This is a genomic window from Nocardioides sp. QY071, from assembly GCF_029961765.1.
In the GTDB taxonomy this organism is placed as follows: domain Bacteria; phylum Actinomycetota; class Actinomycetes; order Propionibacteriales; family Nocardioidaceae; genus Nocardioides.
Map to the genome: position 1 here is coordinate 2,266,052 of NZ_CP124681.1, position 57,671 is coordinate 2,323,722.

Here is a 57,671-nt window from a genome sequence, read left to right on the forward strand (position 1 = left end):
GTGGGTCGGGGCGGGGGCCTGGGCCGGGGCAGCAGGGGCGGCCGGGGCGGGAGCCGCCGGGGCCTCGGCAGCCGGAGCGGGAGCGGCGGGCGCCGGGGCGGCCGCGGCCTGCGCAGGCGGGGCCGGGGCCTCGGCAGCCGGAGCAGGCTCGGCGGGAGCAGCAGCCTCGGCGGGAGCAGCAGCCTCGGCGGGAGCGGCGGGAGCGGCGGGGGCGGCCGGAGCAGCAGCAGGCGCACCCGATCCGATGATCGCGAGCTCGGCGCCGACCTCGACGGTCTCGTCCTCGGCGGCCTTGATCTCGAGCAGCGTGCCGGCGACGGGCGAGGGGATCTCGGTGTCGACCTTGTCGGTGGAGACCTCGAGCAGCGGCTCGTCGACGGCGACGGCGTCGCCGACCTGCTTGAGCCAGCGGGTGACGGTGCCCTCGGTGACCGACTCGCCCAGGGCGGGAAGGGTGACCGCGGTGCCCTCGGCGGAACCCGACGCGGCGGGCTCGGGAGCGGCGGGTGCCGATGGCGTCTCCGGGGCGGCGGGGGTCGCGGGAGCCTCGGCGGCCGGAGCCGGCTCGGGCTCGGCCGGAGCAGCCGGAGCGGCAGGCGCCTCAGCGGCCGGAGCCTCGGCAGCGGCGGCGGCCGGAGCAGCCTCGCCCGCCTCGCCGACGACGGCCAGGACGGCGCCGACCTCGACCGTGTCGTCCTCGTTCGCGCGGATCTCGACCAGTGTGCCGGCAACGGGAGACGGGATCTCCGTGTCCACCTTGTCGGTGCTGACCTCGAGCAGGGGCTCGTCGATCGCGATCTGGTCGCCGACCTGCTTGAGCCAGCGAGTGACGGTGCCTTCGGTGACGGACTCACCGAGCGCGGGGAGAGTGACTTCGGTCGCCATGGGTCTCATCCTTGCACCACGAGCGAGCCAAGTCGCAACGGCCCACCCACGCTTCGGGCAAACTGGAACCATGGGTTTGTTCGACCGGTTCCGCGGGCGCTCGAAGGTACGCATGAGTAACCCCGCCCGGGACGCCACGCGCACCGGCTCCACGCGGGTCCGGGCAGCCGACCGCGCCGACGAGGAGCACCTGCGCACCTGGATCCAGGAGCGCCGTGGCGTCGAGGGGTTCGTCGAGCCGCGCACCGCCGTCAGCGAGGTCACTCTGCTGCTCGTCGCCCACGACGGCGAGTGGACCCGGCGCCGGGTGCCGTCCATCAGCTGGGCCCACGACTTCTGCAACCGCCACCAGGTCCCGTCGTACGACGCCGCGGTGGTCGGCATCCCGCAGCGGATGCGGGACTACAACTCCCGCGTCAGGCAGGCACAGAAGCAGCGGGAGCAGCAGCGGGGTCAGCAGTCGAGCGAGTCCTGAGGTACTCCAGCAGGGTCGCGACGCCGTAGCCGGTCGCACCCGCCGCGAGGTGACCGGACGGGCCGCCCTTGTTGAAGGTCGGCCCGGCGATGTCGAGGTGCGCCCACGGCAGGCCGCCGGTGAACTCGCGCAGGAACGCCGCGGCGAACAGGCCGCCGCCCCAGCGGATCCCGTCGTACTGCGCGAGGTCGGCGATCGTCGAGCTGCGGATCCGCCCGTCCATGAACTCCGGGATCGGCATGGGCCAGCCGTCCTCGCCGGCCGCCTCGCCTGCCGCGAGCACGTCGGCGACGACGTCGTCGTCGCCCATGACGCCGGCCATCTTGTCGCCAAGCGCCATCACCATGTGGCCGGTGAGGGTGGCGATGTCGAGGATCACGTCGGGCGCGGCCTCCACGGCCCGGCCGAGCGCGTCGGCGAGGACGAGGCGGCCCTCGGCGTCGGTGTTGGAGACCTCGACGGTGGTGCCGTCGTACGTCGTCAGCACGTCGCCGGGACGCATCGACGCGTCGCCGACCATGTTCTCTGCGAGGGCGGCGTACGCGGAGATCCGGACCGGCAGGCCGAGGCGGGCGGCGGCGAGGGTGGCCTGGACGACGGCCGCAGCGCCGGCCATGTCCTCCTTCATGGTGGCCATGCTGGCGGCCGGCTTGATCCACAGGCCACCCGAGTCGAAGGTGATGCCCTTGCCGACCAGCGCGACGTGGGCGACGGCGTCCTTGGGCGAGTAGGTCAGCTCGACCAGGCGCGGGGGAGCGGCCGAGCCGGCACCGACGCCGAGCAGTCCGCCGCAGCCGAGCTCGGCCAGGCGGCCCTCGTCGAACACGTCGACCTTCACCTTCGTCGCGCCCTTGCCGAGTCCCTTGTTGGCCGCCTTCACCGCATCGGCGATCGCGTCGGCGAAGGCCGGCGGCGTCAGGTCGCCGGGCGGCGTGTTGACCCAGTCCCGGGTGGCGACGACGGCGTCGACCAGGACCTGGGCGGGCTCGACGGCCGCCACGACCTCGGTACGGCGCGCGGCCGGCGTCAGCACGACCACCTCGGCCGGCGTCGTGGGCGTGGCCGGCTTGCTCTTGTAGGCGGTGAAGGCGTACCCACCCAGCCGGTAGCCCTCGACGACGGCGCGGACCAGGTCCGGGGTGTCGGCGGGCAGGGCCAGCGCGACCGAGGCCGCGTTGGTGACGGCGCGGGCGGCGTTTCCGGCGGCGCGGCGTACGGCGGCCGCGTCCGGCTCGGCACCGAGGCCGACCAGCACGAGGAGGGGGGAGGCGATGGTGCCGCCGGTGGGCACCTTGGCGACCTCGCCGGGGGCGCCCTTGAGGCCGACGGTGGCGAGCAGGCCGGCGAGCTTGCGCCCGTACGCCGCCGCGACGTCCTCGGCGCCGGGCGCCAGCTTCCCGTCGGGCAGCACCCCGACGACGACCGCTTCGGCGCGGGTCTTGGCGGGGCTGGCCGTGCGGAGGGCGAAGGTCGTCACCCGCGCAGGATATCGAGCGATAGATTGCCGACCATGGCCGACGCGACCCCGTCCCCGCTGACCAGCCCGCTGCACGACCGGCACGAGGCGCTCGGCGCCAAGTTCTCGGAGTTCGGCGGCTGGCTGATGCCGCTGGAGTACCCCACCGGTGTCGTCAAGGAGCACGCCGCCGTCCGCGGCGGCGTCGGCATCTTCGACGTCAGCCATCTCGGCAAGCTCGTCGTGCGCGGCCCGGGCGCGGTGGAGTTCCTCAACGCCACGCTCACCAACGACCTGCACCGGATCGGCCCCGGCAAGGCGCAGTACAGCCTCGTCGTCGACGACGCGACCGGCGGGATCGTCGACGACGTCTTCACCTACTACCGCGACGACGACCACGTGCTCGTCGTGCCCAACGCCGCCAACAACGACGAGGTACGCCGCCGCCTGGTCGAGGCTGCGCCCGAGGGCGTCGAGGTCCTCGACCACCACCGGGACTACGTCGTGCTGGCGGTCCAGGGCACGAAGTCGGACGAGGTCGTCGCCGGCGTCGGGCTGCCCGTGGGCCACGACTACCTGACCTTCGTCGAGGCGCCGTTCGAGGGCGCGGAGGTCGTCGTGTGCCGCACCGGCTACACCGGCGAGCGCGGCTACGAGCTGATCGCGCCGTCCGAGGTCGCCCCCGCCCTGTGGGACGCGCTGATGAAGGCCGGCGAGCCGTACGGCCTGGTTCCCGCCGGCCTCGGGGCCCGCGACACGCTGCGCACCGAGATGGGCTACCCGCTCCACGGCCAGGACATCTCCCCGGACATCACTCCCAACGAGGCCCGCCTCGGCTGGGCGGTCGGCTGGAAGAAGCCCGCCTTCTGGGGCCGCGACAGGCTGCTCGCCGAGCGTGAGGAGGGCCCGCGCCGCAAGCTCGTCGGCCTGGTATCCACCGGCCGCGCGATCCCGCGCCCGCACATGAGCGTGCGCCTGCTGCGCGACGTCCCGCTCGGCGAGGTCACCTCCGGCACCTTCTCGCCCACCATGAAGAAGGGCATCGCTCTCGCGCTGGTCTCGTCCGTCGTCGACGACGACGCCGAGGTGATGGTCGACGTGCGCGGCCGGCCCGAGGTCTTCCAGATCACCAAGCCGCCGTTCGTCCAGCCCTCCGTGCGAGAGTCGTAGCCATGAGCCTCCCCGAGCAGCCCGCGCCGTACCGTCCCTCAGCCCCTGCCGAGAACCCCTGGCACTGGCGCCTCGAGGACGCGTCCGGCGCCGAGGTCACGCTGAGCGGCACCGACGCGACGGAGTACGCCGAGGTGGCCTTCCCCAACCAGGGCGACGCCGAGTCTTGGATCGGGGAGACCTGGTCGGCACTCGCCGACCTGGGCGTCACCCACGTGACCCTCTTCGAGGTCGACCGCGAGGTCTACGGGCCGATGTCGCTGTCCGCATGAGCGCAGGCACGACGACCCGCGCCTTCCGCCAGGTCGACGTCTTCACGGCCGAGCCGCTGCTCGGCAACCCGGTCGCCGTCGTGCACGGCGCCGACGGGATGAGCGAGGAGGAGATGCAGCGCTTCGCGCGCTGGACCAACCTCAGCGAGACGACCTTCCTGCTGGAGCCGACCGAGCCCGGGGCCGACTACCGGCTGCGGATCTTCACGACCGAGACCGAGCTGCCCTTCGCCGGCCACCCGACCCTCGGCTCGGCGCACGCCTGGCTCGAGCAGGGCGGCGTGCCGGCGGGTGAGCGGATCGTCCAGCAGTGCGGCGTCGGGCTCGTCGAGCTGCGCCGCGACGGTGGCCGCCTCGCGTTCGCCGCGCCCGACCTGCTCCGCTCCGGCCCGGTCGAGGACGCCCTGATCGGCGAGATCGCCGACGCCCTGCGTCTCCCACGCACCGACATCCTCGACATCGCCTGGGCCGACAACGGCCCCGGCTGGGTCGGCGTCCGCCTCGCGAGCGCCGAGGCCGTCCTCGGGCTCACGCCGGACCACGGCCGGCTCCCGGTCGACGTCGGCGTCGTCGGTCCCCACCCCGACGGCGCCGAGTGCGCGGTGGAGGTCCGCGCGTTCGTGCCCCACGCGGCGGGCATCGCCGAGGACCCGGTGACCGGGTCGCTCAATGCCTCCCTCGCGCAGTGGCTGACCGCCGACGGCACCCTGCCGCCGTCGTACGTCGCCGCGCAGGGCACCGTGATCGGGCGCCGTGGCCGGGTCCACGTCGACACCGACGCCGACGGCACGATCTGGATCGGCGGCGACACCCTGACGACCATCCACGGGACGGTCGCGCTGTGACGACCGGCCGCCGACTAGCCTGAGGCCGTGCGCGCGTACCTCGACCTCGTCCAGCGGGTCCTCGACGAGGGCACCGAGAAGGGCGATCGCACCGGCACCGGCACGCTGAGCGTGTTCGGGCACCAGATGCGCTTCGACCTCACCCAGGGCTTCCCGCTGGTGACGACCAAGAAGATCCACACCCGGTCGGTCTTCGGCGAGCTGCTCTGGTTCCTGCGCGGCGACACCAACGTCCGCTGGCTGCAGGAGCGTGGCATCACCATCTGGGACGAGTGGGCCGACGAGAACGGCGACCTCGGGCCGGTGTACGGCGCCCAGTGGCGGTCGTGGCCCACCCCCGACGGCGGCCACATCGACCAGCTCGCTCAGGTCATCGCGCAGGTCCGGGCCAACCCCGACAGCCGCCGCCACATCGTCTCCGCCTGGAACCCCAGCCAGGTCGACGACATGGCGCTGCCACCGTGCCACAGCCTGTTCCAGTTCTACGTCGCCGACGGCCGGCTCAGCTGCCAGCTCTACCAGCGCTCGGCCGACGTCTTCCTCGGCGTGCCGTTCAACATCGCGTCGTACGCCCTGCTCACCCACATGGTCGCCCAGGTCGCCGGGCTCGGGGTCGGTGACTTCGTGCACACGCTGGGCGACGCGCACCTCTACTCCAACCACCTCGAGCAGGCCCGGCTCCAGCTCACCCGCGAGCCGCGCCCCCTGCCCAAGCTGATCCTCAACCCGGCGGTGACCGAGATCGACGCCTTCGAGCTCGAGGACATCACGGTCGAGGGCTACGACCCGCACCCCGTCATCAAGGCACCGATCGCGGTATGACCACTCCCGCAGGCCGCCGCGTCACGATGGTCGCGGCCGTGGCCGAGAACGGGGTCATCGGGGCCGACGAGGACATCCCGTGGAAGATCTCCGAGGACTTCCAGCACTTCAAGGCCACCACCCTGGGCCACGTGCTGGTCCTGGGCCGCACCACCCACGAGGGCATCGGCAAGCCGCTGCCCGGCCGCACCACCGTGGTGCTCACCCGCGACGAGGAGTACGCCGCCGAGGGGGTCGAGGTCGCCCACTCGATCACCGACGCCCTCGCGCTCGCCGACCGGATCCTCGAGGGCGGGCCCGACGACCGGCAGGTGATGATCGGCGGGGGAGCTGCCGTCTACGCCGCCGCGATGCCGTACGCCGACGAGCAGGTCATCTCCGAGATCCCGCTGTCGCCGGAGGGCGACACCCACTACCCGGAGTTCAGCCGCAAGCGCTGGGCCGAGGTGCGTCGTGAGCCACGAGACGGGTTCACCATCGTGTGGTGGGAGCGGGTGTTCGCCTGCGGCGGCTGACCACGCGGCTGGCAGGGTAGGAGCCATGGAGCTTCGTGTCTTCACCGAACCGCAGCAGGGTGCGACGTACGACGACCTGCTGGCCGTCGCCCTCGAGGCCGAGCGGCTCGGCTTCGGCGCCTTCTTCCGCAGCGACCATTACCTGCACATGAGCGGCGACGGGCTGCCCGGCCCTACCGACGCATGGACGACCCTTGCCGGCCTGGCCCGTGACACGAGCACGATCCGGCTCGGCACCATGATGACCAGCGCCACCTTCCGCCACCCCGGCGTGCTGGCGATCCAGGTCGCCCAGGTCGACCAGATGAGCGGCGGACGGGTCGAGCTCGGCATCGGCGCCGGCTGGTTCGCCCAGGAGCACACCGCCTACGGCATCCCGTTCCCCGACACCCGCGGGCGCTTCGAGCGGTACGCCGAGCAGCTCGAGCTGGTCACCGGCCTGTGGTCCACCCCGGTCGGCGAGCTGTACGCCTTCGACGGGCAGCACTACCAGCTCGCGGACAGCCCGGCGCTGCCCAAGCCGCTGCAGAGCAGCGGTCACCGGGGCGGCGTACCGCTGCTGGTGGGCGGGGTCGGCAAGAAGCAGACGCCGGCACTCGCCGCGGCCTACGCCGACGAGTTCAACCTGCCGTTCGTCGACGAGGAGCTCACCGCCGTCCAGTTCGGGCGGGTCCGGCGGGCCGCCGAGGAGATCGGCCGCGACCCGGCCTCGATCACCTGGTCCAACGCGCTGGTGCTCTGCGTCGGTGAGGACGAGGCGGCGATCGCCCGCCGCGCCGCCGCCATCGGCCGGGACGTCGACGAGCTGCGCGCCAACGGGCTGGCAGGGACTCCGGAGGAGGTCGTGGCGAAGATCAGGCGGTACGGCGACCTCGGCGCCCAGCGGATCTACCTCCAGGTCCTCGACCTCGCCGACCTCGACCACCTGCGGCTGGTCGCGGCGGAGGTCATGCCGCACGTGTGAAGTCGGCGACCGCGGCGAGGAGGCCGGCGGGGTCCTGCAACATCGGCAGGTGAGCCGTCGCCAGCTCGCGGGTGAAGTCCGCGCCCAGGGCCTGCGCGCAGCGCCGCTGCAGGTCGGGCGGCACCTCGCGGTCGGTCGTGTGGACGTAGCCGGCCCGCTCGGGCGCCCGGCCCCGGGGCGCCGCCGTGACGAACAGGCGACGGGACTCGGGCGTGAACTCCGCGACCAGGCGATCGACGGTCGGGGCCGGCAGGCCGGCGCCGAACCCGGCGCGCAGCTGCTTCTCCGGCGGACGGGTGCCGGCCAGCCGGAGGATCGCAGGGAGCAGCCAGCGCTGGGGCACGGGCAGCGCAGCCGTGAACGAGCGCCCGGGCGCCGGCCAGACGGCGGCCACGCCGAGCACGCCCGCGACGCGGTCGGGCGCGGCTGCGAGCATCGCCTGCGCCACCACGCCGCCGACGGAGTGTGCGACCACCGCGAACCGGGGCCACTCCACGGAGCCGAGCGCCGCTACGGCGTACTCCATTGGACCGGCGTCGGGGGAGTCCGGGCGGGGTGCCACCGCGGACTCGCCGAGCCCGGCGCGCACGTCGTCCCAGACCCAGGCAGGAAGGCCGGAGCCACTGAGGAAGAGGACGGGTTCGGTCATGACGACGACCCTGCCACCGGCCACCGACCGTGCCGGGGGTCGTGGCGACGTGAGGGAAACCGGCCCGGGGCGATAGCCTTGACCCATGACTTCTGCACCCTTCGGCACCATGCTGACCGCGATGGTCACGCCGTTCCTCGAGGACGGCTCGGTCGACCTGGACGGGGTGCAGAAGGTCGCCAAGCACCTGGTCGACAACGGCAACGACGGCATCGTGGTGTCCGGCACGACCGGCGAGTCGCCGACCACCACGGGTGCCGAGGACGGCGAGACCCTCGCCGCGGTCAAGGACGCGGTCGGCGACCGGGCCAAGGTCGTCGCCGGGGTCGGCACCAACGACACCCGCCACTCGGTCGAGCTCGCCAGGCAGGCCGAGAAGGTCGGCGCCGACGGGCTGCTGCTCGTCACGCCCTACTACAACAAGCCCAGCCAGCCCGGCGTGCTCAACCACTTCCGCCACGTCGTCGAGGCGACCGCCGTCCCGGTCATGCTCTACGACGTGCCCGGCCGCACCGGCACCAAGATCGCGCTCGAGACCTACGTCGCGGCCAAGCAGTGGGAGACCGTCATCGCGGTCAAGGACGCCACCGGCGACCTGTCCCGCGCCGCCCAGCTGGTCGACCTCGGCTATGTCGTCTACTCCGGCGACGACGTCAACACCCTGGGCTACCTCGCGTACGGCGCCACCGGACTGGTCTCGGTCGTCGGCCACGTCGCCGGCACCCAGCTGCGCGCCATGATCGACGCCTTCCTGGCGGGCGACCACGCGGAGGCGCTGCGCATCCACACCGGCCTGGTCCCGGCCTTCGAGGCGATCATGGGCGTGCCCAACTACGGCGCGACCACCGCCAAGGCGGCCCTCGAGCTGGTCGGAGTGCTCGGCAACCGCTCGGTCCGAGCGCCACTGATGGCCCTCGACGACGCCGAGGTCGCCGACCTCCGCGCCGGACTCGCCGCGGCGGGCCTGCTCTGATGAGCCACCCGCACCCCGAGCTTTCCGCGCCGCCGAAGCTCCCCAAGGGCGGCCTGCGGGTCATCCCGCTGGGCGGCCTCGGCGAGGTCGGGCGCAACATGACCGTCTTCGAGTACGACGGCCGGCTGCTCATCGTCGACTGCGGCGTGCTCTTCCCCGACGACCACCACCCGGGCGTCGACCTGATCCTCCCCGACTTCGCGGCGATCCGGGACCGGCTCGACAAGGTCGAGGCGCTCGTGCTCACCCACGGGCACGAGGACCACATCGGCGCGACGCCGTACCTCCTGCGCGAGCGACAGGACATCCCGCTCGTCGGCTCCCAGCTGACCCTCGCACTGGTCAACTCCAAGCTGCGCGAGCACCGGCTGCGCCAGACGCCGTTCCACACGGTCAAGGAGGGCGACCGGATCTCGTTCGGTCCCTTCGACCTGGAGTTCGTCGCGGTCAACCACTCCATCCCCGACGCGCTCGCGGTCGCGATCCGCACCGGTGCGGGCATGGTGCTCCACACCGGCGACTTCAAGATGGACCAGCTGCCGCTCGACGGCCGGATCACCGACCTGCGGGCGTTCGCGCGGCTGGGGGAGGAGGGCGTCGACCTCTTCCTCACCGACTCCACCAACGCCGACGTCCCCGGCTTCACCACCGCCGAGCGCAAGATCACCCCGGTGCTCGAGCAGGCCTTCGCCGAGTCGAAGCAACGGATCATCGTCGCGTGCTTCGCCTCCCACGTGCACCGCGTCCAGCAGGTCCTCGACGCCGCGGTGAAGTACGACCGCAAGGTCGCCTACGTCGGCCGCTCGATGGTCCGCAACATGGCGATCGCCCGCGACCTCGGCTACCTCCACGTCCCCCCGGGCGTCATGGTCGAGGCCAAGGAGCTCGCCGACCTCGCCCCCGAGCGCCAGGTCCTCATCTCCACCGGCTCCCAGGGCGAGCCGCTCAGCGCCCTGGCCCGGATCGCGCAGCGCAGCCACAACTTCGTGCACCTCGAGGAGGGCGACACCGTCGTGCTCGCCTCCAGCCTGATCCCCGGCAACGAGAACGCCGTCTACCGGGTGATCAACGGCCTGTCCCGCCTCGGCGCCAACGTCGTCCACAAGGGCAACGCCCTCGTCCACGTCAGCGGCCACGCCAGCGCCGGCGAGCTTCTCTACTGCTACAACATCGTCAAGCCCAAGAACGTGCTGCCCGTCCACGGCGAGGTCCGGCACATGCTCGCCAACGGCGACCTCGCCAAGGCCACCGGCGTCGAGAACGTCGTGTACGCCGAGGACGGCGTCGTGGTCGACCTCGTCGACGGCGTGGCCTCGGTGGTCGGCAAGGTCGAGTGCGGCTACGTGTTCGTCGACGGCCAGTCGGTCGGCGACGTGACCGAGTCCGAGCTCAAGGACCGCCGGATCCTCGGCGAGGAGGGCTTCATCTCGGTCATCGTGGTCGTCGACTCCGTTGCCGGAAAGGTCTCCGCCGGCCCCGAGATCCACGCCCGCGGCCACGCCTGGGCCGACTCCGACTTCGAGTCGATCAAGCAGCCGATCATCGATGCCGTCAACCGCTCGCTCAGCGAGGGCAGCACCGACACCTACCAGCTGCAGCAGACCGTGCGCCGCACCATCGGCCGCTGGGTGAGCAACACCCACAAGCGACGCCCGATGATCATCCCGGTGGTCGTGGAGGCCTAGGTCGGGCTGCATGAATCCCCGGTCGACCGGCTCTCCTGACTCATGTGTGGGTGGTGCGGCCGGGGAGTTGTGGGCGGTGTGTGCCTAGGCTGAGCATCGCGAGCGCGATGAGTGGTCGGGGCGTGTGGAACCCGAACGCGATGCGGGTCAGGAGTCGGATCTTGGTGTTCACCGACTCGACCAGAGCGTTGGTCAGACGGTGAGTGAGAGTCGCTTCGACGCGGGCAGCAATGGCTTCGATCCGTGTGGCGAGGTGGGCGAACTCCTCGATCCCGCTGGCGCGTGCCCAGGCCAGCCACTCTCGGAAGGCGTCGATGGCGTCGGGGCCGTGCATGCGGAACAGGGCGCGTAGGCCCTCCTTGAGCCGGTAGGCCTCCCACAGTCGGGGGTGGGTGGCCGCGATCCAGGCCAGCCGTTGCTGTTGGCGGTCGGTGAGGTCCTCTGGGTTTCTCCACAGGGCGTAGCGGGCCTCACGCAGCTGGCGGGCCGCGCCGGTGGAGTCGCGGCGCTGTCGGCCCTGTTCGCGACCGTTCTTGCGGGTCGCGCCGGCGGCGCGGGCTTCGCGCCACGCGGCGGCACGAACGGTGCCCAGGGCGTCGTTGGCCCATTTCACGACATGGAACGGGTCGGCACACTGCACGGCTTGGGGGCAGCGTTCGGTGACGACCTCGCCGATCCACGAGGCCGAGTCGGCCGAGACATGAGTGATCTGGACGCTGCGTTCGGGACCGAGGTCGTCGAAGAAGCGGCGCAGCGTGGCACGGTCACGGCCGGGTTCGGCCCACACCAGGTGTCCGGTGTCGTGGTCGACGACGACGGTCAGATAGAGCTGTCCGCGGCGGTAGGAGACCTCGTCGATCCCGATCCGCCGCAACCCATCGAGCCGGGCGCCTGTCGGCCCGCCGGTGGTGGTGTCGATCTGTTGCCAAACTCGGTCCAGGATCGATCCCACGCTGCGCCACGCGATGCGCATCAGTTCGCTGACCGCGGACTTCGAGGTCCGCACCGCCAGCCACGCTGCCTGGGCGTCGAAGGTGTGGGTGTGTCCCGCGCCATGGACCGCCCAGGGCACATGAGCCACATTCACGCCGTGCTCGCGGCACTGGACCCGGGGTGCGTCAGCTTCTAGGAAGGTCATCGTGGCGCCGTGGTCCAGGGTGCGCCAGCGGCGTCGTCCTGCCCCGGCGTCGTAGCCGGGGCAGGGCCGCCGACAGTGGCCACATCGGCCGCGTTGGCGGGCCATCGGCCGTACGTCGATGACCAGCACGCCACCGTCAAGGCGAGCGTTCTCGATCGCGGTGTGTTCCAGCCCCAACAGGCCACGGAATAGGCTGACGAGTGCCACGCCGTTCTCCTGACGCTCCGGTTTCGTTTCTCGACAACTCGAAACCTAGACAGGGAGCGGCGTGTGCTCGTTCAGGCCACGCAGCAACCACCCACGGATACGTCAGGAGAGCCGGTCGACCGGGGATTCCAGCACTTGATGGGGGTTGCAACCCCCGACAGGTGCATGAATCCCCGGCTGGCCGGGGATTCATGCACCCTGTGGGTGACCGCTACTGCTTGCCCTTCAGCTTGATCGTCACCTTCGCGCTGAACGCGGCGATCTTCGCGTCACCGGGGTAGCTCACGCTCGCCTTGACCTTGCGCTTGCCCTGCCTCCACAGCTTCCTGAGCTGCTTCTTGGCCTTGATCTTCAGTACGCCGTCGACCACGGTCCCGGTGTACGTCTTGCCCTTGATCGTGACCGTCACCGGACCGGCCAGCGCGACGCCGCCGGCGGTGGCGATCTTGATCTTCACGATGCCGTTCTTGGCGCTCGCCTTCGGCGAGACGGTCGCGGTGCCCGCGGCCGGCGGGGTGCCGGCGGTGCAGACACTCATCTCGACGTTGTCGACGAACCAGCCGTTGTTGCCGTTGCAGCCGTCCATGCCGAAGTCGAACCGGACCTTCACCTTGTCGCCGGCCTTGGCCACCTTGGACAGGTCGATGGCCGAGGTGCCCCAGGCGCCGGTCGGCTGGCCGCCGTCGGCACCGGTGAACGCAGGCTCGCCGGCCATCGGGTTGGTGTTGCCGCCCTCCTCGGTCTCCAGGTGTCCGCCCGGAGCGTTGAGCAGCCAGGCGTCGTCCGGGACAAGGGCGTAGGCGCCGCCGTTGACCGACACCTTCACGTTGCCACCGTCGAACTCGACCTCGGAGGCCATGTAGTGGTCGAACGAGAAGCGGGGCAGCGTGCCGCTCGGCACGGTCAGCTCCTTGGTGGCCATGCTGACCCGCGACGAGTAGTCGTCGGCGTCACCCTGGCAGCTGCCGAAGTTGCCGTCGTCGCCCTTGTCGTCGAAGTAGAGCACGGTGCCGCCACCCTTGTGCTGCGTGCCGCCCTCGGTGACGATCGGCAGGTCGGTCGTCAGCTTCGTCGGGAAGTGCGCGTTCGGTGCGTCGACCGACTCCTCCCAGCCGGCCGGGAGGCCGGACTCGAAGCCCTCGGACCACAAGACGTCGGTCTTCGTCCCAGCGCCACAGCTCACACTTCCGGTCTTGAACATCGGCTGGAAGTTGCACTGGACGGGCTCGACCCGGAGCTGGGTCGCCTGGGCGACGGCCGCCACTGCTGCGCAGTTGGCCGCGGTGATGGGCGCCATGTCCGCCGGAGCCACGGCCGCGCCGCCGGTCGGGCTGGTGCCCACCGCGAGCTTGTTCAGTCCGCCGATGCCGCGCAGGTCGGCGCAGGACTGCTCGAGTCCGTCAGCCAGCTCCGCGAAACCGGAGGTCGAGGTGAGGTACTCGTTCTGCGTGCGCCAGAAGATCTGCGCGGCCTTGTCCAGGCCGATCCCCTCGACGGTCACGCCGTTGTAGGTGCCACCGTCGACGAGCAGCGCGTAGGTGTGGTTGACCACGCCCGAGTTGCTGTGGACGCCGCCGTTGTCGTCGGTGGAGCAGGAGTACTCCTCGTCCGACACCTTGCCCGGGTCGCCGTAGCAGGTCGGGTTCCACATGTCGCGGATCGCGCCGCCGAAGGCCGGGTCGTCCTCGCCCGAGAGCCAGCGCGCGCTCTCGTCACGGTTGGCGAGACTCTCCTTGATCGTGATGTTGGCGGTGCCCACCGACTTGATCCTGTCTCCGTCCGCCTTCGACACCGACGCGCCGTAGAAGCCGGCCGGAGCGGTCCCCGGCGGGCTGATCATGCCGTCCACGTTGTTGGCGATGACCAGGCCGGTGGCGCCGTTGGCGACCGCGTGGTCGATCTTCTCCTGGAAGGTGCACGAGCCCCGGTCGACGTACGCGAGCTTGTCCTGGACCGCTGCCGCGTTGGCCCATACGGCGTCGCAGCCGTCGGTGGTGCTGCCGACCGCCGGGTCGGGGTTCGGGTCCGTGTCGGTCGCGACCACGAGGTCGGAGGTGACGCCCGTGTTGGCCGGGTCGAACTTGTCGCCGAACTCGGCCGACCAGGTCGGCTTCACGACCGCGCAGGGACCGGCGACCGAGGCGGGCGTGTTGATGGTGAAGGTGAGATCGCCTGGGGTCGCCAGGGAGCAGCGGCCGTCGTCGTTGCGGTGGGTCGTCTCGTCGAGAACAACATCGCCGTCCGGTCCCTCGACGGTGACGTCGTTGTACCGGTCGTTGAGCATGTCGACGGTCTCGCCCCAGATGTCGGAGTAGGCCTCGTTCATCGCTCCCGGCTGCCACTGGTAGAGCAGGCCGGAGGTGTACTCGGTGTAGGCGTGGCCCCACTCGTGCGCCACCGTGTCGTCGGAGGACACCCCGGAGCAGTAGTTGGTCGACACGCCGTTCCAGTTGGCGTTCGGGCAGTTGATGGCCGGGTCGTTGTTGACCGTGACCATCTTCGCGCCCTCGCCGTCGTAGGAGTCGCGGCCGAAGGAGTTCTTGAAGAACCAGTAGGCCTCACCGGTGCCCTGGACCTCGTTCTGCTGGTCCTCGTCGAGTGCGCCGGGGAAGGGCTGGCCCTCCACCCAGACGGTCTCGCGCGGTGCGTCGCCGTCGTGGGCCTCGATGAGCTCGCGGTCGAGCGCGTGCGCGATCATCGTGTAGCGGTTGACCGGCTTGCCGGTCTCCGCGTCGAGGACCGACGTCTCGCGGACCTGCTTCCCGTCGGTCACCTCGACCACCCACGCCAGCAGGTTGCGTCCCTCGACGCCCTGGATCGCGCCCATCCGGTAGACCACCAGGTCCGCCTTGGTCGCGCTCAGGTCGCTCGCCTTCGGCTTCGCGGTCGCGGCCTCACCCCGGCCTGCCGGGGCCTCGGCGGCGAGCTTGATCGCCTTGGCGGCCGCGGCGTCCTTGTCGAGGCGCGGCGTGACGTTCACGTCGATCTTCGGTACGACGTACCCGGTCACCGAGGTCAGGTCGCCCTGGGCGTCGACGTGGGCGCGCAGCTTCGCGCCGAACACGGGCACGCCCTGGTAGGACTGTGCGAAGTCGACCGTGTAGCCGGCAGGCGTCTGGGTCGTGGTCGTCTGCTTCATCTGGGCGGAGGTCGCACCGAACGCGCGGGCGTACTTGTCGACGTACCCGCTGGCCTTGGCCTGGGCGCCGTTGAGCGTCTTGCCCGACTGCTCGGAGGGGTAGAGGTCCTCGGTCGCGCTGATGAAGCTGACCTTGTCGGTGGCCGGTGAGGTCGTCACCGCGACGTTTCCGCTGGCCTCGCCGCGCATCTGCTGCACGACGGAGGGATCCTTCGGTGCCGCCACCGTCGCCGTCGACGGGATGACCACGAGGGCCGCCCCGACGAGAGAGAGTCCGACGCCCTTCCTCAGGGCGTCAGGAAGGTTGAGTCTCACGAAATGTTCTCCTCGAGATAGAACGTGCCCTCGGCAGGTCTAGGGGTACCGGCTCCCGCGCACGTTCTCGGCACCTTAGGGGCAGGAATGCGGGCGGTCCAGAGGTTCGGAGCAAACTCTGCGTCAGGCGGGCCGCTGGGCCGCAGGAACTTCGGGACCGGCCTCGCTCCCGAGCGAATGCATGATCGGGCAGGGCTCGTCGGGATCCGTGCACTGAAGGGCGAGAAGGCCGGCCAGGGCACCGCGGAGCTGGACCAGGTCGGCGATCCGGGCGTCGATCTCGGCGAGCTTGTCCCGCCCGCGAGCGGCGACCTCGCCCGCCACGACCACCCGGGTCCCCGACAGCGCGGTCAGCTCGCCGAGCTCGGCGAGAGTGAACCCGAGCTGCTGTCCGCGGCGCAGGTAGCGCACCCGGACCACGTCCGACTCGTCGAAGTCGCGGTAGCCGCTCGTGGTCCGGGGCGGCTCCGGCAGCACGCCCCGGCGCTCGTAGAACCGCAGGGTCGAGACCTTCACCCCGGCCCGCTCGGCCAGCTCGGCGATGTTCACGCCGCGAGGGTACGACGACCGCTCGCCAACGCGACGGCGCCGCCCTGGACCACGGCCCAGGTGAGCTCGGGGACCAGGAACGCGAGGACGACCGGGCTCGCGCCGCTGCCGAGGGCGCTGAGCATGGCGGTCGAGAACAGCACCCGTGCGACGGTGTCGGCCGCGCCGAAGGCGAGCGTGGGACGCCAGATCCGGACGACGGACCACACCACGACCAGGCTGCCGGTCAGGTTGGCGAACAGGACGGTGAAGGTCGCGTCGGCGTCGGGCACGGCTCCGGTGAGGCCGAAGGCCCGGTGCAGGCTGTCGAGCAGCGCGAAGGTGCCGGCCACGGTCCACGGCAGGGCGAAGCCGGCGCTGGCGATGAGGTCGTAGACGGCGGAGGCGCGCACGACGCGACGGGCTGATTGAGGAGTGATCTTCATGGACGTGACGATCGACCCTGCACCATGGTGCAGAGTCAAGCGAGACACACCCCTCTGTGGTCCCTGTGACTGGTGGGACGATCGCCTAGGTTTGGTGTCATGGCGACCCGTACGTCTTCCCCGCCGGCGTCGCGCAGCAGGACCAGTTCTTCCTCCCGCTCGGGCGTGAAGAAGACAGCCAGCTCGCGTACCCGGAGTACGACCACCAAGAAGCGACCGCCGGCCAAGAAGTCGGCGGCGAAGCGGCCTGCCCCGCGCGCCGTGCGCAGCGGGCCCGGGCCGGTGCTGCGCGCGTTCACCGCGCTCGGCAGGGGAGTGGTCGCCCTGTGGCTCGCCTTCGCTCACGGCATCGGCGCGGTCACCCGCGGAGTCGGTCACGGCGCCCGTGACATCGACCCCGAGCAGCGTCGCGACGGCTTCGGCCTGCTCCTGGTCGCGCTTGCGTTGATCATCACCGGCGCGGTCTGGTTCGAGGTGCCCGGCGGCGTCATGGACTTCACCCGCGCCGCGGTGTCCGGCTCGGTCGGCAAGATCGGCTGGTTCGTGCCGCTGCTCGTGCTGGCCGCGGGATGGCGCGTCATGCGCGACCCGGTCGGCAACGGCCCGGTCGGTCGCCAGGTCATCGGCTGGACCGCCTTCGCGTTCGGGCTGCTCGGCATCGTCCACATCGCCAACGGCAGCCCCGAGCCCGTCCAGGGCGACACCACGCCGCTGCGCGACGGCGGCGGCGCGGTCGGGTACGTCGTCTCGGCGCTGCTGCTGGACCTGCTCCGTGCGCCGGCGGTCGTCGTACCGCTGCTGGCGCTGCTGGCCTTCTTCGGTGTCCTCGTGATCACGGCGACGCCGCTGTACCGCGTGCCCGACCGGCTGCGCGAGATCGGCGACCTGCTGCTCGGCCGCCACCACGACGACGAGAACGCCGGTCCGCTGAGCATTGACGACACCTTCGAGCGGATGGGCGACCCGGCGTACGACTCCCCGGTCCTCGCCGAGCCGAAGAAGCGACGGCGCAGGAAGGACGAGGAGCCGAACCCGGCCGAGGAGTCGATGGAGCTGCTCACGCCCATCGACGTGCCGCTCGTCGACGACGAGCCGGTCGACCCGGAGGCAGGGTCGAACGCGCTCATCGCCCGTCGGCTGGCGCAGTCCACGACCGCCGATGACGAGACCGGCGAGCTCGAGCCGCCGCCGCACGCCGACCTGCCCCAGCGCGTCGAGCAGCTCGCCCTGTCCGGCGACATCGTCTACACGCTGCCCGACGCCACCGCGCTCAAGCCGGGCGACCCGCACCGGGCGCGCTCCAAGGCCAGCGACGACGTCGTCAGCCGGCTGCAGGGCGTGCTCGACGAGTTCAACGTCGATGCACAGGTCACCGGCTACACGCGCGGCCCGACGGTCACCCGCTACGAGATCGAGCTCGGCACGGGCGTCAAGGTCGAGAAGATCCTCGGCGTCCAGCGCAACATCTCCTACGCCGTCGGCTCGGAGGACGTCCGCATCCTCAGCCCGATCCCCGGCAAGTCCGCGGTCGGCGTCGAGATCCCCAACACCGACAAGGAGATCGTCTCCCTCGGCGACGTGCTCCGCTCCAACGTCGCTCGCACCGACCATCACCCGCTGGTGGCGGGCCTCGGCAAGGACGTCGAGGGCGGCTTCGTCGTCGCGAACCTCGCGAAGATGCCGCACCTGCTGGTCGCCGGTGCCACCGGCTCCGGAAAGTCGAGCTTCATCAACTCGATGATCACCTCGGTGCTGATGCGCTCCACGCCCGACGAGGTGCGGATGATCATGGTCGACCCCAAGCGGGTCGAGCTGAACGCCTACGAGGGCGTCCCGCACCTGATCACGCCGATCATCACCAACCCCAAGAAGGCCGCCGAGGCGCTCGAGTGGGTCTGCCGCGAGATGGACATGCGGTACGACGACCTGGCCAACTTCGGATTCCGGCACATCAACGACTTCAACAAGGCCGTGCGCGAGGGCAAGGTCGAGGTCCCGCCGGGCAGCGAGCGCACGCTGACGCCGTACCCGTACCTGCTGGTGATCGTCGACGAGCTCGCGGACCTGATGATGGTCGCTCCGCGTGACGTGGAGAGCTCGATCGTCCGGATCACCCAGCTCGCCCGTGCCGCCGGCATCCACCTGGTGCTCGCGACGCAGCGCCCGTCGGTCGACGTCGTCACCGGCCTGATCAAGGCGAACGTCCCGTCCCGTCTGGCGTTCGCGACCTCCAGCCTCGCCGACAGCCGGGTCATCCTCGACACCCCGGGCGCCGAGAAGCTGGTCGGCCAGGGTGACGGCCTCTTCCTGCCGATGGGTGCCTCCAAGCCGATCCGCGTGCAGGGATCCTGGGTCAGCGAGCCCGAGATCCAGCAGGTCGTCAAGCACTGCAAGGGCCAGCTCGAGCCGAGCTACCGCGAGGACGTCACCGCGCCGGCAGCGTCCAGCAAGGTGCTCGACGACGACATCGGCGACGACATGGACCTGGTCATCCAGGCGATCGAGCTCGTGGTCTCCACGCAGTTCGGCTCCACCTCGATGCTGCAGCGCAAGCTCCGTGTCGGCTTCGCCAAGGCCGGCCGGCTGATGGACATCCTCGAGAGCCGCGGCGTCGTCGGGCCAAGCGAGGGGTCCAAGGCGCGCGACGTGCTGGTCAAGCCCGACGAGATCGATGCCGTGATCATGACCATCCAGGGGGAGGCGTGAGCGAGATGAGCGAGAACCCGACCGAGCACCCGATCGAGACCACCGGCCGCCAGATCGAGGTCCGCCGCAACATCGCCCTGTCGGCCTCGGTCGGCGGGTTCGCCGCGCTGCTGACGGTCGCCTTCGCGGTGCGCGCCTTCAGCGGCGGCAGCACCCTGGACTGGGTGTCCTTCGGCGTGCTGGCCCTGGTCGCCGTCGCGCACGTGGCCGCCCTCGTCGACGGTCGTGCTCCGCTGCTGGTCGCCGACCACCACGGCGTGCGGGTGCGCCAGGGGGCGACCTGGCGCGGGATCGCCTGGCCCGAGATCGACTGTCTCGAGCACCTGCCGCGACGTGGCCTGGTCCGCGACGGGCACGTCCTCGTCGACGGGTACGACGACCAGCAGCTCGTCGTACCGCTGACGCTGGCGACTCGCGTGGTCGGCGTCGAGACCGGGTCCCTGAGCGACGCGCTGGCCGACCTCGCCGACGGCCGTGCCGACGTGGTGGAGGTGGTGCCGGGCCTGGCCGACGAGGGCACCGCGCCCCGCGCCGAGTCGGTGCCCACGCTGAGCGACCTGTACCCCGACGACGCGCCGGCCGCCCCCGAGGCCCGGCGCGGCATCGCCGCGCGGGTGGCAGCCGGACTGAGCGGCCGGCAGGCCGACTTCGAGGACACCGGTGAGGTGGTCCTCGCCGAGGACACCGAGACCACCGACGAGTTCGCTGCCGTCGAGGAAGAGACGCCCACTCCCGAGCGCACCACCGTGCTCGCGGCGCGAGTCGAGCTGGACCGCCCGACCCTCATCCGGGCGCCGGTCGTCGACGCGCCGCTCGCGACCGAGCAGGCCGGGGACGTCACCGTCGTCCTCGAGGACCTCGCGCTGCAGCCGGCCGCCCAGCCGGTCATCGGGCCCGAGCTGACCGCCGCCCGCGACCGTCTGCGGCTGACGATCGACCAGCTCTCCGAGCGGACCCGGATCCGTCCCCACGTCATCGAGGCGATCGAGGTCGACGACTTCGCTCCCTGCGGTGGCGACTTCTATGCCCGTGGCCACCTGCGCACCCTCGCGCGGGTGCTCGGCATCGACGCGGGACCGCTCGTGGCGTCGTACGACGACACCTATGCCGACGCCCCCGTCGACCCCCGTCGCGTGTTCGAGGCCGAGCTCGCCACCGGCACCGGTGGCTCGATCCGCAGCACCCGCGGCGGCCGCAACTGGTCGGTGCTCATCGCCGCGGTGATGGGCGCGGTGCTGGTCTGGTCCGTGGCCCGTCTGGTCATGGGCGGCCCCGCGCCGGTCGGCGACACCCCGGTCCTCAACCAGAGCGGCGGCATCTCCAAGGCCGCCGCCGCGAAGGGCGACCCGGTCAAGCTGAGCCTGGTCGCGGCCGGCGGGGGAGCCCAGCTGGTCATCCGCGACGCCGCCGGCGAGATCGTCTTCGACGGCAACCTGGCCTTCGGTCAGACCTCCGAGCTCAAGGTGGTGCCGCCGGTGCGGATCTGGAGCTCCGACGGGTCGGTGACCTACGCGATCGGCGGCAAGAAGCCGCAGGCGCTCGGCGAGACCGGGTCCGAGGTCTCCAAGACCGTCGCGGGCTCCTGATCACACGACCGAGGAATGCCGGCGGGCCCACGTCCGCCGGTATCCTCGACCGGACATGACCAGCACACCCACGAACCCCGTCTCGGTCGCGCTGCTCACCCTCGGGTGCGCGCGCAACGACGTCGACTCCGAGGAGCTGGCCGGCCGCCTCGCCGCGGACGGCTTCACGCTCGTCGAGGACCCCGAGGACGCCGACACGGTCGTGGTCAACACGTGCGGCTTCGTCGACGCGGCCAAGAAGGACTCGATCGACACCCTGCTCGCTGCCGCCGACCTCAAGGAGTCGGGCCGGCCGCAGGCCGTCGTGGCGGTGGGCTGCCTGGCCGAGCGGTACGGCGAGGAGCTCGCCGACTCGCTGCCCGAGGCCGACGCCGTGCTGGGCTTCGACGACTACCAGGACATCTCCGGCCGCCTGCGCTCGATCCTGGCCGGCGAGCGGCCGCACCCGCACACCCCGCGCGACCGGCGGCTGCTGCTGCCGATCAGCCCCGCTGAGCGGCAGGCGGTCGTCGAGACGGCCGAGACCGCCGGGTTCGGCGCCGACGTCGACATCGCCATCCCCGGCCGCTCCGCCATCCGGCGCCGCCTCGACGGCGGCCCGATGGCCCCGCTCAAGCTCGCCAGCGGCTGCGACCGGCGCTGCACCTTCTGCGCGATCCCCATGTTCCGCGGCTCGTTCGTCAGCCGCCGGCCCTCCGACGTCCTGCAGGAGGCGCACTGGCTCGCCGAGCAGGGCGTCAAGGAGCTGTTCCTCGTCTCGGAGAACTCCACGTCCTACGGCAAGGACCTCGGCGACCTCGGCCTGCTCGAGACGCTGCTGCCCGAGCTGACCGGGATCGACGGCATCGAGCGGGTCCGGGTCTCCTACCTGCAGCCCGCCGAGACCCGCCCCGGACTGGTCCGCGCCATCGCGACCACCCCCGGCGTGGCGCCGTACTTCGACCTGTCGTTCCAGCACGCCAGCGCCACGGTGCTGCGCCGGATGCGCCGCTTCGGCGACCCGGAGAGCTTCCTCGGCCTGCTCGAGCAGGTACGCGGACTCGCGCCCGAGGCGGGCGTGCGCTCCAACGTCATCGTCGGCTTCCCCGGCGAGACCGAGGAGGAGTTCCAGACGCTGTGCGACTTCCTGGTCGCCGCGCGGATGGACGTGACCGGTGTGTTCGGCTACTCCGACGAGGACGGCACCGAGGCCGAGAAGCTCGACGGCAAGCTCGACGAGGACGAGATCAACGCCCGCGTCCAGCACCTCAACGACCTGGTCTCCGAGCTCACCTCGCAGCGCGCGGAGGAGCGGATCGGCAGCACCGTCGAGGTGCTCGTCGAGGAGCTCGACCCCGACGGCACCGGTGACGGCACCATCGAGGGACGCGCCGCCCAACAGGGCCCCGAGGTCGACGGCACCACCCGGGTGCTCGGCGCGCCCGACGCGCGTGTGGGTGACCTCGTCACCGCGGTCGTCATCGCCACCGACGGCGTCGACCTGATCGCCGAACCCGCAGGAGGACAGGGATGAGCGAGACCAGCACGGGGCAGACCCCGACCGCGGCCAAGCCGAGCAACTGGAACCTCCCCAACGCGCTGACCACGCTGCGGATCGTGCTGGTGCCCTTCTACGGCTGGGCGCTGCTGTACGACGGGGGCGAGTCGATCACCTGGCGCACCGTCGCCTGGGCGATCTTCTTCGTCGCGATGGTCACCGACAAGGTCGACGGCGACATCGCCCGGGCCCGCAACCTGGTCACCGACTTCGGCAAGATCGCCGACCCGATCGCCGACAAGGCGATCACCGGCATGGCCTTCATCGGCCTGTCGATCATCATGGACACCTGGTGGATGTGGACGATCACGATCGTCGTCCTGGTCCGCGAGTGGGCGGTCACCCTGCTGCGCCTGTCGGTGCTCAAGTCGGTCGTCATCGCCGCCGCCCAGAGCGGCAAGTGGAAGACCGCCGCCCAGGCCCTCGCGCTCGGCTTCCTCACCCTGCCGCTGCTCGAGGTCGACGGCTGGCTCGACGTACCCGGCGAGGTCGTCTACGTCGGCGCGATCGTGCTGCTGCTCGTCGCGTTCGTGCTGACCATCTGGTCCGGCTACGAGTTCTTCCGCGACGTCTGGAAGCAGCGCCACTCGATCCGCAAGCCGTCGGCCGCCTGAGCGTCTCGCTGAGATCGTCCGGTCCACCGGACCGCAAGGGCAACATCTGACGGCAGGGCGTCGCCTTTTCGTCACTTGATTTTCCTCAGGCCCTTGCCAGTCGGACCGAGGCGCAGCCTAGGTTAAGGACCCTTCCCCCCGTTCTCGCTGGCATCTCGGGCGCGCGCGATCGGCTGTCCTTTGCCGCTTTGACGACCTCGGAAGTAGCTCATGCGCTCAGTGAAACAGCTCCTCTTCGGCTCCCTCGGCGCGGCGATCGCCGCCACGGGACTCGCCGCCGTCCAGACCACGCCCGCTCAGGCGGACCCCGGCGGCACGGGTGTGGTGATCTCAGAGGTGTACGGCGGCGGCGGGCTCGCCGCCGGCGGCGGCTTCCCGGTGTCGTCGTTCACCAATGACTTCATCGAGCTCTACAACCCGACGGATACTGCGGTTGACCTGAGCGGCTGGGCCGTCTTCTACGGCAGCGCGACACGGGCGAACCCATCCAACATCACGAACAAGACCGACCTCACGGGCTCTATCCCGGCGCACGGCCACTACCTCATCCAGGGGTCGGGCAACGTGGCCAACGGCACGGCGATGCCCGCGGCCGACGTCACCGGCAACCTGGCGATGAGCACCAGTTCGGGCCTGGTGGTCCTTGGCAACCAGAGCACACTCAACTTGCCGACGGGCGACATCAAGAACACGACGGGCGTCGTCGACGCCGTCGGCTACGGGACGGCCAACACCTTCGAGTCCCTCGCCCAGGGCACGACGCTCTCGGGCACGACGTCGGCGGCGCGCTCGGCGACAGGGGCCGACACGGACGCGAACAACACCGACTTCACGGTCGGCGCGCCGACGCCGACCAACAGCCACGAGAACGCGGTCCAGCCGCTCGAAGCGGCGAACCAGACCGAGGTGACGGGCTACAACGGCGTGGCTCTCACCCAGGTCAACCTGTCCGCGACCGGCGGCGTCGCGCCGTACACCTGGGCGATCACCAGCGGCACGCCGCCCACCGGGGTGACGCTGAGCCCGTCCGGCGCTCTGAGCGGTACCCCGAGCGGCGTGGGGTCGTTCCCGGTCACCGCGACGGTCACCGACAGCACGGCCGGCACGGCCCTGACTGACACGGTCGACTTCACGATCACGATCGCGGCGGCGCCCACGACCCTCACGATCGCCGAGATCCAGGGCACGGGAGCCACCTCACCCAAGGCCGGGCAGGTCGTCACGACCACTGGTGTCGTCACGGCGATGTACAAGGACCCGTCGTTCGCCGACTCCAGCTTCGACGGCATGTACATCCAGACCGGCGGCACCGGTGCCACGGACACCACGCCCGGTGCGTCCGACGCGATCTTCGTCTATGGCGCCAACGCCATGCCGTCCGACGTGGCGATCGGTGATTCCGTGCAGGTCACCGGCACCGTGAGCGAAGCCTTCGACGCCTTGACCGAGATCACCCCCGGGGCCGGTGGCGTCACCGAGCTCGCGGAGCCGCTCGAGGGCGTGACGCCCCTCGCAATCGCCTACCCGACGACCGAGGCGGGGCGCGAGGCGCAGGAGGGCATGCTGCTCGCACCCACGGACGACTTCACGGTCACCAACTCCTACAACATCAACACCTTCGGGGAGATCGGCCTCGCCACCGGCGACCGTCCGTTGCGCCAGCCGACCGAGCACGCGGCCGACACCGACACCACCGAGCTCGACGCGATCAAGGCGGACAACGCGGCTCGTGCCGTAGCCCTGGACGACGGCACGTCGCTCAACTACATGACGAATGCCGCCGCCAAGAACCAGCCCCTGCCGTGGCTGACCAAGACGAATGCCGTGCGGGTGGGCGCGGCGGTGACCCTCACCGGTCCGGTCGTCCTCGACTTCCGCAACAACACCTGGAAGTTCCAGCCGATCTCGCCCATCTTCGACAATGGCGCCGGTACGGCGACCTTCGAGGACACCCGAGCAGGCAACCTGGCCCCAGGTGCCGTCGGTGGCGACCTGAAGATCGCGACGTTCAACGTCCTCAACTACTTCAACACCACCGGTGAGCAGTACGTCGCGACCGGTGCGGCCCAGTCGCCGCCGGTCAACACCCAGTGCACCTGGTACGACGACCGGCAGGGCAACCACATCGCCGACAACCGCTGCGGTGTTGTCACCAACGGCGTGAACGCCGGCAACGGTCCTCGCGGTGCGGCCACCCAGGCGAGCCTCGACCGCCAGAAGGCGAAGATCGTCACCGCGATCAACGCGTTGAACGCGGACGTCGTGGGTCTGCAGGAGGTCGAGAACTCGATCAAGCTGCTCGGCGAGACGGACCGCGATGACGCACTTCGCTCGCTGGTCACGGCGCTCAACGACGCTGCCGGCTCCGAGGTCTGGAAGTTCGTGCACAGCCCGGGCGAGGCCACCGTTGCCGCTGCGGTTGCCGAGCAGGATGTGATCCGGCCGGCGTTCATCTACCGCGCTGCGAGCGTCGAGACCGTGGGGAGCTCCGACATCCTGTTCGGGACCACCGAGTTCGCCAACGCCCGCGAGCCGCTCGCCCAGGCGTTCAAGGCCAAGGGAGCGCTCGACAGCGACGCGTTCGCGGTCGTCCTCAACCACTTCAAGTCCAAGGGCGACAGCGACCCGGCGGCGACCGGTGACAACGCCAACAACGCCGACACCGGCGCCTTCAACGGCGACCGGACCCGGCAGGCGTACCGCCTGCGCGAGTTCGCGGACGACTTCGCGGCCGCGCGGGGCATCGACGCGGTCTTCCTCGCGGGTGACTTCAACTCCTACTCGCAGGAGGACCCGATCCGGGTCCTGACCAAGCGTGGCTACCACCTGGTCGACTCAACGCTGGACCCCGACGAGGAGAGCTACTCCTACTCCGGCCTCTCCGGCTCCCTCGACCACGTGCTCGCCAACGATGCCGCGAAGGCGATGGTGACCGGCGCGGACGTGTGGGACATCAACGCGGCCGAGTCCCCGGCGTACCAGTACAGCCGGTTCAACTACAACGTCACCGACCTGTGGCAGCCGGACCTGCCGTTCGCAGCGTCCGACCACAACCCGGAGGTCGTCGGCATCGACGTTCCGGACATCGTCGGTGGTCCGTTCAAGAAGGTCCAGGTGTTGGGTACCAACGACTTCCACGGCCGGATCCTGCCCTCGGGCGGAGACAGCGCTGGAGCCTCGGTGCTGTCGGGAGCGGTGAAGTCGCTGCGGGCCGACAACCCGAACACCGTGTTCGCTGCCGCCGGTGACCTGGTCGGGGCCTCGACCTTCGAGTCCTTCATCCAGGACGACAACCCGACCATCGACGCGCTCAACAAGGCTGGCCTCGACGTGTCGGCGGCCGGCAACCACGAGTTCGACCGCGGATACGCCGACTTCGTCGACCGCATCCAGGACCGGGCGAACTGGACCTATATCGCAGCGAACGTCGAGGAGCCGGCCGGGAAGCCGGACAAGCTCGCCGAGACCTGGACGAAGACGGTCGACGGCGTGACGATCGGCTTCGTCGGTGCGGTGACCGAGGACCTGCCGTCGCTGGTCAGCCCGGCCGGAATCCAGGGCGTGACGGTCACCGACATCGTGGACGCGACCAACTCCGCCGCCGCGCAGCTCAAGGACGACGGCGCAGACTTGGTGATCCTGCTGGTGCACGAGGGTTCGCCGACGACCGACTGCTCCTCGCCGAGCTTCACGGACCCGTCGACCGTGTGGGGCAACATCACCCAGAACACCTCGGCCGACGTCGACGCGATCATCTCGGGTCACACGCACCTGCTCTACAACTGCTCGTACACCGTCGACGAGTGGGCCAGCGAGGGCCGCGACGTCACGAAGCGGCCGGTCGTCTCCGCCGGCCAGTACGGTCAGAACCTCAACCAGCTGGTCTTCACCTACGCCGGTGACGACTTGGTGGCGGTGGCTCAGGACGTGATCGGCATCGCCGGCACGGGATACCCGACGGACCCGAAGGTCGACCCGATCGTGTCCTCCGCGGTCGCCCAGGCCGACGTCCTCGGGGCGAAGGTCCTCGGCAAGATCCAGGGGCCGTTCAACCGGGCGAAGCTGCAGAACGGCAGCACCGAGAACCGCGGCGGAGAGTCGACGCTCGGCAACCTGGTGGCCGAGGTCCAGCGCTGGGCCACCGAGCAGCCGGAGTCCGGCAGCGCCCAGATCGCGTTCATGAACCCCGGGGGTCTGCGGCAGGACATGGTCGGAACGGGGACCGGGAGCCCGCGTGATCTGACCTACAAGCAGGCCGCGGTGGTCCAGCCGTTTGCGAACACGTTGGTCAACATGAAGCTGACCGGTGCTCAGATCGAGACGGTCCTCGAGCAGCAGTGGCAGCGCACCACCGCCGGCGCGGTACCGTCGCGTCCGTTCCTTCGGCTCGGCGTGTCGAGCGGGTTCACCTACACCTATGTCGAGACTCCGGTGACGGTGAGCGGGACGCAGACCTTCCAGGGCGAGGTCACGGGCATGTGGCTGAACGGCGTACCTGTCGATGCGGCACAGGTCTACTCGGTGACGGTCAACTCGTTCCTCGCCTCCGGGGGCGACAACTTCTTCGAGCTGGCCAACGGCGCGAGCAAGAAGGACACCGGGAAGATCGACCTGCAGGCGATGGTCGACTACATGGCGGCCAAGGCGTCCGGCACGCCGTTGCCTGTGGACGGCTCTCAGCACGCGGTCGAGGTGGAGTTCCCCGCCGGCGCCCCCGAGTCGTACGCCCCCGGCAGCCACGTGACGTTCGACGTGGGCTCGTGGGCGATGTCGGGCTCCGACCCCAAGGACGCCGAGCTGCAGGTCAAGCTCGGTGACCAGGTCCTCGGTAGTGCCGCGGTGGACAACACCATCGGCACGGCGGTCTACGACCATTACGGAACGGCCGCCGTCGACGTGGTCCTGCCCGCCAGTACGCCCGGGGGTGTCGTCACGCTGACCCTGGTCGGCGCCCAGACCGGCACCGAGGTGCGGGTCCCGATCGCGGTGTCCGGCGGTGTCGTGACGCCGCCGGCAGGGCAGCAGGCGGTGACCCTCACCGTCACCACCAAGCCGAAGAAGGTCGTGGTCGGCAAGACCCGTGCGAAGGTCGTCGTCGAGGTGGTCGACGCCGGGGGCAAGCCGGTCACCGGGACCGTCACCGTCAAGGTCAAGGGGCAGAAGGCCCGGACCGTGACGGTGGTCGACGGCACGGCCACGGTCAAGCTCAAGGCATTCACGACGCCCGGCAAGAAGAAGGTCGTCGTCACCTTCCCCGCCACGGCCACCTACTTGACCGCGACGGCGACCACGAAGATCAAGGTGGTGCGTCGCTGATCCCGACACACCTGGGCTGACCGAGGGCCTCGGTCGGTGCCCCGTGACACGATGCGGTCATGGAGTCACCGGCCGAGGCCCTCGTTCGCATGCTGCGCGCCGCCAGCGCCAGTGTGGCCACGGCCGAGTCGCTGACCGGTGGACTCCTGGCCGCTCGCCTGACAGCGGTGCCCGGCTCGTCGGTGGTCTACGCCGGCGGCGTGGTGAGCTACCAGACGCACATCAAGGTCGAGGTGCTCGGCGTGCCCCAGGACGTCGTCGACACGTACGGCGTCGTGTCGGCCGAGTGCGCCCGGGCGATGGCCGACGGGGCGCGGCGGTTGCTCGGGACGGCGTACGCGCTGAGCACGACCGGCGTGGCGGGGCCGGACCGGCAGGAGGACAAGCCGGTCGGGACCGTGTACGTCGGCCTGGCCGGGCCCCGCGGTACCCGGGTGGTGGCCCTGGACCTCGCCGGGGACCGCTTGCAGATCCAGGTCGCGACGGTGGACGCCGCGGTCGCGGCCCTGCTCGACGCGGTCTCACCGGCCGGGCAGCCAGCGGAAGATTCGGGGCTCGGGTAGCGTTGGGCCCAGGACCCGACCACACCCACCCCCCAACCCACGGAGAGGAGTTCGCGATGGTGCTCTTTCGCCGATCGCTCGGTGACATCCTGCGGAGTCGCCGTGCCGAGCTCGGACTGACCCTCCGTGAGGTCTCGGGGGCCGCCCGCGTGAGCCTGGGCTACATCTCCGAGATCGAGCGCGGACAGAAGGAAGCGTCCTCCGAGCTGTTGGCGTCCCTGTGCGACGCGCTCGAGATGCCGCTGTCCGACGTGCTGCGCGAGGTCGCCGACGCGGTGGCCCTCGAGGAGGCCGCGGCCGTGGTGGCCGCCGCCCCGACCCCCATCACGCCGCGCCGCCCGGCTGTCGTCGCCTCCGCCGCCTGACGACCCCGTCGTCGCGGGAGTTTCACCGGCCGACCGGTGAAACTGGTGCTGGGACGAGGAAACTTCCTCGTCCCAGCACCAGTTTTGTCGGCCAACCTCCCGTTATGTCGGCCCGCTCAGCGGCGCGCCATCGCCTCCAGGCGCGCGATCCGGTCTGCCATCGGCGGGTGGGTCGAGAACATCTTCTGCACGTCGCCCGCCCGGAACGGGTTCGCGATCATCATGTGGCTCGCGTTCTGCAGCTGCGGCGTCGGCGCCAGGGGAGCGCGGGCGGTGCCGGTCTCCAGCTTGCGCAGCGCCGAGGCGAGGGCCAGCGGGTCGTCGGTGAGACGGGCGCCGTCCTCGTCGGCGTCGTACTCCCGGGTGCGGCTGATCGCCATCTGGATCACCGCGGCCGCGAACGGCGCGAGCAGTGCGGTGCCGATCATGACCAGCGGGTTGGGCCGGTCCTCGTCATTGCCGCCGCCGAAGATCGACGTGAACGCCAGGAACTGCGCGACCGAGCTGATCACCCCCGCCACGGCGGCGGCCACGGAGCCGGTGAGGATGTCGCGGTTGTAGACGTGCATCAGCTCGTGGCCCAGCACCCCGCGCAGCTCGCGCTCGTCGAGCAGGCCGAGGATGCCCTCGGTGCAGCACACCGCGGCGTGCTGCGGGTTGCGGCCGGTCGCGAACGCATTGGGCGCCTGGGTGGGGGAGACGTACAGCGCCGGCATCGGCTGGCCGGCCCGCTCGGAGAGCTCGCGCACGATCCGGTACATCGCCGGCTGCTGCGACTGCGAGACCGGGTAGGCGTGCATCGCCTTGATGGCGATCTTGTCGGAGTTCCAGTAGCCGTAGGCCGTCGTACCGACGCCGATCAGCGCGAAGATCCAGATGAACGCCGAGCTGCCGGTCGCGGCCGCGATCAGTCCGCCGACCGCAAGCAGCAGCGCGAAGATCGCGCCGAACAGGCCGGCGGTCTTGAGCCCGTTGAAGTGCTGGTGCATGCCTGGTCAACGAACGACGGTGGGTGTCGCGTTCCGCACGTCGCGAGAGACCCGGATCACGTGGCGGGCTGGCAGCGCGGACACCAGTACGTCGTCCGCTCCCGGCCGGCCTCGCCGACCTGGCCGGCCTCGATCGTCGTGCGGCAGCGCAGGCACGGCTGGCGCTGCCGGCGGTAGACCCAGACGGGATTGCGCCGGTCGCCGGTGGTGAGGGGGCGTCCGGAGCGCATCGCCGCCTGCAGCATCTTCCGGGCGCGGTCGAGGAAGCGGGCGGGATCGCGGAGGGTGGCGACCGGTCCGACCGGGCTCACCCCGTGGACGAAGCAGCTCTCCGCGAGCCAGATGGTGCCGATGCCCGCGACCACCGTCTGGTCGAGGAGCGCCTCGCCCAGCACGCGCTCGGGGCGGGCGGTCAGGCGGGCGACCGCCTCGTCGCGCTCGGCGTCGGTCCACGCGCCGAGCAGGTCGGGACCGAGGTGTCCGACGACGGAGGCCTCCTCGGCGGTGGGCAGCAGCTCGACCAGGCCGAGGCGGAACCCGATGGCCTCGACCCGTTCGGTGCGGAGCACGACCCGCGCGTCGGCGGCGGGCCCGGGCCACCGAGCGCCGGGGGCGATCACCCGCCAGCTGCCCTCCATCTTGAGGTGGGTGTGCAGGGTGAGCGGCGTGCCGTCGGGCATGGCCATCCGGGTCAGCAGGTGCTTGCCGTGGGTGGCGGTCCGCTCGACGGTGGCACCCGCCAGGTCCGTGGTGGCGAGCCGGGGGACCCGCAGGTCGGAGCCGGTGAGCACCTGGCCGGCGAGGGCCCGGTCCAGCCGGTCGGCGGTACGACGGACCGCGTCCCCCTCAGGCACGGACCCGCAGTCCGCGCGGGGTGGCCACGAACCCTGCCGCGGCGAGGGCGTCGCGCAGCGGTCCTGCGTTGCCGAGCAGGGCGGTGCCGTCAGCCTTCTCGACCGTGAGCTGCCCGAGCGTCCCGCGCCGCACCGCCGTCGACAGGGCCTCCGCCGCGGGGGTGAGCAGGTCGGGATCGTCGGTCCAGGTGAGCAGGGTCCGCCCGCCGCGCTCGACGTAGAGGACCAGCGCGCCGTCGACCAGCACCACCAGCGCGCCGGCCTTGCGGCCCGGTCGGTGACCCGCGCCCTCCTGCTCGCGTTCGGCGGTGGGCCACGGCAGGGCGGCGCCGTAGGGGTTGGCCGGGTCGGTGGCGGCCAGGGCGATCGCGACCGGCTTGGCGTCGAGCCCCTCGCCGACCGGCGTCGCGAACGACCGCAGCCGGTCGACGGCTCCGGCGGTCCCGAACTGGGCGGCGCCGAGGCCCTCGACGAAGTAGCCGCGGCGACAGCGGCCCGCGTCCTCGAACGCGCTGAGCACCTTGTAGACCGCCGCGAATCCGCCCGGCACCCGCTCGTTGACGACCGCGCCACGGGTCACGACGCCGTGTCTCTCCAGCAGCTGCTCGGCGGCGGCGTGGGCACGACGGGTCGGGTCGGTGTCGATCGGCGGCAACAGCGCCCAGCGGCCCGCGGTCTCGGGCGGTCCGGTGCGGGCGACGCGCCCGGGCCGCGCCGGAGCCCGCCGGGTGCGGTGGGCGGCCCGGCCGGAGCGGGTGAGCGCGCGCAGCGGGGTGAGGGTGTCGTTGGTGAGGTGGCCGCTCCACACCAGCGCCCAGAGCGCCGCGCTGACCGCCTCGTCGAGCGGGGCGTCCTCACCGGCGTCGCGGCAGGCGCGGGCGACCTGGTCGGAGACCTGGCGGAAGAACCAGGCCCCGCCGGGCGCGAGCACGTCGAGCACCCGCTGGTGGAGCGGGTCCTCGACCGGGCCCGGGGCGGGCAGGGTGAGGTGGGCCCGGTCGGCGAGGTGGAGCGAGACCCAGCCGTCGCTGCCGGGCAGCGCGCCGTGGCCGGACCAGACGACCTCGCCGGTCGCGGTCAGCTCGTCGAGCAGCGCCGGCTCGTAGTCGCGCACCCGGGCGGGCAGGACGAGGGACTCCAGCGCACTCGCGGGCATCGGTGCCCCGGCGAGCTGCTCGATCGTGTGCAGCAGGCCGTCGACGCCCCGCGGCCCCTTGCCGCCCCCGGCGGTTGAGCCTGTCGAAACCTGGTGCCACGCCGTCGAGAACCGCGCCAGCGTCGTCGGCTCGACCGGCTCGATCTCGTGGCGCAGCCGGGCCAGGGAGCGGCGCCGCAGCCGCCGCAGCACCTCGACGTCGCACCATTCCTCGCCCGCGCCCACCGGCCGGAACTCGCCGGACAGCACCCGGCCCTGCGCCTCCAGCCGCTGCAGGGTGTGGCGGACGACGGCGACGCCCAGGCCCAGCCGGGTCGCGACCTGCAGATCCGTGAACGGCCCGTGGGTGCGCGCGTAGCGACCGACCAGGTCGGCGAGTGGGTCGTCGACCGGCTCGGTGAACGCAGCAGGGGTGCCGGGCGGCGCCGGGACGCCCAGGCCGTCGCGCAGTCGGGCGACGTCCTCGACGACGGCCCACGCGTCGCCGTAGGCCATCCGCACCTCGACCACGCGGCGCGACGCGACCAGGTCGGCCAGCCACTCGGTGACCGGGGCGTCGTCGCGGGCTCGGGCGGCGACCTCGGCGGCGGTGAGTGGGCCGAGCAGGCGCAGCAGGTCGACGAGGCCCTCGGCGTCGCGGGCGCGGCGCTCGGGGGTGGTGCGCTGGAGCTCTGCCTCGACCTCGGCCAGCACGTCGGGGTCGAGCAGCTCGCGCAGCTCCGCCCGGCCGAGGAGCTCGGCCAACAGGCCCTGGTCGAGGGTGAGTGCCGCGGCCCGGCGCTCGGCGAGCGGCGAGTCGCCCTCGTAGACGAACTGGGCGACGTAGCCGAACATCAGCGTGCGGGAGTAGGGCGAGGGCTGGGTCGTCTCGACCTCGGTGACGGTGACCTCGCGCTGGTCGACGCGGCGCAGCAGGGTGGTCAGGCCCGGCAGGTCGTAGACGTCGTTGAGCACCTCGCGGACGGTCTCGAGCACGATCGGGAACGCCGGGTAGCGGGCGGCGACCTCGAGCAGCGCGGCCGCACGCTGGCGTTGCTGCCACAGGGGCGAGCGCCGGCCGGGGTCGCGGCGGGGGAGAAGCAGGGCGCGGGCGGCGCACTCGCGGAACCTGGCCGCGAAGAGGGCGGAGCCGCCGACCTCGCGGGTGACGATCTCCTCGATCTCGTCGGGCTCGAAGCTGATCAGGTCGGCGCCGGGCGCGTCGGCGTCGGTGTCGGGGATCCGGATCACGATGCCGTCGTCGGAGGCGAGCGCCTGCCCGTCGACGCCGTAGCGCTCCCGCAGCCGGGCGTTGATGGCCAGCGCCCAGGGTGCGTGGACGGCGGTGCCGTAGGGGGAGTGCACGGCCAGGCGCCAGTCGCCGAGCTCGTCGCGGAACCGCTCGACCAGGACGGTGGTGTCGCTGGGCAGCATCCGGGTGGCCTCGACCTGCTCGCGCAGGTAGGCGACCAGGTTGGCGGCGGCGTTGGCGTCGAGTCCGACCTCGCGCGCCCGGGCCTCCGCGGCGGCGTCGGGCAACGCGGCGAGCTCGCGGGTGAACGCCCCGATCGCCTCGCCGAGCTCGGTCGGGCGCCCGGCGGTGTCGCCCTTCCAGAACGGCAGTCGTCCCGGCACGCCGGGCGCCGGGGTGACGATCACCCGGTCGTGGGTGATGTCCTCGATCCGCCAGCTCGTCGCGCCGAGCGCGAACACGTCGCCGACCCGGCTCTCGTAGACCATCTCCTCATCGAGCTCGCCGACGCGCCGGTTGGTGCCCTCGCCGGCGAGGAAGACGCCGTAGAGGCCCCGGTCGGGGATGGTGCCGCCGCTGGTGACGGCGAGCCGCTGGGCGCCGGGCCGACCGCTGATCACGCCGGTGACCCGGTCCCAGGTGATCCGGGGGCGGAGCTCGGCGAACTCGTCGGAGGGGTAGCGCCCGGCGAGGAGATCGAGCACGGCGTCGTACGCCGACCGGGGCAGGTGGGCGTAGGGCGCGCTGCGTCGCACCAGCGCGAACAGCTCGTCGACGTCCCACTCGTCGGCGGCGGTCGCGGCGACGACCTGCTGGGCGAGCACGTCGAGCGGGTTGGCCGGGACCCGGAGCGCCTCGATGCCGCCGGTGCGCATCCGGGCGACGGCGACCGCGGCCGGGGCGAGGTCGCCGCGGTGCTGGGGGAAGAAGACGCCCGCCGAGGTCTCGCCGACCTGGTGGCCCGCGCGCCCGACACGCTGCAGGGCGCTGGCGACGCTGGGCGGCGAGGCGATCTGGAGGACGAGGTCGACCGCGCCCATGTCGATGCCGAGCTCGAGGCTGCTGGTGGCGACCACCGCCGGCAGCCGGCCGGACTTGAGGTCGTCCTCGACGAGCGCGCGCTGCTCCTTGGACACGGAGCCGTGGTGGGTGCGGGCCAGCACCGGGGGAGCGCCGGCCGCGGCCCCCGACTGCGCCATCACCTGCGCCGGCGGGAGGATCCCCTCGGTCGTCATCTCGGCGGCGATCTCGTTGAGGCGCGCGGTCAGCCGCTCCGCCGTACGCCGGCCGTTGGTGAACACGATCGTCGATCGGTGCTCGCCGATCAGCTCGGCCACCCGCTGCTCGACATGGGGCCAGATGCTGGCCCGGCTCGGCGGTGCCGTCGGGTCGTCGTCCTCGACCACCTGTCCGAGCTCGGTCATGTCCTCGACCGGCACCTCGACGCGGAGGTCCCACTCCTTGTGGGTCGGTGGCGCGACGATCTCGACGGGGGCGGTGCCACCGAGGAACCGGGCGACCTCCTCGGTGGGCCGGACCGTCGCGGACAGCCCGATCCGCTGCGCCGGCCGGGGGAGGAGGGCGTCGAGACGTTCGAGGCTGAGCGCGAGGTGGGCGCCGCGCTTGGTGCCGGCGACCGCGTGCACCTCGTCGACGATCACCGTCTCGATGCCGCGCAGGGTCTCGCGGGCCTGGCTGGTGAGGATGAGGAAGAGGGACTCCGGTGTCGTGATGAGGACGTCGGGTGGTCGGGTCGCGAGCCGGCGGCGCTCGTTCGCGGGGGTGTCACCGGAGCGGATGCCGACGCTGACCTCGGGGAACGCCCGGCCGGGATGGAGCCGTTCGGCGGTCTGGCGGATGCCGGTCAACGGCGCACGCAGGTTGCGCTCGACGTCGACGGCGAGCGCCTTGAGGGGCGAGACGTAGAGGACGCGGGTGCGGTGCAGCCTGTCGTCGGGAGCCGGCGTAGTGAGCAGCCTGTCGAGGCCGGCGAGGAAGGCGCTGAGCGTCTTGCCGGAGCCGGTCGGGGCGACCACGAGTGTGTGCTGGCCGCGCGCGATGGCGTCCCACGCGCCGGCCTGGGCGGCGGTGGGCTCGGCGAAGGCGGCGCGGAACCAGGTCCGCGTCGCCTCGCTGAATCGAGCCAGAGCGTCCTCCATTCCGTCATCTTCCCGCACGGCACCGACACTGCCGCGACAATGGACGGGTGGCTGTGGAGGAGGGGAACCGGCGGCGCGACCTCGCGCTGGTCGCGGGCGTGGTCGCGCTCGTGCTCGTGCTCGCCGTGCTCGTCGGGTGGCTGCTGCTGCGCGGCGGCGACGAGCCGTCACCGCCTGCCGCCGAGCCGCCCGCGGCCTCGCCGTCTCCCACGCCGGCCCCGGCGCCGCCCGCCGACCCGCCCGCCGACCCGTGCGCGCGACCCGCGACGGCCGGGTTCGTGCCGACGGCGATCACCGTCCCCGGGGTGGCTCGCCGGGCACGAGTGCTCGCCCTGCCGCGCGACGCTGCCGGTGTGCCCGGCGTACCTCCCGTCTCCGACAAGCTCGCCTTCGCCTGGGACCGTGGCGGCATCGAGCCCGGCTCGACGGCCGGGCACGTGCTGCTCAACACGCACACCTGGCCCGACGGGACAGCGATGGGCAACAGGCTGCTCGCCGGCCTCGACGTGGGCGGCCGGATCGTGCTTCGGGCGGGGCCACAGGTCGCCTGCTACACGGTGACCGAGCGGACCGAGGTCCTCGCCAGCGACGGGTTCCCGGGGTGGGACGCCGTCGACGGGCCGCCGCAGGTCGTGATCGTGGTGTGCTCGGGCAAGCGGCTGGGGCCGGGGAACTGGACGCACCGGACGCTGTGGTTCGCCAGCCCGGCGACCGCTACCTGACCGCTTCCGGTACGGCGGCCGCCCGCCCGTTCGCCGCAGCCGGCAGGTGCCGCTCCAGCACGGACGTCACCACCGCGATCGCACCGCACCCGATCACCATCAGGCCGATCAGCGAACCTCCGTGGCCGCGCTCGAGCAGGAACCCGGCGACCACCGGGCCGGCGACGGTGCCGGCCTGCACGGCGGCGGCGTTGAGCGCGTTGTAGCGCCCGCGCAGGTGGTCGGCGGCGAGGTCGTTGTTGATCGCGGGCAACGTGGGCTGCAGCAGGGTCTCCCCGATGCCGAACACGATCCCGAAGCCGAGCAGGCCGGTGACGGCGAGCGCGCTGCCGGGGGCGAGGGCGCCGGCGCCCATGAGCAGCCAGGCGGCGGCCCAGAGCAGGGCCATCACCGACAGCACCCGGGTACGGCGCCGGCCGCGGATCCGGCCCATCACGGTGAACTGGAAGGCCACGATGACGAAGGTGTTGAGGGCGAACCCGAGGCCGATCAACTCGGTCGACATGCCGGCGTCGCCGCGGGCGAAGGCGGGCAGGCCGACCTCGAACTGGCCGTAGCCGATGAACGTGGCGACGAAGGTGAGCAGGGTCAGCCAGCGCACGGCGGGGCTGCGCAGGATGGCGCGGTAGCCGGGCGCCCGCCCGGTCTCCAGGCCCGCCTCCAGGTCGCGCGGTGGGTGGAGGACCCGGCCGTGCAGGTGCCGCAGCGGGCCGAGGAAGAGGGCGAGCGGGATCAGGCCGGAGGCCGCGTCGGCGAGGTAGATCGCGGTGAACGTCTCGGGCCGGGTGACGTCGGCGAACAGGCCGCCGACGATGCCGCCGACGCCGAGGCCGAGGTTGATGAGGGCGAAGTTCACGCCGAAGTACTGCTGGCGCACCTCGCCCTCGACGACCGTCGCGATCAGCGAGTTGAACGCCGGCATCGAGGAGCCGAAGTTCACGCCGATCAGGACGAGGGCGATCGCCGCGGCTGCCGGGGTGGTCGCGAAGGCGAGCAGCACGGTGCCGACCACCATCGCGGACTGACCGCCGAGCATGACCGCGCGGGCGCCGTACCGGTCGGTCAGGGCACCGCTCGGTCCGGTCACCACGAACGCCGACAGAGCGATGACCGCCATCAGCACGCCGGACAGGCCCAGGCCGAAGCCGCGGACCTCGTGGAGGTAGATCAGCGTGAACGGCAGCACCAGGCCGCGGCCGAGCGTGGAGATCGCCACCGTGGACAGCAGCCACCGGCCCTCGGTGGGAAGTGCGGTCCAGAACGACTTCAACGAGATCATGCGTGGACCGTGTGCTTCACGCAGGAAATGCTACGGAAGTTGCCGATGGACAACCGAATCGTGTGGGGTCAAACGACCTCGGTTGTGGGGGACCTCACCTCTGCTCCGCCATTGGCGCTCACGGGGACGTGCCGCTCGAGCACCAGCGCCATCACCGCGATGGCCGCGCAGCCCGCGACCATGACCGCGATGTACGCCGCCGCGAGGTCGTGCTGCAGCAGGAAGCCCGCGACGACCGGGCCGGCGATGGCCCCGCCCTGGAAGGCCGCCGCGGTGATCGCGTTGTAGCGCCCGCGGGTGTGGTCGGTCGCGAGGTCGTTGGCCATCGCCGGAACGGTCGGCTGCAGCAGCGTCTCGCCGAGCGCGAACACCGCCATGTAGGCAAGCACCCCGGCGATCGCCAGGCCGCCGCCCGGGACGATGCCGGCGGCGCCGAGCAGACCCCAGGCGACCGCCCAGATCGCGGCCATCACGACCATCACCCGGGTGCGCAGGTGTCGCTTGATCCGGTTGAGCACCGAGAACTGCAGCACCACGATGACCACGGTGTTGACGGCGAACGCCAGGCCGACGGTGCGGGTCGAGACCTCGGCGGCCTGGCGGGCGAAGCCCGGGAACCCGGCCTCGTGCTGGCCGTAGCCGATGAAGGTGCCGACGAAGGTGAGCAGGGTCAGCCAGCGCACGGCGGGCTGGCGGAGGATGGCCAGGTAGCCGACGCTCGCCGGGGCCGTGCCGTCCTCGGGCGCGGTGGCGCGGCCGTGGACGTGGCGCAATGGTCCGAGCAGCAGCGCCAGGGGCACCAGCCCGGTCAGCGCGTCGCCGACGAAGATCGCGGTGAAGGTGTCCGGCCGGTCGACGTCGGCGAACAGCCCGCCGACCACCCCGCCGACACCGATGCCGAGGTTGACCAGCGCGAAGTTGATGCCGAAGTACTGCTGGCGCAGCTCGCCGCTCACGACCGCCGCGATCAAGGCGTTGAACGCCGGCCACGAGACCCCGAAGTTGAAGCCGACCAGCACCAGAGCGACCGCGGCCACCGCGGGTGTCGTCGCGAAGGCCAGGGTCAGGTTGCCCACGATCATGGCCGCGAGGCCGACGAGCAGCACCGCTCGGGCGCCGTAGCGATCGACCATGGCGCCGCCCGGCCCGGTCACCAGGAAGCCGACGACGGCGATCAGCGCCATCAGCGTGCCGGAGAGGCCGAGCTCGAAGCCGCGCACCTCGTGGAGGTAGATCAGCGTGAACGGCAGGGTCAGGCCGCGCCCGAGCGTCTGGATCGCGACCGTCGACAGGAGCCAGCGGCCCTCGGTGGGCAGGGCCGCCCAGAACGACCTCACTTCGGTGGCAGCGTCGCGGCGTACGACGCACCGCGGCGCACCCACGCACCCAGCGCCTCGTCGGTGGCCACGTCGTCGAGGTCGACGCGCAGCCAGCCGCTCATCGAGCGACCGCGCATCTCCATCGGGTACGCCGCCGTGGTCGCCACCAGCTCCTCGCCCTCGGCCGGGTCGACGCGCACCATCAGCCCGCCCTGGCCGCTGGCCGCGACCGCCATGTTGCCGCCGACCATGAAGCCCAGGCCGCCGAACATCTTCTTCTCGGTCAGCTCCCGGCCGGCTGCTCCCGGCTCGTCCGCGAGGAGGTCACGGACCCGCCCGGCCAGCTCTTCGTCGTACGCCATGGGAAGGACACTAGGCGCGGGCACCGACATTCCGCCCGGATGCGGTCGGCGTGTGGTCGAGACCCTTTGTGCAGGATGGCGCCCATGACCGAGCGCTTCGTCGAGCACGGCACCCCCGCCGAGATCCTGGACGTCATCGCCCAGCTCCCCGCCCTGCCGTACGCCGCCCGCGGGGACCAGCTGGACTGGAGCGTGGCCGGTCACGAGGGGGAGTCGTTCGACCGGATGCACGTGTTCGGCCTGGCCTCGCACCCTGACCGGGCACGAGTCCACGAGCTCGCGACCCGCTTGGCCGTCGCGGCCGACCAGCGGTGGGGGAAGCGGCACAGGTTCGCCTGCGCGGCGGTGACGCCGAAGGGCGACCCGGCGCACATCCTCGACCCGCGCGCCGTACCCGCCGCTGCGCTGGAGGCGATGGGCGCGACCGAGGCCGAGTTCTGGAGATTCGGGGACAGCGCTCTCCTCCTGGCGGTGAACCCCGACCACGTGTCGGGTGCCGCCCTCTGCGTGGCTCTGGTGCTGGAGGCGTCGTACCTCGAGAAGCCGGTCGACCGGCTCGCGGTCGCGGACGCCGAGATGGATGCCCGGATCCGCAAGGCGGGCAAGGGCGGCAACAGGAAGCGGAGGTCGGCAGGTGTGCGCTCCGAGCTGCTCGAGGACTTCCTGAGCCGCGACAAGACCCGGATCAACTCCGCCATCGACGTCGTCAACGGCTCGGGAGACGCCGCCCTGCTCGCTCCGGTGGCCGCCGAGCTCCGCGCGGTCCTGGCCTCGATCCGGGCAGCCGACTTCGTGATCGTCGACGGGAACCCTGTCGAGCTGGCGGTGGACCGCCTGGAGATCGTTCGCTCGGGCGGCTGCCTGTGCGCGACGTACCCCCGACGCAGCGCCGACCCGCAGCGTGAGGCCGACAAGGGCTGGGTCAGGATCGAGAGCGAGACCGTGAGCGCGCCCGGTGCTCGCCCGCGGCGCGAGGTCGCCTGCACCTCGTGCGGGTCGGTCTTCGATGTGGAGGAGGGGGAGTACCACGCGACCTGGTGGAAGTGGGTGTTGCGGGGCCGCCGCTGACGTCAGCGTGCCGGCGGACGGGGATCGCGTCCTCCCCAGGCCGCCACCCGGTCCCAGAAGAAGTCGGCCAGGGTGGGAGCGACGGCGACGTCGTCGACGCCTTCTCGCCGCAGGACCACGCGCCCGCCACCGATCGTGATCAGGTAGCCGCCCCGGTCGTCGGTCATGACCTGCGTGGCCACCCCGTAGACGTTCTCGACGTCCCACTGCTGGAACTTCTCGGGGGACGCGTCGATCGCCGCATCCATCGTCTGGATCTCGGCGCACGACATCAGGCGGAAGTCGCCGTCCAGGCCCCACGCCGCTCCGGCGCCGGCGTCCTGCCCGTCGTGCCAGGCCAGGACCTTGCGCTCCCCACCGGACTCCGCGATCGCCTTCTCGCCGGCGGGACGTCGCAGGACATCCCTGAGCGCTGGGGGCATCGTCTCGTCGAGTGCCGTAAGAGCGTCCGACAGGCCGAACCCGAGCTGCTGGGCGCGCAGCTCGTCCCACAGGGGCGTGAAGAACCCTCGGCGGTGCAGGTCCTCGAGGGTGGTGCCGGTCTGCTCGGCGACCCGGCGGAAGGTGGCGACCATGTCGAGCATGCTGGCCACCATGCCCCCGTCGTCACTCCAGCTGCGCTGCCGCCCGAGCTCCTCGGCCTCGTCGAAGCGTCCTTGGTAGGCGAACGACCACAGCAGCGGGACGGTGAGGTTCTCGTCGCGTGGGCTCGCCCGCCTCGCCGCCTCGGCGGCCGCGATGAAACGCTCGCTCGGGGCCCCGGACATGAGGAGGCCGATGGCTCGGTGGACGAGCATCGCGGGCAGCAACCGAGGCTCCGCGCGCTCGCACTGCTCGACCGCGTGGTCGACCATCTGCCAGCCCTGCTCGTGATCGCCGTCGAGCGCGGTCGCCGTGCCGAGCTCGATGAGGTCGAGCCAGTCCTCCTCCGGATGACCTTGGACCACCTCGGTCGCCCACCGCCGCGCCTCCGGGTAGTCATGCCGGGCCAACGCGGCGTCGCGCCGTTCGCGGGCCTCCTCGAGCGCCTCGTCGATGTCCTCGTGGGTCTGCTCGTACGGCTCGAACCGGCCACCGGGATGCTCAGCCGCCGGGTGTCGGCGCTGCCCGGCGGACACCCGCCGGCGGCGCAGCGCGCCGAGGAGCCCCAGCGCCACTCCGGCCACCAGGATGATCCATGCGTTGTCGACGATCAGCTGCATCCGAGACCCCCAAGACGTTCCGTGTGCGTCGACCGTAGTGGTCGACGCACACGGAGTGGGTCAGGGGCGCCACCGCGGGTCGCGGCCGATGAACCCGACCAGCCGGTCCTGCCAGGGCGCGTCCTCGGCGACCGGCACCTTCGCGCCGTACTGCCCGCTCTGGCGCAGCATCTCGTCGAGCGGCGCCATGCCCTCGACCATCGTGCGGCAGCGCTCCGCGTCGAGCGTGTCGTCCTGGCCGGTGGCTCGGGCGAGGTCCCAGGTGTGCATGAAGACGTCGCCGGTGTAGAACTCCGCGATCGCGCGGGGGAGCGGCATCTGAGGCAGCCGGGGGTGCGCGAAGGTGACCTCCGCGTTGGCCGGGTCGTCGAGGACCGCCTGGACGGCGGCGGCGTGGTGGTCCCACGCGGCGACCGGGTCGGCGTCGACGTCCGGGCCGGGCGGGAGCTCGATGTCGGAGCCGTCGGCGAGGAAGGCGGGGAACCACTCCACGAGGTGGCGTACGACGTCGCGCGCCCGCCACTCCGGCACCGGGGTGGGTGCGTCCCATCCGTCGGCCGCCACGCCCCGGACCCGATCGCCGAAGGTGGCCGCGATGCTGCGGTGCTCCTCGGCGGGCCCGTCCGGGATCACCTGCCCGCCCCGGTCAGCGACGCGAGGAGGCGGTCGAGGGCGGCGTAGCCCTCGTTGATGCCGACCTCCATGCCGCTGGCGAGCATGCCGGCGCGCGACTCGAAGTCGTAGACCACCGAGAGCGACTCGAGTCGGGTGCGGCCATCGGGAAGCTCGACGAAGACCATCGTGTCGAGGCTGACCGCCTCGGGCATCTCCTCGAAGCCGAAGGTCTGCACGATCCTCTCGTTCTGGTCGACCCGGTGCACCGCACCGTAGAAGTGGGCGATCTCCACGCCCTCGCGAGTCGCCGTGTAGCGGTACTCGCCGCCGGTGCGGATGTCCCAGACGCCGATCTCCATGCCGACCGTGTCGGGCCCCAGCCACTGCCTGACCAGCTCGGGCTCGACGTGCGCGCGGAACACGAGGTCGCGCGGGGCGTCGAACTCGCGGACGATCCGGACCGTGGGGACGTCGGGGTCCGCCTCGATCAGGGTCTCGGGTGCGGTGCTGCTCGTGGTCATCCTGCTGCTCCTTCGTGTCGCTGCTCGTTCGGGTCGGTGTCCTTGCCCTGCATCCGGGCCAGGACCTGGTCCAGTCGGCGGTAGCGCTCCTCGGCCTGCTGCCGGTAGCGCTCGATCCACTTCGTCATCAGGTCGAACACCTCCGCATCCAGATGGACCGGACGGCGCTGCGCGTCGCGGCTGCGCCGCACCAGGCCGGCCTCCTCGAGCACCTTGAGGTGCTTGGAGACGGCCTGGAGCGAGACGTCGTACGGCGCCGCGAGCTCGCTCACCGTCGCGTCGCCCGCCGCCAGCCGGGCCACCATGTCGCGTCTGGTCGGGTCGGCGAGGGCGCCGAAGACCCGCGACAGCCGGTCGTCTTGCTCAACCACGTGGTTGATTAAAGGTCTTGATCGGGCGCTTGTCAACCATTGGGTTGAGTACGTGAGTCCGCGAGAACCGTTGCGGTTTGGTGGCTCTTCCCAGATGAGGGTGTAGGTCGGCCGGGCGCGTCGGTCCGCAGATAGACGTCGAGGTCTCCCGACGATGGAGGTTCCTACGCCATCCATCCGAAAGACCTCGACGTGACCGACGCTACCCCGCCGGCCGGCTTCGGCCGCCCTGACCTGAGCGCCTTCGCGTCTCATCCCAATCGACCCTGATCGAGTCTGCTGACCCCCTCGACGAGAACGCAGCGACATCACAGCCACCCAACCCCGACCGTCCGGGAAGCCGGGACACGTCACATGGCTTGTGCTGCGGGCGTGTCGAGTGGGTCGTCCAGGGGCGACGCAGAAGCGTCGACGCGACGTGCTGAGAGGTGGTTCCAGTCGAGCACTAGGACACCGGCTACAGGCATGGCGATAGGTCAGGAACGGCGTCGCTCCCTGCGCAGGAGGGAGCGCAGAGTCTCGGCGTTCGCGTAGCCGACCCGTAGCGCGATCTCGGCGGAGGTGAGGTCCGTGGTTGCTGAGAGGTGCCGAGCTCGTTCGATGCGAAGCCGTTGGACGAAGCCGAGCGGAGTGAGGTTGAGCGCCGCACGGACTCGTCGTTCGAGGGTGCGCCGGCTGGTGCCGAGCGACTGCGCGACGAAGGCGACGTTGAACGGTTCGTCCAGGCGGGCGCGCACGAAGCGTTCGAACTCGACGACGATCGGGTCCTCGTGCCGGAGCTGTTCGTAGGCGACGAAGGCCGCCTGCGACGGACGCTCGTCGATGATGAGGAGCTTGGCGACATGTTGGGCCAGGTCGGGGCTGATCGATCGCACGAGTGAGAGCGCGAGGTCGATGTGGGCGAACGCGGCGCCGGCGGTGACGAGGTTCCCGTCGACCACGACCATGGTGTCGAGATCGAGGGCGACGGTCGGATAGCGCTTCAGGAACTCCGGCCCCAGGAACCAGCTGGTCGTCGCCCGCCGATGATGCATCCGTCCGGTCTCGGCGACAGCGAACACGCCGGTGCACGCCGCGGCGATCCGGGTGGTCGCGTCGTCGAGGCGCCCGAGCGAGGCGATGACCGAACGAGCATCTCGGCTCTGGAGGGCGTCGTTGGTAGCGGCGGCCGTGAGGGTTCCAAGCGCAGGGACGACGACCACGTCGAACTCTGCGGACTCCGACAGCGGGTGGTCCACCGACAGGGTCATCGATGCCGTCGTGGTCACTCTCCGTTTCGGTCCGAGGATGGCGAGTTCGATCGGGTCGATCCGCGGGTCGACATCGCCGCGGGCTCCGTCGGCCACCCGCACGATGTCGATGACCGACGCGACAGCCGAACCGAAGCAGCCGTCGATCGCGATCAGTCCGATACGCATGGCGCGAACAATAGCAATACTGCCGTATACGCCACTTCTCACATGCCCTTGCTCGTCATACGCTGAACTCGCTTCACCAAGAAACCTCGACACCTAGGAGAACCCCTCATGTCCACACCCGCATCACTTCCGTATGCCTTCGTCGCCAAGATCGTCGCGGCCGATGGACAGCACGACGCGCTCGCCGATCTGCTCGCCGGCGCTGTCGCGCTCGCCAACGAAGAAGTGGGAACGATTGTCTGGTTCGCGGTCAGGACCCACGCCGACACCTTCTGGATCTTCGATGCATTCCCCGACGAGGCCGCTCGCGACGCCCACGCCAACGGCGCCATCGTCGCAGCCCTGATGGCCAATCAGCACCTCCTCGGCGCAGCACCCGAGATCCTGGCGGCCGACGTCCTCGCGTCCAAGCTCCCGTAGTCCGCCAACGCACGAGACGATCGCGCCCCGCCGAGCCGTCGCCAGGTCGCGACGCAACGCCACGCTGCGTTGCCGAGCGGTGCGAGGCCTATCGGCACAGGACAGGATGCCGGCCGCGAGCGCTCAGCCGGCGAGGGGTCCGTCGCAGAGGAGAGCGACGTCGGTGTCGGGCAGAGCCGTGAGGCCAGCGCATCGCGCGACCACCAGAACCGAACCGCCCCTGCACTGCGTTTCCGCAGGTCAGGGGCTGTTCGCCGGAGCCGCCTGTCGGAATCGAACCGACGACCTAATCACTTCGGCTTTGCGTCTATCGCTTGATGCGCCCACTGGGCGAACGAGCCGCTGACCTGCGCAAACGCCGAGCGTGGGGGACGCCGCCATCCGGTGGTGACCGCCGACGACCGACCAGTACCGACCGTTTCACCGGAGCTTTCGGCGGCGTCGAAGCCGAGCAAGCTCCATTCTCTTAGCTCACCGCGCCCTCCTCCTTGCCGGTCCCGTCGTCGTCGAAGACGTTTCAGGGGTCCCAAACCGCAACGACACGCCGAGAGAACATGCGGTTTGGGACCAAACCGCATGCCTCCGCGAAAAGGATCAGCCCCGCGCCATCGGCGGCTGTACGACGGTCGCCGGGCCCCGCCGGTAGAGCAGCGCCCGCCGCCCGCCGGCCTCGGTGGCCTCGCCGCGGACGTCGGTCGGGACCACGAACCCGTCGGTGCCGAGCACCTTGCGGCGGAAGTTGCCGAGGTCGGGCGGGGAGCCCCAGACCGCGGCGTACACCCGGCGCAGCTCGGGGAGGGTGAACGGCTCGGCGACGAACTCGGTGGCGAGCGTCGTGTACTCCAGCTTGGCGCGGACCCGCTCGCGGGCGTCGAGCAGGATCTGGCGGTGATCGAAGGCCAGCGTCGGGCCGTCCAGGTCGTCGGGGCCCTCGAGGAGGTCGTCGACCACCCACCAGCGGGCGTCGGCGGCGTCGGTGCCGGCCTGCGGCTCGGGCAGGTCGGGGGCCAGGGCCACGTGGGCGATCGAGACCACGCGCTGGCGCGGGTCGCGGTCGGGGGCGGAGTAGGTGCGCAGCTGTTCGAGGTGTCCGGAGAAGCGCGCCGACTCGCCCAGGCCGGTCTCCTCGCGCAGCTCGCGCCAGGCGGCCTGCTCCGCGTCCTCGTCCGGCTCGACGAAGCCGCCGGGCAGCGCCCACGAGCCGGCGAAGGGCTCCTCGCCGCGCTCGACCAGCAGGACGGCGAGCGCGCCGTCGCGGATCGTGAACACGGCCAGGTCGACGGCGACGGCGAACGGCGGGTGCTCGGAGGTGAAGGTCATCGGGCCACCTCCACGCCGGCCGCGGCGAGCTCCTCGAGTGCCGCCTTCGACGAGTCGGGGGCGACGCCGGCGTGCAGCCCGTCGAGCAGCCGGACCCGGAAGCCCGCCTTCACGGCGTCCAGCGCGGTGGCCCGGACGCAGTAGTCGGTGGCGATGCCCGTGACATCGACCTCGGTGACGCCGGCGCCGCGCAGGACGTCGGCCAGCCGCGCGCCCTCGGCGGTGACCCCCTCGAAGGCCGAGTACGCCGGCTCGCCCATGCCCTTGACGACATGGTGCGTCACGGCGCTGGTGACCAGCTCGGGCGCGTACTCCGAGCCCGCCTCGCCCTGCACGCAGTGCACCGGCCAGGTGGTGACGAAGTCCGGCTCCTCGCCGGGCGCGTGGAAGTGGCCGCCGTTGGTCTCCCCGGCGTGGTGCCAGTCGCGGGACGCCGCGACCACCGCGTAGTCGCCGGCGTGGTCGGCGAGGTGGGCGCTGATCCGCTCGGCGACCTCGCGGCCGCCGGTGACGCCGAGCGAGCCGCCCTCGACGAAGTCGTTCTGGACGTCGACGACGACCAGGGCGCGGGTGCTGTCCATCGCTGTCTCCTCTCGTGCTGGGTCACGCAGGGTGGTGGTGAGGTACGCCGGACCGGCGGCGACCGTGCGGGCCTCGGCCGGCAGGGTGGCCAGGGTCGCGGCCGCGAAGTCGCGGACCTCGGTGAGCGCGGGCCGGTGCACGACCTCGCCCGCGCGGATCAGGGCGACCTGGACTGGCCGGGCGCCAGGGCCGGGCGAAGGAGCGTCCTGGCCGGTGAACCACTCGGCGACGAGCGTTCCGGTGGCGTCGTACTCCCGGAAGGCGTGCTTGCGCCCGCCCACCGAGCCCTTGTCCTTGGACTTCTTGGCGACCGAGCGCAGCGGCTCGCCCGGCGCGTCGGCGATCGCGACCAGCTTGTAGACCATGCTCGCGGTCGGGTGGCCCGAGCCCGTGGCGACGCGGGTGCCGACGCCGTACCCGTCGATGGGGGCGTCCGCGAGCGCGGTGATGACGAACTCGTCGAGGTCGCTGGTGACCACGATCCGGGTCCCCGTCGCGCCGAGCGAGTCGAGCAGAACCCGCGCCTTGTGGGACTCCTCGGCCAGGTCGCCGGAGTCGATCCGGACCGCGCCGAGGCCGGTGCCGGCGACCTCGACGGCGGTGCGGATGCCCTGGGCGATGTCGTAGGTGTCGACCAGCAGGGTGGTGCCGACGCCGAGCGCCTCGACCTGGCTGCGGAAGGCCTCGGCCTCGGTGTCGTGGGCCAGGGTGAAGGCGTGGGCGGCGGTGCCGGCGGTGGGTACGCCGAACCGGCGCCCGGCCGCGAGGTTGCTGGTCGTCGCGAAGCCCGCCAGGTAGGCGGCGCGGGCCGTCGCGACCGCCGCCTCCTCGTGGGTGCGGCGTCCCCCCATCTCGATGATCGGCCGCCCGCCGGCCGCGTCGACCATCCGAGCGGCCGCGCTGGCGATGGCCGTGTCGTGGTTGAGGATGCTCAGCGCCAGCGTCTCCAGCAGCAGGCACTCGCCCAGGGTGCCGGTGACGGTGAGGATCGGGCTGCCGGGGAAGTAGAGGTCGCCCTCGCGGTAGCCGTCGACGTCGCCGGAGAACCGGAACTCCGCCAGCCACTGGGCCGTCTCGGCGCCGATGACGCCCTGTTCCTGCAGCCAGGCGAGCTCGTCGGCGTCGTAGGTGAAGTACTCGATCGCCTCGAGCAGTCGGCCCAGCCCGGCGAGCATCCCGTAGCGCCGGCCCTCGGGCAGCCGGCGGGCGAAGGCCTCGAACACGGCGGGGCGGTGGGCGCTCCCGTCGCGGACGAACGAGTCGAGCATGGTCAGCTCGTAGCGGTCGGTGAGCAGTCCGGTGCGGTCCATCGCGACTCCTGGATGTTGTAGTCAGTATGACTATAACGCGGTGGTCTAGCGTTCACCAGCATGGCGGGTGCCTCTGATGCCTATGAACGGCACCTCGCCGAGCACGAGCCCGACCGGCGCCGGGCCCAGGGGTCGTTCTACACCCCGCCCGATCTCGTCGCCTGGATCCTCGACCGCACGCTGCCCGGCGCCGCCTCGGTGCTCGATCCCGCCTGCGGGACCGGGCACTTCCTCGTCGCCGCCGCGGAGCGCCTGGGCGTCCGGGCGGTGCACGGCTCGGACCTCGACCCCGAGGCGGTACGGATCGCGCGCGAGCGGCTGCAGGCGCTGGCGCCGGACGTACCGGCCGCGGAGATCGCCGAGCGGGTCGTCGTCGCCGACGGGCTGACCGCGTGGGAGGGGCGCAGGTTCGACGCCGTCGTCGGCAACCCGCCCTTCCTGGGACAGCTGCGCCGGCACTCCGCCGGGCGGAGCGAGACTCACCGGCGGGCCCTCGGCGCCTACACCGACACCAGCGCGGTCTTCCTGCACCGCGCGCTCGACCTGGCCGGCCCGGGCGGCGTCGTCGCCCTCGTGCAGCCACTGTCGGTCCTCGCCACCCGAGACGCCGGCCCGGTCCGGGCAGCGGTCGCCGAGCACGGCGCCGTCACCGACTTCTGGTGCGGCGACCGGCCGGTCTTCGACGGCACCACCGTGCTCACCTGCGTCCCGGTCGTACGGATCGGCGCCACGCCGCCGACCGAGCCCGATGGCTGGGGGGCGCTCGCCGCACCCGGGTTCGGCATCCCCGCCGTCGCCCTCACCGGCTCCGGAGTGCTCGGTGACCTCGCCACCTGCACCGCCGACTTCCGTGACCAGTACTACGGTCTGGCGCCCTTCGTCCACGACCGCCTGCCCGGTGGCACCCCGCTGGTCACCACCGGCCTGATCGACCCCGCCGAGTCGCGCTGGGGGAGGGCGCCGACGCGCTTTGCCCGCCGGCGGTACGACGCCCCCGCCGTCGACCTCGCCGCCCTGCGTGCCGACGGCGCCCTCGCCCGGTGGGCCGAGGCACGGCTGGTCCCCAAGCTGCTGGTCGCCGGGCAGGGCCGGGTGATCGAGGCGGTCGCCGACGAGGCAGGGGCCTGGCTGCCGTCGGTGCCGGTGGTGAGCGTCGTACCGCACGACCGGTCGGACCTGTGGCGGCTGCTGGCCGTGCTGCTCGCGCCGCCGGTGGTCGCGCACGCCGCCGCCCGCTACCTCGGCACCGGCCTGACCCCCGGCTCGGTCAAGGTCAGCGCGCGCCAGCTCGCCGCGCTGCCATTGCCCACGGACGCCGCGGCCTGGGCCGAGGGCGCCGCGCTGGCGCGCCGGGCCCAGGCGGCGGACGCCGGGGAGCGGCCCCACCTGCTGGCGGCCACCGGCCGGGTGATGACCACGGCCTACGGCGGGGACGCCGAGGTCCACGCGTGGTGGGCGGCCCGGGTGCGGCGTACCGATGACTCCGGCGCGACCTCCGGGTCCACCCCTGTATGAGCGAGTTCCTGGCTGACGGAGTCGAGCTGTTCGCTGGCATCTGTGTGCGCGACCACGCGCGGGCCCGACCGTGGTACGAGGCGCTGCTCGGTGGGCCGCCGTCGTTCATGGCGCACGAGTCGGAGTCGGTCTGGGAGGTGGCTCCGCACCGTTGGCTGGTCGTGGAGGAGCGACCGGAACGGGCGGGCTACGCCGCCCAGACGCTCTTCGTCGACGACCTCGACGCCCGGGTCGCGGCGATCGCGGAGCGCGGTGTCGAGCCGGCCACCGAGGAGGTCTACGGCGACGGCGTGCGCAAGGTGATCTACCGCGACCCGGACGGCAACGAGGTCGGCTTCGGGGGCAATCCCGGAGCCGACCTCGCGGCCGAGCGTTGAGCCGGACCGGCTACTTCCCCGAGGTGCAGAAGACCTCGGGGTCGGCGGCGACGGGCACCGTCCTGGGCGCCGGCGTCAGGTTGCCCGGGTTGTCGGCGGTGAAGCTGAGGCCGACGCGGAACGGGCTTCCCAGCGGGACGGTCACGACCTCCGACTGGGTCAGGCGGAAGGACTTCGCGTAGACCGCGGTGTCGTCGCTGAGGACAGAGATGGTCGCCTGCGCCGTCGAGTCCGAGCTGTCACTGAGACCGAGTCGGGCCCGCAGCGAGATGCAGTTGTGGTTGAGGTTGTAGTCGACCAACGACGGGCCGCTCCACACGTAGCCGACCAGCGCGGGACTGTAGGTCGTCGCGTTGATCTGGACCGTGTTCTGCTGGCTCCAGCCCATGCTGGTGCGGACCTTCAGCTTCGTCAGGTCCTTCCACTCGTAGACCCCGACGGTGACCTTCGCGGACTTCTTCTTGGGCCCGGTCGCGCTGATGACGCGGTACTTCCGGGTCACCGCGGTGGTGGTCTTGTCCTTGAGCCTGTAGGTGCCGTCGGCCTTGACCATGGCGGTGGCCTGGGCCTTCCACGAGGTGCCCTTGCGCTTCTGCTGGAGGGTCACCTTGGTGACCTTCTTGTTGGTCACGGTGCCGGTGACGACGACCTTCTTGCCGCGCGTGACCACGGGGCTCTTGACGGCGATGGTGATGGCCGGGCCGGCGGCGGCCCGGTCGGCCGAGGACGGCGTCTGTGCGGTCGTGGCGCCAGCGGGGGTGGCCAGGGCGAGTGCGGCGGTCAGCAGCAGTGCTGACGGCCCAGCGGTGAGGATTCTCATGGGGGACCGATCCCCACGAGAAGGGTTGCCGAAACCCCATCCGTCACGCCGGTCGCACCTGTCGCAGGACCCCTACCGGCCTCGCAGCCGCCGACTGAGCGTCCCGGCCGTCGCGACGACCGCGCCGGCCAGCCGCTCGCGCTGGCGATCGTCCAGCTCCTCGGTCGGGTAGGTGATCGCCACGCCGGCGACGGGCATCTCGTTGTGGTCGAGCACCGCCGCCGCGACGCTCGCCATGCCCGCGGTGACCTCGCTGTCCTCGATCGCGAACCCGCGTTGCCGGGTCTCGGACAGCACCGATCGCAGCGCGGTGGGGGAGCCCGGGCCGACACCGGTGCGGTCGACGAAGGAGGCCCGGTCAGGGTAGAGCGCACGGACCTGGCTGGCAGGCAGATGGGCGAGGATCGCGCGGCCGCTGGCGGTCAGGTGCGAGGGGAGCCGTACGCCGACGTCGGTGACCAGCGGCGGCCGGCCGGGCGCGCGCTCCTCGACGACGTAGAGCACGTCGCGGCCGTGCGGGACCGCGAGGTGGGCACTGTGGCCGGTGCGGTCGACGAGGGTGGCGAGCGGGCGCCGGGCCAGGCGCTGCAGCGGCGCCTGCCGCTGGTAGCCGGACCCGACCTCGAACGCCGCGACGCCGAGGCCGTAGCGGCGGTCGTCGGCCAGGTGCACCACGAAGCCCTCGTCGGCCATCGCCTGGAGCAGGTGGTACGTCGTGGAGCGGGGGATCCCGAGCTCGCGCGCGATCCGCTCGACGGCGACCGGCTCCGGCTGGCCGGCGAGGAAGCGCAGGACCCGCAGGGCCCGGGTCGCTGCGGGTACCTGTGCCACGTCGTACGTCCTCCCACGGCTGCGAGGGCCGGTCCAGGGTGTCTCGGATCTGAGACCGATCATGCCGCGGGACGCTGGTGGGCGCCAGTCCCAGGGCCCAAGATCGAGGCATGGAGAAAGTGACGATCGGGTCGGGCGCGGTTTCGTTCGACGACGTGGTTGCGGTCGCCCGTGGCGGCGCCGCTGTTGTGCTCAGCGACGAGGCCCTCGCCGCGATCGACAAGGCGCGCGCGGTCATCGAGGACCTCGCCGCGTCCCCGACGCCCCACTACGGCGTCTCCACCGGGTTCGGCGCCCTCGCCACCCGTCACATCGCTCCCGAGCTGCGCGCCCAGCTCCAGCGCTCGCTGGTCCGCTCGCACGCCGCCGGCAGCGGCCCCGAGGTCGAGCGCGAAGTCGTCCGCGGCCTCATGCTGCTGCGCCTGTCGACCCTCGCGACCGGCCACACCGGCGTACGCCGCGAGACCGCCGAGCTGCTCGCCGGCCTGCTCACCCACGGCATCACGCCGGTCGTCCACGAGTACGGCTCGCTCGGCTGCTCCGGCGATCTCGCCCCGCTCGCGCACTGCGCGCTCGCGCTCATGGGCGAGGGACCGGTCCGCAACGCGGCCGGCGAGCTGACCGACGCCGCCAGCGCGCTCGCCGCGGCCGGTCTCACCCCGGTCGAGCTGCAGGAGAAGGAGGGCCTGGCCCTCATCAACGGCACCGACGGCATGCTCGGCATGCTGGTGCTCGCGATCAACGACCTGACCGACCTGCTCAAGGTCGCCGACATCTCGGCCGCGATGTCGGTCGAGGGCCAGCTCGGCACCGACCGCGTGTTCGCCCCCGAGCTGCAGGCCATCCGCCCGCACCCCGGCCAAGCGGCCTCCGCGGCCAACCTCACCGCGATCCTGCGCGACTCCGGCGTCGTCGCCTCCCACCGCGGCCCCGACTGCAACCGGGTCCAGGACGCCTACTCGCTGCGCTGCTCGCCGCAGGTGCACGGCGGCGTCCGCGACACCGTCGCCCACGCCGTCTCCGTCGCCTCCCGCGAGCTAGCCTCGGCCGTCGACAACCCGGTCGTCCTCGCCGACGAGAACCGCGTCGAGTCCAACGGCAACTTCCACGGCGCGCCTGTCGCCTACGTGCTCGACTTCCTCGCGATCGTCACGGCCGACCTCGCCTCGATCGCGGAGCGTCGCACCGACCGCTTCCTCGACAAGGCCCGCAACCACGGCCTGCCGCCGTTCCTCGCCGACGACCCGGGCGTCGACTCGGGCCTGATGATCGCCCAGTACACCCAGGCCGCGATCGTCTCGGAGCTCAAGCGTCTCGCCAACCCGGCCAGCGTGGACTCCATCCCCAGCAGCGCGATGCAGGAGGACCACGTCTCGATGGGCTGGTCGTCCGCGCGCAAGCTGCGCCGGGCCGTCGACGGCCTGACCCGCGTGCTGGCCATCGAGCTGATGACCGCCGCCCGCGCGCTCGACCTGCGCGCCCCGCTGACCCCCAGCCCGGCCACCGGCGCCGTCGTGGAGCTGCTCCGCAACGCCGGCGTGGGCGGTCCCGGCATCGACCGGTTCCTCGCCCCCGATATCGAAATCGCCTACCAGCTCGTCGCCGACCGGTCCGTCACCGGTGCCGTCGCCAACGTGATCGGAGAACTCGCATGACCGACCAGAAGCTCGACAACCCCCGCCTGCCCATCCACGCCGCGACCGGCACCGAGCTCACTGCCAAGAGCTGGCAGACTGAGGCGCCGCTGCGGATGCTGATGAACAACCTCGACCCCGAGAACGCCGAGCGTCCCGAGGACCTCGTCGTCTACGGCGGCACCGGCAAGGCCGCCCGCAACTGGGAGGCGTACGACGCCCTCGTGCGCACCCTGCGCGACCTCGAGGACGACGAGACCATGCTCGTCCAGAGCGGCAAGCCGGTCGGCGTGTGGAAGACCAACAAGTGGGCCCCGCGCGTCCTCATCGCCAACTCCAACCTGGTCGGCGACTGGGCCAACTGGGAGGAGTTCCGCCGCCTGGAGGAGCTCGGCCTGACCATGTACGGCCAGATGACGGCCGGCTCGTGGATCTACATCGGCACCCAGGGCATCCTGCAGGGCACCTTCGAGACCTTCGCCGCGGTCGCCGACAAGCGCTTCAACGGCACCCTCGCCGGCACCATCACCCTCACCGCCGGCCTCGGCGGCATGGGTGGTGCCCAGCCGCTCGCCGTCACCATGAACGACGGCGTGGCGATCTGTGTCGACGTCGACCAGAGCCGGATCACCCGCCGCATCGAGCACCGCTACCTCGACGTCCAGGCCGACGACCTGGAGCACGCCCTCGAGCTGGCCGTCCAGGCCCGCGACGAGAAGCGCGGCCTGTCCATCGGCCTGCTCGGCAACGCCGCGGAGATCTTCCCGCAGCTGCTCGAGATGAAGGCGCCGATCGACATCGTGACCGACCAGACCTCGGCGCACGACCCGCTGTCCTACCTCCCCGTCGGCGTTGCCTTCGAGGACTGGCACACCGCCGCCGAGCGCGACCCGGAGGGCTTCACCAAGGACGCGCAGGCGTCGATGGCCGCCCACGTGCGGGCGATGGTGGAGTTCCAGGACGCAGGCGCCGAGGTGTTCGACTACGGCAACTCGATCCGCGACGAGGCACGCAAGGGCGGCTACGACCGCGCGTTCGAGTTCCCGGGCTTCGTGCCGGCGTACATCCGCCCGCTGTTCTGCGAGGGCAAGGGCCCCTTCCGCTGGGCCGCGCTGTCCGGTGACCCGGCCGACATCGCCGCGACCGACAAGGCGATCCTCGAGCTGTTCCCCGACAACGAGCGGCTCCACAAGTGGATCGGCATGGCGCAGGAGCGGGTCCACTACCAGGGCCTCCCGGCGCGCATCTGCTGGCTGGGCTACAAGGAGCGCCACCTGGCGGGCCTGAAGTTCAACGAGATGGTCAGGAGCGGTGAGCTCAAGGCGCCGATCGTGATCGGTCGCGACCACCTCGACTGCGGCTCGGTCGCCTCGCCGTACCGCGAGACCGAGTCCATGCTCGACGGCTCCGACGCCATCGCCGACTGGCCGCTGCTCAACGCCATGACGGCCGTCGCCTCCGGCGCCACCTGGGTGTCGCTGCACCACGGCGGCGGCGTCGGCATGGGCCGCTCGATCCACTCCGGCCAGGTCTGCGTCGCCGACGGCACCGAGCTCGCTGCTGCGAAGATCGAGGCCGTGCTGACCAACGACCCCGGCATGGGCGTCATCCGCCACGTCGACGCGGGCTACGACCGCGCCATCGAGGTCGCTGCCGAGCGCGGCGTCCGGATCCCGATGCAGGAAGGCTGAGCAGGCGTGGACCAGGTTGTCGACTTCGAGCAGATGTGGCGTGACCTCACGCCCATCGGACGCTCGGCGTCCTCCGGCGGCTACTTCCGCCAGCCGTGGCACGCGGCCGAGCTCGAGCTCCGTGCGTGGTTCCGCGAGGCGGCCACCGCGCGCGGGCTCGAGATTGAGGAGGACCCGTTCGGCAACCTGGTCGCGTGGTGGGGGCCGGCGGCCGACTTCGCCGCGACCGGCAAGGTCCTGACCGGCTCCCACCTCGACTCGGTCCTCGACGGCGGTGCGTACGACGGCCCGCTCGGTGTCGTCTCCTCCTTCGCCGCGCTCGACCTGATGCGTGAGCGCGGGGTGGTGCCGTCCCGGCGCCTCGGTGTCGCGGCCTTCGTCGAGGAGGAGGGCTCGCGCTTCGGCCGGGCCTGCCTCGGCTCCCGGCTCGCGGTCGGTGCCACCACCTGGGACGTGGCGCGCGAGCTCACCGACCGCGAGGGCGTCCGCCTCGGCGACGTCATCGAGGGTCCGGCCGACGGCGCAGGGTCCACCATGCTCGACGGGGTCGGCACCTACGTCGAGCTCCACGTCGAGCAGGGCCGCGGCCTGATCGACCTCGACGCTCCGGTCGGCGTGCACGACGCGATCTGGCCGCACGGCCGCTACCGCTACGACATCGCCGGTCGCGCCGACCACGCGGGCACCACCCGCATGGAGGACCGGGTCGACCCGATGCTGACCTACGCGATGACCGCGCTCGCCGCCAACAAGCAGGCGCGCGTGCAGGGCCAGCGCGCCACCTTCGGCCGGATCGACGTCCGGCCCAACGGCACCAACGCGGTGCCCTCCCACGTCACCGGCTGGCTCGACGCCCGCGCCGAGTCCGACGCCGCCCTCGCCGCCCTGGTCGGCGAGATCGAGCGCCAGGCCACCGAGCGCGCCGGGCGCGACGGCACCACGGTCACCGTCACCGCCGAGTCCGTGAGCGGCGAGGTCGCCTTCGACGTCGCGCTGCGCGACGAGCTCGCGGGACGCCTGGGGGGCGTCCCGGTCCTGCCGACCCAGGCCGGGCACGACGCGGGCATCCTGCAGGACGCCGGCATCCCCACCGCCATGCTGTTCGTCCGCAACCCGTCGGGCGTCTCGCACTCGCCGTACGAGAGCGCCGAGATGGCCGACTGTCTGGCCGGCGTCGAGGCACTTGCAGACGCGCTGACGGGACTTGTGAAGTGACCGCGTACCTCCTCGAGCACGCGTGGGTCGAGGGCCGCGTGCATGACACGGTCCGGGTCGAGGTCGAGCACGGCCGGATCACCTCGGTCGTGCCCGACGCCACCGAGACCGGCGTACCGCTGCGGGGCCTGACCCTGCCCGGCTTCGCCAACACTCACAGCCACGCCTTCCACCGGGCGCTGCGTGGTCGCACCCAGACCGACCGCGGCACCTTCTGGACCTGGCGCGAGCAGATGTACGCCGTGGCCGGGCGCCTCGACCCGGACACCTACTACGAGCTCGCCAGAACGACGTACGCCGAGATGGTGGCCGCGGGCTACACGTCGGTGGGGGAGTTCCACTACCTGCACCACCAGCCCGACGGGACGCCGTACGACGACCCGAACGCGATGGGCAACGCCCTGCTCGCCGCGGCCCGCGACGCCGGCATCCGGATCACGCTGCTCGACACGCTCTACCTCTCCAGCGGCTTCGGCGCCGAGCCCGAGGGTGTCCAGCGGCGCTTCTCCGACGGCAGCGCCCAGGCGTGGCACGAGCGCGTCGCGGCCCTGGCGCCGCTGACCGGCGCCGACTCGGCGATCGGCGTCGCGGCCCACTCGGTGCGCGCGGTCCCGGCCGACGCGCTCAAGGCGTTCGCCCCCTGGGTCGACGGCGGTGCCCCGGTCCACGTGCACCTCTCCGAGCAGGTCAAGGAGAACGCCGACTGCGTCGCCGCGCACGGCGTCACGCCCACCCGGCTGCTCGCCGACCACGGTGTGCTCGGCCCGATGACGAGCGCCGTCCACGCCACCCACCTCACCGACGAGGACATCCGGCTGCTCGGCGAGGCGCGTGCCTTCGCCTCGTTCTGCCCGACCACCGAGCGCGACCTCGGCGACGGCATCGGCCCGGCCCGTCCGTTGCAGGACGCCGGCGCGGTCCTGACCCTGGGCTCCGACAGCCACGCGATCATCGACGCCTTCGAGGAGATGCGGGCGGTCGAGATGAACGAGCGTCTCGCCAGCCAGGCACGCGGCCACTGGACCGCCGCCGAGCTGCTGCTCGCCGGGACCGCCGACGGCCACCGGAGCCTCGGCTTCGCCGACGCCGGTGAGATCGCGGTCGGCCAGCGCGCCGACCTCGTCACCATCGACCTCGCCTCGGCGCGCACCGCCGGCACCGGCGGCGACGAGCACACCGCCGTCTTCGCCGCCACCGGAGCCGACGTCACCCACGTCGTCGTCGACGGCAAGGTCGTCTTCGACGGCAACCACGACCAGGTGGGCCGCGCGCTCGCCGACGCGATCGGGAAGGTCTGGGCATGAGCCTGCTCATCACCAACATCAGCGAGCTGGTCACCAACGACCCGGCGGCCGCGCAGGCGGGCGACCTGCTCGGCGTGCGCACCGACGCCGCGGTCGTCCTCGCCGACGGCAAGGTGGAGTGGGTCGGCGCCGCGGCCGAGGCGCCCGCCGCCGACGAGGTCTTCGACGCCCAGGGCCGCGCGGTGATCCCCGGCTTCGTCGACAGCCACAGCCAC

At 71.8% G+C, this 57,671-nt stretch carries 48 protein-coding genes (2 of these 48 running past the window's edge); 26 read left to right on the plus strand and 22 right to left on the minus strand.

Annotation, left to right across the window (positions count from 1 at the left end):
* Positions 1-885: the start of a 2-oxoglutarate dehydrogenase, E2 component, dihydrolipoamide succinyltransferase gene (sucB, locus tag QI633_RS10825; protein WP_282428963.1), read on the minus strand. 933 nt of this gene lie to the left of the window's left edge; 885 of the gene's 1,818 nt are visible here — the first part of the coding sequence; its start codon is at positions 883-885; the stop codon falls past the left edge of the window.
* Between the two features lie 112 nt (positions 886-997).
* Between sucB and QI633_RS10830 the strand changes: the two genes are divergently transcribed.
* Positions 998-1,360, plus strand: coding sequence for a hypothetical protein (locus tag QI633_RS10830; protein ID WP_174245224.1), 363 nt, complete (start codon positions 998-1,000; stop codon positions 1,358-1,360).
* Here the strand turns inward: QI633_RS10830 and QI633_RS10835 are convergent.
* Entirely contained in the window at positions 1,302-2,837 is a 1,536-nt protein-coding gene (locus QI633_RS10835) for a leucyl aminopeptidase (RefSeq protein WP_282428964.1), read from the minus strand. The two genes, QI633_RS10830 and QI633_RS10835, sit on opposite strands and share 59 nt — an antisense overlap.
* Before the next feature lie 33 nt (positions 2,838-2,870).
* Between QI633_RS10835 and gcvT the strand changes: the two genes are divergently transcribed.
* The 6 genes from gcvT to QI633_RS10865 are packed head-to-tail and all read left to right on the plus strand — an operon-like array spanning position 2,871 to position 7,404.
* Positions 2,871-3,986, plus strand: a complete 1,116-nt coding sequence (gene gcvT, locus QI633_RS10840) for a glycine cleavage system aminomethyltransferase GcvT (RefSeq protein ID WP_282428965.1) — start codon at positions 2,871-2,873, stop codon at positions 3,984-3,986.
* A gap of 2 nt (positions 3,987-3,988) precedes the next feature.
* Positions 3,989-4,258 (plus strand): hypothetical protein, encoded by a 270-nt coding sequence (locus QI633_RS10845; RefSeq protein ID WP_282428966.1) that lies wholly within the window; start codon positions 3,989-3,991, stop codon positions 4,256-4,258.
* Entirely contained in the window at positions 4,255-5,103 is an 849-nt protein-coding gene (locus QI633_RS10850; RefSeq protein WP_141799164.1) for a PhzF family phenazine biosynthesis protein, read from the plus strand. The genes QI633_RS10845 and QI633_RS10850 overlap by 4 nt, the downstream gene beginning before the upstream one ends.
* A gap of 27 nt (positions 5,104-5,130) precedes the next feature.
* On the plus strand, positions 5,131-5,925 hold the full coding sequence (locus tag QI633_RS10855) for a thymidylate synthase (protein ID WP_141799163.1): 795 nt from the start codon (positions 5,131-5,133) through the stop codon (positions 5,923-5,925).
* The gene (locus QI633_RS10860; protein ID WP_282428967.1) at positions 5,922-6,440 is read left to right on the plus strand and encodes a dihydrofolate reductase; all 519 of its coding nucleotides are present in this window, start codon (positions 5,922-5,924) and stop codon (positions 6,438-6,440) included. The genes QI633_RS10855 and QI633_RS10860 overlap by 4 nt, the downstream gene beginning before the upstream one ends.
* Positions 6,441-6,465: 25 nt before the next feature.
* Entirely contained in the window at positions 6,466-7,404 is a 939-nt protein-coding gene (locus QI633_RS10865; protein WP_282428968.1) for an LLM class F420-dependent oxidoreductase, read from the plus strand.
* Here the strand turns inward: QI633_RS10865 and QI633_RS10870 are convergent.
* Positions 7,388-8,053, minus strand: coding sequence for an alpha/beta fold hydrolase (locus QI633_RS10870; RefSeq protein WP_282428969.1), 666 nt, complete (start codon positions 8,051-8,053; stop codon positions 7,388-7,390). The genes QI633_RS10865 and QI633_RS10870 overlap by 17 nt on opposite strands.
* A gap of 85 nt (positions 8,054-8,138) precedes the next feature.
* Here QI633_RS10870 and dapA point away from each other — a divergent pair, with 85 nt between their 5' ends.
* Complete coding sequence (dapA, locus tag QI633_RS10875) at positions 8,139-9,026, plus strand: 4-hydroxy-tetrahydrodipicolinate synthase (protein WP_141799157.1); 888 nt, start codon at positions 8,139-8,141, stop codon at positions 9,024-9,026.
* Complete coding sequence (locus tag QI633_RS10880) at positions 9,026-10,711, plus strand: ribonuclease J (RefSeq protein WP_141799156.1); 1,686 nt, start codon at positions 9,026-9,028, stop codon at positions 10,709-10,711. Before dapA ends, QI633_RS10880 begins: the two co-directional genes overlap by 1 nt.
* 40 nt (positions 10,712-10,751) lie before the next feature.
* Here the strand turns inward: QI633_RS10880 and QI633_RS10885 are convergent, their stop codons facing one another.
* The 4 genes from QI633_RS10885 to QI633_RS10900 all read right to left on the minus strand — a co-directional run bounded on the left by QI633_RS10885 (position 10,752) and on the right by QI633_RS10900 (position 16,484).
* Positions 10,752-12,056, minus strand: a complete 1,305-nt coding sequence (locus QI633_RS10885) for an ISL3 family transposase (protein WP_282426486.1) — start codon at positions 12,054-12,056, stop codon at positions 10,752-10,754.
* A 211-nt stretch (positions 12,057-12,267) separates the two neighbouring features.
* Positions 12,268-15,510, minus strand: coding sequence for a M4 family metallopeptidase (locus QI633_RS10890; protein ID WP_282428970.1), 3,243 nt, complete (start codon positions 15,508-15,510; stop codon positions 12,268-12,270).
* Positions 15,511-15,633: 123 nt separating this feature from the next.
* On the minus strand, positions 15,634-16,059 hold the full coding sequence (locus QI633_RS10895) for a heavy metal-responsive transcriptional regulator (RefSeq protein ID WP_141799154.1): 426 nt from the start codon (positions 16,057-16,059) through the stop codon (positions 15,634-15,636).
* A complete protein-coding gene (locus QI633_RS10900; RefSeq protein WP_282428971.1) occupies positions 16,056-16,484 on the minus strand; it encodes a hypothetical protein in 429 nt (142 codons plus the stop codon). Before QI633_RS10900 ends, QI633_RS10895 begins: the two co-directional genes overlap by 4 nt.
* 99 nt (positions 16,485-16,583) lie before the next feature.
* On the opposite strand from QI633_RS10900, the gene QI633_RS10905 reads away from it, so the two are divergent.
* The 7 genes from QI633_RS10905 to QI633_RS10935 all read left to right on the plus strand — a co-directional run bounded on the left by QI633_RS10905 (position 16,584) and on the right by QI633_RS10935 (position 29,171).
* Positions 16,584-19,190, plus strand: coding sequence for a DNA translocase FtsK (locus QI633_RS10905; RefSeq protein ID WP_282428972.1), 2,607 nt, complete (start codon positions 16,584-16,586; stop codon positions 19,188-19,190).
* 5 nt (positions 19,191-19,195) lie between these two features.
* Positions 19,196-20,776, plus strand: a complete 1,581-nt coding sequence (locus QI633_RS10910; protein ID WP_260806587.1) for a helix-turn-helix transcriptional regulator — start codon at positions 19,196-19,198, stop codon at positions 20,774-20,776.
* 55 nt (positions 20,777-20,831) lie between these two features.
* On the plus strand, positions 20,832-22,289 hold the full coding sequence (gene rimO / locus QI633_RS10915) for a 30S ribosomal protein S12 methylthiotransferase RimO (protein ID WP_282428973.1): 1,458 nt from the start codon (positions 20,832-20,834) through the stop codon (positions 22,287-22,289).
* Positions 22,286-22,927: a CDP-diacylglycerol--glycerol-3-phosphate 3-phosphatidyltransferase gene (pgsA, locus tag QI633_RS10920; protein ID WP_282428974.1), complete on the plus strand. Its 642-nt coding sequence runs from the start codon at positions 22,286-22,288 to the stop codon at positions 22,925-22,927. Before rimO ends, pgsA begins: the two co-directional genes overlap by 4 nt.
* A gap of 219 nt (positions 22,928-23,146) precedes the next feature.
* Positions 23,147-28,243 carry an ExeM/NucH family extracellular endonuclease gene (locus QI633_RS10925; protein WP_282428975.1) on the plus strand — a complete coding sequence of 1,699 codons (5,097 nt, stop codon included), beginning with the start codon at positions 23,147-23,149 and terminating at the stop codon, positions 28,241-28,243.
* Positions 28,244-28,302: 59 nt separating this feature from the next.
* Positions 28,303-28,806 (plus strand): CinA family protein, encoded by a 504-nt coding sequence (locus tag QI633_RS10930; protein ID WP_282428976.1) that lies wholly within the window; start codon positions 28,303-28,305, stop codon positions 28,804-28,806.
* Between the two features lie 56 nt (positions 28,807-28,862).
* A complete protein-coding gene (locus tag QI633_RS10935) occupies positions 28,863-29,171 on the plus strand; it encodes a helix-turn-helix transcriptional regulator (RefSeq protein ID WP_141799146.1) in 309 nt (102 codons plus the stop codon).
* A 116-nt stretch (positions 29,172-29,287) separates the two neighbouring features.
* Here QI633_RS10935 and htpX read toward each other — a convergent pair whose 3' ends face one another.
* From htpX to QI633_RS10950, 3 genes are read right to left on the minus strand one after another with little or no spacing between them, the layout of a single operon-like run.
* A complete protein-coding gene (htpX, locus tag QI633_RS10940) occupies positions 29,288-30,160 on the minus strand; it encodes a zinc metalloprotease HtpX (protein WP_282428977.1) in 873 nt (290 codons plus the stop codon).
* A 56-nt stretch (positions 30,161-30,216) separates the two neighbouring features.
* Positions 30,217-31,014, minus strand: coding sequence for a DNA-formamidopyrimidine glycosylase family protein (locus QI633_RS10945; protein ID WP_141799144.1), 798 nt, complete (start codon positions 31,012-31,014; stop codon positions 30,217-30,219).
* A complete protein-coding gene (locus QI633_RS10950; protein ID WP_282428978.1) occupies positions 31,007-35,560 on the minus strand; it encodes an ATP-dependent helicase in 4,554 nt (1,517 codons plus the stop codon). The genes QI633_RS10945 and QI633_RS10950 overlap by 8 nt, the downstream gene beginning before the upstream one ends.
* 47 nt (positions 35,561-35,607) lie before the next feature.
* Here QI633_RS10950 and QI633_RS10955 point away from each other — a divergent pair, with 47 nt between their 5' ends.
* Positions 35,608-36,282 carry a class F sortase gene (locus QI633_RS10955; protein ID WP_282428979.1) on the plus strand — a complete coding sequence of 225 codons (675 nt, stop codon included), beginning with the start codon at positions 35,608-35,610 and terminating at the stop codon, positions 36,280-36,282.
* On the opposite strand, the gene QI633_RS10960 is transcribed toward QI633_RS10955, so the two are convergent.
* From QI633_RS10960 to QI633_RS10970, 3 genes are all read right to left on the minus strand, one after another.
* On the minus strand, positions 36,275-37,561 hold the full coding sequence (locus tag QI633_RS10960; RefSeq protein WP_282428980.1) for an MFS transporter: 1,287 nt from the start codon (positions 37,559-37,561) through the stop codon (positions 36,275-36,277). The genes QI633_RS10955 and QI633_RS10960 overlap by 8 nt on opposite strands.
* Before the next feature lie 68 nt (positions 37,562-37,629).
* Positions 37,630-38,943 (minus strand): MFS transporter, encoded by a 1,314-nt coding sequence (locus QI633_RS10965; RefSeq protein WP_141799141.1) that lies wholly within the window; start codon positions 38,941-38,943, stop codon positions 37,630-37,632.
* A complete protein-coding gene (locus QI633_RS10970; protein ID WP_141799140.1) occupies positions 38,895-39,242 on the minus strand; it encodes a TfoX/Sxy family protein in 348 nt (115 codons plus the stop codon). The genes QI633_RS10965 and QI633_RS10970 overlap by 49 nt, the downstream gene beginning before the upstream one ends.
* A gap of 84 nt (positions 39,243-39,326) precedes the next feature.
* On the opposite strand from QI633_RS10970, the gene QI633_RS10975 reads away from it, so the two are divergent.
* Positions 39,327-40,310: a hypothetical protein gene (locus QI633_RS10975; protein ID WP_282428981.1), complete on the plus strand. Its 984-nt coding sequence runs from the start codon at positions 39,327-39,329 to the stop codon at positions 40,308-40,310.
* Positions 40,311-40,312: 2 nt separating this feature from the next.
* Here QI633_RS10975 and QI633_RS10980 read toward each other — a convergent pair whose 3' ends face one another.
* The 5 genes from QI633_RS10980 to QI633_RS11000 form a co-directional block, all read right to left on the minus strand.
* Entirely contained in the window at positions 40,313-41,512 is a 1,200-nt protein-coding gene (locus tag QI633_RS10980; protein ID WP_282428982.1) for a hypothetical protein, read from the minus strand.
* 60 nt (positions 41,513-41,572) lie between these two features.
* Positions 41,573-42,145 carry a TIGR03086 family metal-binding protein gene (locus QI633_RS10985; protein WP_282428983.1) on the minus strand — a complete coding sequence of 191 codons (573 nt, stop codon included), beginning with the start codon at positions 42,143-42,145 and terminating at the stop codon, positions 41,573-41,575.
* The gene (locus tag QI633_RS10990; RefSeq protein ID WP_282428984.1) at positions 42,142-42,648 is read right to left on the minus strand and encodes an SRPBCC family protein; all 507 of its coding nucleotides are present in this window, start codon (positions 42,646-42,648) and stop codon (positions 42,142-42,144) included. The genes QI633_RS10985 and QI633_RS10990 overlap by 4 nt, the downstream gene beginning before the upstream one ends.
* Positions 42,645-43,019 (minus strand): metalloregulator ArsR/SmtB family transcription factor, encoded by a 375-nt coding sequence (locus QI633_RS10995; RefSeq protein ID WP_141799137.1) that lies wholly within the window; start codon positions 43,017-43,019, stop codon positions 42,645-42,647. The genes QI633_RS10990 and QI633_RS10995 overlap by 4 nt, the downstream gene beginning before the upstream one ends.
* Before the next feature lie 476 nt (positions 43,020-43,495).
* Positions 43,496-44,437 carry a helix-turn-helix domain-containing protein gene (locus tag QI633_RS11000; protein ID WP_235721959.1) on the minus strand — a complete coding sequence of 314 codons (942 nt, stop codon included), beginning with the start codon at positions 44,435-44,437 and terminating at the stop codon, positions 43,496-43,498.
* Positions 44,438-44,545: 108 nt separating this feature from the next.
* On the opposite strand from QI633_RS11000, the gene QI633_RS11005 reads away from it, so the two are divergent.
* On the plus strand, positions 44,546-44,857 hold the full coding sequence (locus tag QI633_RS11005; RefSeq protein ID WP_003941073.1) for an antibiotic biosynthesis monooxygenase: 312 nt from the start codon (positions 44,546-44,548) through the stop codon (positions 44,855-44,857).
* 594 nt (positions 44,858-45,451) lie between these two features.
* Here QI633_RS11005 and QI633_RS11010 read toward each other — a convergent pair.
* Both QI633_RS11010 and QI633_RS11020 read right to left on the minus strand, forming a co-directional pair.
* On the minus strand, positions 45,452-46,177 hold the full coding sequence (locus QI633_RS11010; RefSeq protein ID WP_141799136.1) for an NUDIX hydrolase: 726 nt from the start codon (positions 46,175-46,177) through the stop codon (positions 45,452-45,454).
* Positions 46,174-48,069 (minus strand): nicotinate phosphoribosyltransferase, encoded by a 1,896-nt coding sequence (locus QI633_RS11020; protein WP_141799135.1) that lies wholly within the window; start codon positions 48,067-48,069, stop codon positions 46,174-46,176. Before QI633_RS11020 ends, QI633_RS11010 begins: the two co-directional genes overlap by 4 nt.
* A gap of 60 nt (positions 48,070-48,129) precedes the next feature.
* On the opposite strand from QI633_RS11020, the gene QI633_RS11025 reads away from it, so the two are divergent.
* Positions 48,130-49,584, plus strand: a complete 1,455-nt coding sequence (locus QI633_RS11025; RefSeq protein WP_141799134.1) for an N-6 DNA methylase — start codon at positions 48,130-48,132, stop codon at positions 49,582-49,584.
* Complete coding sequence (locus QI633_RS11030; protein ID WP_141799133.1) at positions 49,581-49,961, plus strand: VOC family protein; 381 nt, start codon at positions 49,581-49,583, stop codon at positions 49,959-49,961. Before QI633_RS11025 ends, QI633_RS11030 begins: the two co-directional genes overlap by 4 nt.
* Positions 49,962-49,971: 10 nt before the next feature.
* Here QI633_RS11030 and QI633_RS11035 read toward each other — a convergent pair whose 3' ends face one another.
* Positions 49,972-50,781 carry an NPCBM/NEW2 domain-containing protein gene (locus QI633_RS11035; protein ID WP_282428985.1) on the minus strand — a complete coding sequence of 270 codons (810 nt, stop codon included), beginning with the start codon at positions 50,779-50,781 and terminating at the stop codon, positions 49,972-49,974.
* 72 nt (positions 50,782-50,853) lie between these two features.
* Complete coding sequence (locus tag QI633_RS11040) at positions 50,854-51,612, minus strand: IclR family transcriptional regulator (RefSeq protein WP_282428986.1); 759 nt, start codon at positions 51,610-51,612, stop codon at positions 50,854-50,856.
* A gap of 110 nt (positions 51,613-51,722) precedes the next feature.
* On the opposite strand from QI633_RS11040, the gene hutH reads away from it, so the two are divergent.
* The 5 genes in view from hutH to hutI are tightly spaced (at most 6 nt apart) and all read left to right on the plus strand, a layout consistent with a single transcriptional unit that may run on beyond the window.
* Complete coding sequence (gene hutH, locus QI633_RS11045) at positions 51,723-53,267, plus strand: histidine ammonia-lyase (protein ID WP_141799130.1); 1,545 nt, start codon at positions 51,723-51,725, stop codon at positions 53,265-53,267.
* Positions 53,264-54,937, plus strand: coding sequence for a urocanate hydratase (gene hutU / locus QI633_RS11050; protein ID WP_141799129.1), 1,674 nt, complete (start codon positions 53,264-53,266; stop codon positions 54,935-54,937). The genes hutH and hutU overlap by 4 nt, the downstream gene beginning before the upstream one ends.
* A gap of 6 nt (positions 54,938-54,943) precedes the next feature.
* Positions 54,944-56,152: an allantoate amidohydrolase gene (locus tag QI633_RS11055; RefSeq protein WP_349016724.1), complete on the plus strand. Its 1,209-nt coding sequence runs from the start codon at positions 54,944-54,946 to the stop codon at positions 56,150-56,152.
* Complete coding sequence (locus QI633_RS11060) at positions 56,149-57,456, plus strand: formimidoylglutamate deiminase (RefSeq protein WP_282428987.1); 1,308 nt, start codon at positions 56,149-56,151, stop codon at positions 57,454-57,456. The genes QI633_RS11055 and QI633_RS11060 overlap by 4 nt, the downstream gene beginning before the upstream one ends.
* Positions 57,453-57,671, plus strand: the 5' end (the start) of a protein-coding gene (gene hutI / locus QI633_RS11065) for an imidazolonepropionase (RefSeq protein WP_282428988.1). The gene runs 939 nt beyond the window's last position; only the first 219 of its 1,158 coding nucleotides appear in the window; it begins with the start codon at positions 57,453-57,455; the stop codon falls past the right edge of the window. The genes QI633_RS11060 and hutI overlap by 4 nt, the downstream gene beginning before the upstream one ends.

What these genes read in the sequence shown, in the direction of transcription:
- QI633_RS10930 (WP_282428976.1), top strand. Translation starts at nt 28,303, where the DNA reads ATGGAGTCACCGGCCGAGGCCCTCGTTCGCATGCTGCGCGCCGCCAGC.
- QI633_RS10865 (WP_282428968.1), top strand. Translation starts at nt 6,466, where the DNA reads ATGGAGCTTCGTGTCTTCACCGAACCGCAGCAGGGTGCGACGTACGAC.
- QI633_RS10900 (WP_282428971.1), bottom strand. Translation starts at nt 16,484, where the DNA reads ATGAAGATCACTCCTCAATCAGCCCGTCGCGTCGTGCGCGCCTCCGCC.
- QI633_RS10990 (WP_282428984.1), bottom strand. Translation starts at nt 42,648, where the DNA reads ATGACCACGAGCAGCACCGCACCCGAGACCCTGATCGAGGCGGACCCC.
- QI633_RS10975 (WP_282428981.1), top strand. Translation starts at nt 39,327, where the DNA reads ATGACCGAGCGCTTCGTCGAGCACGGCACCCCCGCCGAGATCCTGGAC.
- hutH (WP_141799130.1), top strand. Translation starts at nt 51,723, where the DNA reads ATGGAGAAAGTGACGATCGGGTCGGGCGCGGTTTCGTTCGACGACGTG.
- QI633_RS10910 (WP_260806587.1), top strand. Translation starts at nt 19,196, where the DNA reads ATGAGCGAGAACCCGACCGAGCACCCGATCGAGACCACCGGCCGCCAG.
- QI633_RS10970 (WP_141799140.1), bottom strand. Translation starts at nt 39,242, where the DNA reads ATGGCGTACGACGAAGAGCTGGCCGGGCGGGTCCGTGACCTCCTCGCG.
- QI633_RS10950 (WP_282428978.1), bottom strand. Translation starts at nt 35,560, where the DNA reads ATGGAGGACGCTCTGGCTCGATTCAGCGAGGCGACGCGGACCTGGTTC.
- QI633_RS11010 (WP_141799136.1), bottom strand. Translation starts at nt 46,177, where the DNA reads ATGACCTTCACCTCCGAGCACCCGCCGTTCGCCGTCGCCGTCGACCTG.
- QI633_RS11020 (WP_141799135.1), bottom strand. Translation starts at nt 48,069, where the DNA reads ATGGACCGCACCGGACTGCTCACCGACCGCTACGAGCTGACCATGCTC.
- hutU (WP_141799129.1), top strand. Translation starts at nt 53,264, where the DNA reads ATGACCGACCAGAAGCTCGACAACCCCCGCCTGCCCATCCACGCCGCG.
- QI633_RS10860 (WP_282428967.1), top strand. Translation starts at nt 5,922, where the DNA reads ATGACCACTCCCGCAGGCCGCCGCGTCACGATGGTCGCGGCCGTGGCC.
- rimO (WP_282428973.1), top strand. Translation starts at nt 20,832, where the DNA reads ATGACCAGCACACCCACGAACCCCGTCTCGGTCGCGCTGCTCACCCTC.
- QI633_RS10980 (WP_282428982.1), bottom strand. Translation starts at nt 41,512, where the DNA reads ATGCAGCTGATCGTCGACAACGCATGGATCATCCTGGTGGCCGGAGTG.
- QI633_RS10870 (WP_282428969.1), bottom strand. Translation starts at nt 8,053, where the DNA reads ATGACCGAACCCGTCCTCTTCCTCAGTGGCTCCGGCCTTCCTGCCTGG.
- QI633_RS10905 (WP_282428972.1), top strand. Translation starts at nt 16,584, where the DNA reads ATGGCGACCCGTACGTCTTCCCCGCCGGCGTCGCGCAGCAGGACCAGT.
- QI633_RS10850 (WP_141799164.1), top strand. Translation starts at nt 4,255, where the DNA reads ATGAGCGCAGGCACGACGACCCGCGCCTTCCGCCAGGTCGACGTCTTC.
- QI633_RS10845 (WP_282428966.1), top strand. Translation starts at nt 3,989, where the DNA reads ATGAGCCTCCCCGAGCAGCCCGCGCCGTACCGTCCCTCAGCCCCTGCC.
- gcvT (WP_282428965.1), top strand. Translation starts at nt 2,871, where the DNA reads ATGGCCGACGCGACCCCGTCCCCGCTGACCAGCCCGCTGCACGACCGG.
- QI633_RS11030 (WP_141799133.1), top strand. Translation starts at nt 49,581, where the DNA reads ATGAGCGAGTTCCTGGCTGACGGAGTCGAGCTGTTCGCTGGCATCTGT.
- QI633_RS10880 (WP_141799156.1), top strand. Translation starts at nt 9,026, where the DNA reads ATGAGCCACCCGCACCCCGAGCTTTCCGCGCCGCCGAAGCTCCCCAAG.
- QI633_RS11000 (WP_235721959.1), bottom strand. Translation starts at nt 44,437, where the DNA reads ATGCGTATCGGACTGATCGCGATCGACGGCTGCTTCGGTTCGGCTGTC.
- QI633_RS11035 (WP_282428985.1), bottom strand. Translation starts at nt 50,781, where the DNA reads ATGAGAATCCTCACCGCTGGGCCGTCAGCACTGCTGCTGACCGCCGCA.
- pgsA (WP_282428974.1), top strand. Translation starts at nt 22,286, where the DNA reads ATGAGCGAGACCAGCACGGGGCAGACCCCGACCGCGGCCAAGCCGAGC.
- QI633_RS10830 (WP_174245224.1), top strand. Translation starts at nt 998, where the DNA reads ATGAGTAACCCCGCCCGGGACGCCACGCGCACCGGCTCCACGCGGGTC.
- QI633_RS10935 (WP_141799146.1), top strand. Translation starts at nt 28,863, where the DNA reads ATGGTGCTCTTTCGCCGATCGCTCGGTGACATCCTGCGGAGTCGCCGT.
- dapA (WP_141799157.1), top strand. Translation starts at nt 8,139, where the DNA reads ATGACTTCTGCACCCTTCGGCACCATGCTGACCGCGATGGTCACGCCG.
- QI633_RS10960 (WP_282428980.1), bottom strand. Translation starts at nt 37,561, where the DNA reads ATGATCTCGTTGAAGTCGTTCTGGACCGCACTTCCCACCGAGGGCCGG.
- htpX (WP_282428977.1), bottom strand. Translation starts at nt 30,160, where the DNA reads ATGCACCAGCACTTCAACGGGCTCAAGACCGCCGGCCTGTTCGGCGCG.
- QI633_RS11025 (WP_141799134.1), top strand. Translation starts at nt 48,130, where the DNA reads ATGGCGGGTGCCTCTGATGCCTATGAACGGCACCTCGCCGAGCACGAG.
- QI633_RS11005 (WP_003941073.1), top strand. Translation starts at nt 44,546, where the DNA reads ATGTCCACACCCGCATCACTTCCGTATGCCTTCGTCGCCAAGATCGTC.